The sequence below is a fragment of the Nevskia soli DSM 19509 genome, assembly GCF_000711955.1.
GTDB classification, from domain to species: Bacteria; Pseudomonadota; Gammaproteobacteria; order Nevskiales; family Nevskiaceae; genus Nevskia; species Nevskia soli.
This window is the reverse complement of sequence record NZ_JONR01000015.1, coordinates 1-57,671: the sequence shown is the minus strand read 5'-3', so window position 1 is coordinate 57,671 and position 57,671 is coordinate 1. Positions and strand designations below refer to the sequence as shown.

At 65.6% G+C, this 57,671-nt stretch carries 46 protein-coding genes and 1 tRNA gene (1 of these 47 running past the window's edge); 32 read left to right on the top strand and 15 right to left on the bottom strand.

The window, feature by feature from the left end:
* The 24 genes from BP26_RS0108985 to mug all read left to right on the top strand — a co-directional run.
* A protein-coding gene (locus BP26_RS0108985) for a TonB-dependent receptor plug domain-containing protein (RefSeq protein WP_157572434.1) crosses the window boundary here: on the top strand, window positions 1-871 show its 3' portion. 2,159 nt of this gene lie to the left of the window's left edge; only the last 871 of its 3,030 coding nucleotides appear in the window; the start codon falls outside the window, past its left edge; its stop codon occupies window positions 869-871.
* A 40-nt stretch (window positions 872-911) separates the two neighbouring features.
* The gene (locus BP26_RS0108980) at window positions 912-1,748 is read left to right on the top strand and encodes a DUF3450 domain-containing protein (RefSeq protein WP_169740669.1); all 837 of its coding nucleotides are present in this window, start codon (window positions 912-914) and stop codon (window positions 1,746-1,748) included.
* A complete protein-coding gene (locus BP26_RS0108975) occupies window positions 1,748-3,115 on the top strand; it encodes a MotA/TolQ/ExbB proton channel family protein (RefSeq protein ID WP_029920241.1) in 1,368 nt (455 codons plus the stop codon). Before BP26_RS0108980 ends, BP26_RS0108975 begins: the two co-directional genes overlap by 1 nt.
* Window positions 3,108-3,632, top strand: a complete 525-nt coding sequence (locus BP26_RS0108970; RefSeq protein WP_029920240.1) for a MotA/TolQ/ExbB proton channel family protein — start codon at window positions 3,108-3,110, stop codon at window positions 3,630-3,632. Before BP26_RS0108975 ends, BP26_RS0108970 begins: the two co-directional genes overlap by 8 nt.
* A gap of 1 nt (window position 3,633) precedes the next feature.
* On the top strand, window positions 3,634-4,047 hold the full coding sequence (locus BP26_RS0108965) for an ExbD/TolR family protein (protein WP_029920239.1): 414 nt from the start codon (window positions 3,634-3,636) through the stop codon (window positions 4,045-4,047).
* Window positions 4,048-4,071: 24 nt separating this feature from the next.
* On the top strand, window positions 4,072-4,488 hold the full coding sequence (locus tag BP26_RS0108960; protein WP_029920238.1) for an ExbD/TolR family protein: 417 nt from the start codon (window positions 4,072-4,074) through the stop codon (window positions 4,486-4,488).
* A 4-nt stretch (window positions 4,489-4,492) separates the two neighbouring features.
* The gene (locus BP26_RS0108955; RefSeq protein WP_051748705.1) at window positions 4,493-5,185 is read left to right on the top strand and encodes an energy transducer TonB; all 693 of its coding nucleotides are present in this window, start codon (window positions 4,493-4,495) and stop codon (window positions 5,183-5,185) included.
* A gap of 92 nt (window positions 5,186-5,277) precedes the next feature.
* Window positions 5,278-6,591 carry a tetratricopeptide repeat protein gene (locus BP26_RS0108950; protein ID WP_169740668.1) on the top strand — a complete coding sequence of 438 codons (1,314 nt, stop codon included), beginning with the start codon at window positions 5,278-5,280 and terminating at the stop codon, window positions 6,589-6,591.
* Window positions 6,592-6,714: 123 nt separating this feature from the next.
* A complete protein-coding gene (locus BP26_RS0108945; protein WP_029920235.1) occupies window positions 6,715-8,505 on the top strand; it encodes a hypothetical protein in 1,791 nt (596 codons plus the stop codon).
* A 53-nt stretch (window positions 8,506-8,558) separates the two neighbouring features.
* Window positions 8,559-9,710: an acetamidase/formamidase family protein gene (locus BP26_RS0108940; RefSeq protein ID WP_084182936.1), complete on the top strand. Its 1,152-nt coding sequence runs from the start codon at window positions 8,559-8,561 to the stop codon at window positions 9,708-9,710.
* Window positions 9,711-9,748: 38 nt separating this feature from the next.
* Window positions 9,749-11,287 (top strand): amidase, encoded by a 1,539-nt coding sequence (locus tag BP26_RS0108935; protein ID WP_029920233.1) that lies wholly within the window; start codon window positions 9,749-9,751, stop codon window positions 11,285-11,287.
* Window positions 11,288-11,310: 23 nt separating this feature from the next.
* On the top strand, window positions 11,311-12,861 hold the full coding sequence (locus BP26_RS0108930; protein WP_084182935.1) for an amidase: 1,551 nt from the start codon (window positions 11,311-11,313) through the stop codon (window positions 12,859-12,861).
* 25 nt (window positions 12,862-12,886) lie between these two features.
* Window positions 12,887-14,452: an amidase gene (locus tag BP26_RS0108925; protein WP_051748703.1), complete on the top strand. Its 1,566-nt coding sequence runs from the start codon at window positions 12,887-12,889 to the stop codon at window positions 14,450-14,452.
* A gap of 16 nt (window positions 14,453-14,468) precedes the next feature.
* Window positions 14,469-16,004 carry an amidase gene (locus BP26_RS0108920; RefSeq protein ID WP_029920230.1) on the top strand — a complete coding sequence of 512 codons (1,536 nt, stop codon included), beginning with the start codon at window positions 14,469-14,471 and terminating at the stop codon, window positions 16,002-16,004.
* A gap of 49 nt (window positions 16,005-16,053) precedes the next feature.
* The gene (locus tag BP26_RS0108915) at window positions 16,054-17,586 is read left to right on the top strand and encodes an Asp-tRNA(Asn)/Glu-tRNA(Gln) amidotransferase GatCAB subunit A (RefSeq protein WP_029920229.1); all 1,533 of its coding nucleotides are present in this window, start codon (window positions 16,054-16,056) and stop codon (window positions 17,584-17,586) included.
* Between the two features lie 46 nt (window positions 17,587-17,632).
* Window positions 17,633-19,618 carry an amidase gene (locus tag BP26_RS0108910; protein WP_051748701.1) on the top strand — a complete coding sequence of 662 codons (1,986 nt, stop codon included), beginning with the start codon at window positions 17,633-17,635 and terminating at the stop codon, window positions 19,616-19,618.
* Between the two features lie 100 nt (window positions 19,619-19,718).
* Window positions 19,719-21,392, top strand: coding sequence for an amidase family protein (locus tag BP26_RS0108905; RefSeq protein WP_029920227.1), 1,674 nt, complete (start codon window positions 19,719-19,721; stop codon window positions 21,390-21,392).
* A gap of 143 nt (window positions 21,393-21,535) precedes the next feature.
* On the top strand, window positions 21,536-23,593 hold the full coding sequence (locus BP26_RS0108900) for an amidase (protein ID WP_245611760.1): 2,058 nt from the start codon (window positions 21,536-21,538) through the stop codon (window positions 23,591-23,593).
* Window positions 23,594-23,631: 38 nt separating this feature from the next.
* On the top strand, window positions 23,632-24,783 hold the full coding sequence (locus BP26_RS26540; RefSeq protein ID WP_169740667.1) for a phosphatidylglycerol lysyltransferase domain-containing protein: 1,152 nt from the start codon (window positions 23,632-23,634) through the stop codon (window positions 24,781-24,783).
* Between the two features lie 607 nt (window positions 24,784-25,390).
* Window positions 25,391-26,317: a JmjC domain-containing protein gene (locus BP26_RS26535; protein WP_051748700.1), complete on the top strand. Its 927-nt coding sequence runs from the start codon at window positions 25,391-25,393 to the stop codon at window positions 26,315-26,317.
* A gap of 123 nt (window positions 26,318-26,440) precedes the next feature.
* The gene (locus BP26_RS0108885; protein WP_051748697.1) at window positions 26,441-27,670 is read left to right on the top strand and encodes an efflux RND transporter periplasmic adaptor subunit; all 1,230 of its coding nucleotides are present in this window, start codon (window positions 26,441-26,443) and stop codon (window positions 27,668-27,670) included.
* Window positions 27,671-27,998: 328 nt separating this feature from the next.
* Window positions 27,999-28,466 carry a hypothetical protein gene (locus BP26_RS0108880; RefSeq protein ID WP_157572433.1) on the top strand — a complete coding sequence of 156 codons (468 nt, stop codon included), beginning with the start codon at window positions 27,999-28,001 and terminating at the stop codon, window positions 28,464-28,466.
* Between the two features lie 222 nt (window positions 28,467-28,688).
* Window positions 28,689-30,449 (top strand): amidase, encoded by a 1,761-nt coding sequence (locus BP26_RS0108870; RefSeq protein WP_084182933.1) that lies wholly within the window; start codon window positions 28,689-28,691, stop codon window positions 30,447-30,449.
* Window positions 30,450-30,594: 145 nt separating this feature from the next.
* On the top strand, window positions 30,595-31,119 hold the full coding sequence (mug, locus tag BP26_RS0108865) for a G/U mismatch-specific DNA glycosylase (RefSeq protein WP_029920220.1): 525 nt from the start codon (window positions 30,595-30,597) through the stop codon (window positions 31,117-31,119).
* A 7-nt stretch (window positions 31,120-31,126) separates the two neighbouring features.
* Here the strand turns inward: mug and BP26_RS0108860 are convergent, their stop codons facing one another.
* Window positions 31,127-31,645, bottom strand: a complete 519-nt coding sequence (locus tag BP26_RS0108860; RefSeq protein ID WP_036516392.1) for a methylated-DNA--[protein]-cysteine S-methyltransferase — start codon at window positions 31,643-31,645, stop codon at window positions 31,127-31,129.
* A 301-nt stretch (window positions 31,646-31,946) separates the two neighbouring features.
* Here BP26_RS0108860 and BP26_RS0108855 point away from each other — a divergent pair, with 301 nt between their 5' ends.
* The 4 genes from BP26_RS0108855 (at window position 31,947) to BP26_RS0108840 (ending at window position 37,954) form a co-directional block, all read left to right on the top strand.
* Complete coding sequence (locus tag BP26_RS0108855; protein WP_211254873.1) at window positions 31,947-33,980, top strand: amidase family protein; 2,034 nt, start codon at window positions 31,947-31,949, stop codon at window positions 33,978-33,980.
* A 68-nt stretch (window positions 33,981-34,048) separates the two neighbouring features.
* Window positions 34,049-35,653 (top strand): amidase family protein, encoded by a 1,605-nt coding sequence (locus tag BP26_RS0108850; RefSeq protein WP_036516390.1) that lies wholly within the window; start codon window positions 34,049-34,051, stop codon window positions 35,651-35,653.
* 43 nt (window positions 35,654-35,696) lie between these two features.
* A complete protein-coding gene (locus BP26_RS0108845; protein ID WP_211254872.1) occupies window positions 35,697-37,301 on the top strand; it encodes an amidase family protein in 1,605 nt (534 codons plus the stop codon).
* Window positions 37,298-37,954, top strand: a complete 657-nt coding sequence (locus tag BP26_RS0108840; protein WP_029920215.1) for an amidase family protein — start codon at window positions 37,298-37,300, stop codon at window positions 37,952-37,954. Before BP26_RS0108845 ends, BP26_RS0108840 begins: the two co-directional genes overlap by 4 nt.
* A 300-nt stretch (window positions 37,955-38,254) precedes the next feature.
* Here the strand turns inward: BP26_RS0108840 and BP26_RS0108835 are convergent, their stop codons facing one another.
* From BP26_RS0108835 to BP26_RS0108815, 5 genes are read right to left on the bottom strand one after another with little or no spacing between them, the layout of a single operon-like run.
* A complete protein-coding gene (locus tag BP26_RS0108835) occupies window positions 38,255-39,748 on the bottom strand; it encodes an efflux transporter outer membrane subunit (protein WP_036516389.1) in 1,494 nt (497 codons plus the stop codon).
* Entirely contained in the window at window positions 39,745-40,863 is a 1,119-nt protein-coding gene (locus tag BP26_RS0108830) for an ABC transporter permease (protein WP_029920213.1), read from the bottom strand. The genes BP26_RS0108835 and BP26_RS0108830 overlap by 4 nt, the downstream gene beginning before the upstream one ends.
* A gap of 7 nt (window positions 40,864-40,870) precedes the next feature.
* Window positions 40,871-42,019, bottom strand: coding sequence for an ABC transporter permease (locus BP26_RS29360; protein WP_245611759.1), 1,149 nt, complete (start codon window positions 42,017-42,019; stop codon window positions 40,871-40,873).
* On the bottom strand, window positions 42,016-43,773 hold the full coding sequence (locus tag BP26_RS0108820; protein ID WP_029920211.1) for an ATP-binding cassette domain-containing protein: 1,758 nt from the start codon (window positions 43,771-43,773) through the stop codon (window positions 42,016-42,018). Before BP26_RS0108820 ends, BP26_RS29360 begins: the two co-directional genes overlap by 4 nt.
* Entirely contained in the window at window positions 43,770-44,825 is a 1,056-nt protein-coding gene (locus BP26_RS0108815) for an HlyD family secretion protein (RefSeq protein ID WP_051748735.1), read from the bottom strand. Before BP26_RS0108815 ends, BP26_RS0108820 begins: the two co-directional genes overlap by 4 nt.
* 603 nt (window positions 44,826-45,428) lie before the next feature.
* On the opposite strand from BP26_RS0108815, the gene BP26_RS27485 reads away from it, so the two are divergent.
* Entirely contained in the window at window positions 45,429-48,146 is a 2,718-nt protein-coding gene (locus BP26_RS27485; RefSeq protein ID WP_051748694.1) for an MHYT domain-containing protein, read from the top strand.
* A 44-nt stretch (window positions 48,147-48,190) separates the two neighbouring features.
* Here the strand turns inward: BP26_RS27485 and BP26_RS0108805 are convergent, their stop codons facing one another.
* Window positions 48,191-48,424, bottom strand: a complete 234-nt coding sequence (locus BP26_RS0108805) for a hypothetical protein (protein WP_029920208.1) — start codon at window positions 48,422-48,424, stop codon at window positions 48,191-48,193.
* 9 nt (window positions 48,425-48,433) lie between these two features.
* Between BP26_RS0108805 and BP26_RS28385 the strand changes: the two genes are divergently transcribed.
* A complete protein-coding gene (locus BP26_RS28385) occupies window positions 48,434-48,691 on the top strand; it encodes a hypothetical protein (protein ID WP_084182930.1) in 258 nt (85 codons plus the stop codon).
* Here the strand turns inward: BP26_RS28385 and BP26_RS0108800 are convergent.
* On the bottom strand, window positions 48,688-49,884 hold the full coding sequence (locus BP26_RS0108800) for an ATP-binding protein (RefSeq protein WP_084182929.1): 1,197 nt from the start codon (window positions 49,882-49,884) through the stop codon (window positions 48,688-48,690). The two genes, BP26_RS28385 and BP26_RS0108800, sit on opposite strands and share 4 nt — an antisense overlap.
* A 137-nt stretch (window positions 49,885-50,021) precedes the next feature.
* Here BP26_RS0108800 and BP26_RS0108795 point away from each other — a divergent pair, with 137 nt between their 5' ends.
* Window positions 50,022-50,915 (top strand): DDE-type integrase/transposase/recombinase, encoded by an 894-nt coding sequence (locus tag BP26_RS0108795; protein ID WP_029920206.1) that lies wholly within the window; start codon window positions 50,022-50,024, stop codon window positions 50,913-50,915.
* On the opposite strand, the gene BP26_RS29355 is transcribed toward BP26_RS0108795, so the two are convergent.
* The 7 genes from BP26_RS29355 to BP26_RS0108765 all read right to left on the bottom strand — a co-directional run bounded on the left by BP26_RS29355 (window position 50,912) and on the right by BP26_RS0108765 (window position 56,580).
* On the bottom strand, window positions 50,912-51,601 hold the full coding sequence (locus tag BP26_RS29355; protein ID WP_157572431.1) for a hypothetical protein: 690 nt from the start codon (window positions 51,599-51,601) through the stop codon (window positions 50,912-50,914). The two genes, BP26_RS0108795 and BP26_RS29355, sit on opposite strands and share 4 nt — an antisense overlap.
* Window positions 51,602-52,005: 404 nt before the next feature.
* Window positions 52,006-52,079, bottom strand: a tRNA-Gln gene (locus BP26_RS0108790).
* An 87-nt stretch (window positions 52,080-52,166) separates the two neighbouring features.
* The gene (rpsI, locus tag BP26_RS0108785; protein WP_029920205.1) at window positions 52,167-52,574 is read right to left on the bottom strand and encodes a 30S ribosomal protein S9; all 408 of its coding nucleotides are present in this window, start codon (window positions 52,572-52,574) and stop codon (window positions 52,167-52,169) included.
* A gap of 9 nt (window positions 52,575-52,583) precedes the next feature.
* Window positions 52,584-53,012, bottom strand: coding sequence for a 50S ribosomal protein L13 (rplM, locus tag BP26_RS0108780; protein WP_029920204.1), 429 nt, complete (start codon window positions 53,010-53,012; stop codon window positions 52,584-52,586).
* Window positions 53,013-53,224: 212 nt separating this feature from the next.
* Window positions 53,225-54,286 carry a PilT/PilU family type 4a pilus ATPase gene (locus BP26_RS0108775; protein WP_029920203.1) on the bottom strand — a complete coding sequence of 354 codons (1,062 nt, stop codon included), beginning with the start codon at window positions 54,284-54,286 and terminating at the stop codon, window positions 53,225-53,227.
* A 6-nt stretch (window positions 54,287-54,292) separates the two neighbouring features.
* Window positions 54,293-55,465: a PilT/PilU family type 4a pilus ATPase gene (locus BP26_RS0108770; RefSeq protein WP_029920202.1), complete on the bottom strand. Its 1,173-nt coding sequence runs from the start codon at window positions 55,463-55,465 to the stop codon at window positions 54,293-54,295.
* 56 nt (window positions 55,466-55,521) lie between these two features.
* The gene (locus BP26_RS0108765) at window positions 55,522-56,580 is read right to left on the bottom strand and encodes a type IV pilus twitching motility protein PilT (protein WP_029920201.1); all 1,059 of its coding nucleotides are present in this window, start codon (window positions 56,578-56,580) and stop codon (window positions 55,522-55,524) included.
* Between the two features lie 122 nt (window positions 56,581-56,702).
* Between BP26_RS0108765 and BP26_RS0108760 the strand changes: the two genes are divergently transcribed.
* Window positions 56,703-57,416, top strand: coding sequence for a YggS family pyridoxal phosphate-dependent enzyme (locus tag BP26_RS0108760; protein WP_029920200.1), 714 nt, complete (start codon window positions 56,703-56,705; stop codon window positions 57,414-57,416).
* The last annotated feature ends 255 nt before the right edge of the window (window positions 57,417-57,671 follow it).

Genomic DNA, 57,671 nt, shown 5'->3' with positions numbered 1-57,671 from the left:
GGCAATGGGCTGGAGCCACGGCACTTCCTGGAGCATCAGCCTGTCGCAGCAGCTGCCGTTCGGCCTGCGCCCCTACGCGACCCTCGCCAAGTCGGCGATCGCGCTGGAAGACTCCAACAACATCATGGCCACCAGCGTCATCACCAGCACGGCGGGCCACATCGGCGCCTCCAAGCTGCGCGAGGCCGGCATCAAGGGCAGTTGGCTCGACGGCACCCTGACCTTCACCGATTCGTACTTCATCCAGGCCCGTACGGACATTTCCGCACCGACCGACCCGACCGCCAGCGCCAACGTCTCCAGCACCAACACCAAGGGCTGGGAGAACCAGATCCACTGGCAGGTCACGCGCAAGCTCAACGTCGGCGCCTACTCGTTCTGGGAGTCCTCGCACTACATCTACAACAGCGTGTCGTCGATCACCGTCAGCGCGCGCCTGCTGGGATTCCAGGACGTGACCGACGCCAACGGCAACGTGCTCTACCCGGCGGAAGCCTTCGACTACGGCGGCAAGGCCAACATCAACATCCCGGCTCCGCTGGCCAGCCTCTACACCAAGGTGGTGGGCGTTCCGGATCACCAGTACGGCGTCAACATGAACTACATCATCGGCAGCGGCTTCAGCTTCCACGCCGATGGCCAGTACTTCCAGGCCGTCTGGGCGGACCGCATCAATACCGTGCGCCTGCCGTCGACGACCAACGTCGATGCCGGCTTCGCGTACGACAAGGCGCGTTACCACTTCTCGCTCAGCGGCTTCAACCTGCTCAACCGCCAGTACTTCCGCGCCGGCATCGGCGATACCAACGGCACGCTGGTTTCGGCCATGCCGACCCGCAACTTCGAATTCAAGGCAAAGATCGATTTCTGATCGCCCTTCCCGACTTCCCGATACGACACGGCACCGAGCCATGAAGCAAGAACCCACGAACAGACAAGCCACCATGCACGACTTCAAAAAGTCATCCCTCTGGATCATCCGCGCCGCGGTTTGCGCCATCGCGGTGCAATGCGGCTCCGCCGGTGCACAGGCACCGGCGGCAGCTCCTCCCGCCGACGCCCCCGCCAAGGTCGAGGCTACCGTCAAGGAGCAGGCCGGCACCGAACAGGCCGGCAAGGCTTCGCAGAAGCACATCGACGCGATGGACGACGAGGCCACCAGCATGGTGGCCGAGTACCGCCAGGCCCTGGCCGAAACCACCAGCCTGAAGACCTACAACGATCAGATGGCGGTGCAGGTCAAGTCGCAGAACGACGAGATGGCCGACCTGAATCGCCAACTCGGACAGGTCGACGGCACGGCCCGCGACGTGCTGCCGCTGATGGACAACATGCTGTCGACACTCGAGCAGTTCGTGCAGCTCGACACGCCCTTCCTGGCCGACGAGCGCGCCAAGCGCATCGCCACGCTGAAGGAGATGATGGGCCGCGCCGACGTCTCGCTGTCCGAGAAATTCCGCCGCATCGTCGAGGCCTACCAGATCGAAATGGAATACGGCCGCACCCTGGAATCCTACCAGGGCAAGGTCGGCGACAAGACGGTCGACTTCCTGCGCGTCGGCCGCGTCGCCCTGCAGTACCAGACGCTCGATGGCAAGGAGACCGGCTACTGGGATGCCGACTCCAAGAGCTTCAAGGGTGACAACAGCTACGGCGAAGACATCAAGGCGGCGCTCAAGGTCGCCAAGAAGCAGGCCGCACCCGATTTCCTCACCGTTCCCCTTCACGCGCCCACGGAGGCCAAGTAATGTCCCGCGCCCTCATCGCAACCGTGTTCGCCACGGCAGTCATCTCCCTCGCTTCCAGCGCCTTCGCGGCCGGCCCAGCCAGCCTCGACGACCTGCTGGAACAGACCAAGGCCGTGCACCAGCACGAAGACCAGGCCAACGCCGAGCGCGAAGCCATCTTCCAGGCCCAGCACGACAAGCAGAAGGCCCTGATGGCGGAAGCCCAGGCACAGCTGGCCGCCGAGAAGAAGCGCGGCGCCGAGATGTCCGCCGCCTTCGACGGCAACGAGAAGAAGATCGGCGAACTGCAGGGACAGCTCGAAGCGCACAGCGGCAACCTGGGCGAGCTGTTTGGCGTGGTGCGCCAGGTCTCCAACGATTTCTCCACCGTGGTGCGCACCTCGATCATCAGCGCGCAGTACCCCGACCGCGAGGACTTCGTCACCAAGCTGTCGCAGTCCAAGGAGCTGCCGTCGACGCTGGACCTCGAGCGCTTCTGGTTCGAGCTGCAGCGCGAGATGACCGAGAGCGGCAAGGTCGAGCGCTTCAAGACCAAGGTGGTCAGCCCCGGCGGCGCACCGGTCGATGCCACCGTGGTGCGCGTCGGATCGTTCAGCGCCACCACCGGCGGCAAGTACCTGGCCTACATGCCCAACGAGAAGCAGCTGTCGATCATGGCGCGCCAGCCCGGTGCGCGCTTCGAGAGCGCCGCGAAAAACCTGGAGCAGGCGCATACGGGTTACGTCAAGTCGGTGGTCGATCCGACCCGCGGCACCCTGCTGACCATCTACTCGCTGCGCCCGAACCTGCTGGAGCGCATCCAGCGCGGCCATGAAGTGGGCTACATCATTCTCACCGTCGGCATCATCGGCGCCGCCCTGGCCATCTACCAGCTGGTCTACCTGGTGCTGGTCCGCACCAAGGTGAAGAGCCAGCTGCACAACCTGGCGAGCCCCAGGACCGACAACCCGCTGGGCCGCGTGCTGGCCACCTTCCAGGGCGACGCCCGCCGCCTGGAGGAGAACGCCGAGGTGGTGGAACTGCGCATCTCCGAAGCGGTGCTGAAGGAAGCGCCGAACCTGGAGCGGTTCCAGTCCTTCCTGCGCCTGGCCATCGCCGCCGGCCCGCTGCTCGGCCTGATCGGAACGGTGGTGGGCATGATCATCACCTTCCAGAGCATCACCGAATCCGGCTCCAGCGATCCCAAGCTGATGGCGGCGGGTATCTCGCAGGCGATGATCGCCACCGTGCTGGGCCTGGGCATCGCCATCCCGCTGCTGTTCGCCAATGCCTGGCTCACCTCGATGTCCCGCTCGATCATGCAGATCATCGACGAGCAGAGCACCGGCCTGCTGGCCGGCCGCCTGGAGGGCGCGCAGCATGCATGACGCACTGCTGGCCCCACTGCTGGCGTTCCGCGACATGGTCGAGCTCGGCGGCTTCGTGGTGACCCTGATCTTCGCGGCCTGCCTGATCATGTGGTCGATCGTGATCGAGCGCTGGTGGTACTTCAGCAGCGTGTTGCCGCGGCAGGCCGAACGCCTGCTCGCGGCCTGGGAGGCCCGCACCGAGCACATGAGCTGGACCGCGCACCAGGTGCGCAAGGCGATGATCTCCCGGCTCAACGCCGGGATGTCGGCCAACCTGCCCCTGCTGCGCGTACTGGTGCCGCTGTGTCCCCTGCTGGGACTGCTCGGCACCGTGACCGGCATGCTCAACGTGTTCGACGCGATGGCGGCCCGCGGTTCGGCCGACGCCCGCTCGATGGCCAACGGCGTCTCCGAAGCGATGATCTGCACCCTCTCGGGACTGGCGGTGAGCATCACCGGCCTCTATCCCAACTTCTACTTCCGCCGCCGCGTCAGCCGTGAGACCGAGCGGCTCGCCGACAAATTCCAGTACTGACATGCGCCTGCGCACCAACCACGCAACACACCACATGGAAGAGACGACCGGCATCGACCTCGCGCCGATGCTGGACTTCGTCCTCAACCTGCTGATCTTTTTCATCATCACCGCGGTGTTCATGAAGGAGCTGGGCATCACCGTCAGCCGGCCGAACGCCTCCAAGGCGGAACAGAAGGAATCGAGCAGCATCGTCATCGCCATCTCCGGCGACGGCCAGATCATCGTCGACCACAAGATCATCGACCAGCGTTCGGTGCGCGCCAACATCGAGCGCCTGCACTCGCAGCGCCCCGACGATCCGGTGGTGGTGGCGGCCGACCAGGCGGCGCCGACCGGCATCCTGGTCGACGTCATCGACCAAGCGCGGCAGGGCGGCGTGCAGAACGTCTCCATCGCCGCTTCGAAGAGTTAACGGGTCCAACGGAAACCGCCAGCCATGCTATCCAGACGCCACGCCACGGTTGAATCGGAGGAGACCGGCATCGACCTCGCGCCGATGCTCGACTTCGTCCTCAACCTGCTCATCTTCTTCATCATCACCACCTCCTTCGTCAAGGAATCCGGCATCAACGTGACGCGCCCGCAGGCGCTCACCGCGGAACACAAGGAGTCCGGCAACATCCTCATCGCCATCCGTCCCAATGGCGAAATCTGGATGGACAAGCGCCGCGTCGACATCCGCGAAGTGCGCGGACTGATCGAAAGCCTGCACATCGAACGCCCGGACGACACCGTCGTCGTCATCGCCGACAAGGCCTCGCAGACCGGCGCCCTCACCAAGGTGATGGACGAAGTCAAGCTCGGCGGCATCGGTGAAGTTTCCATCGCAGCCGCACCGCCCGTGGGGAGTTGAGCACATGCAAGTCGCCGTCCGATCCTATGAAGAAGGCCACAGCGCCCACACAGCGGCGCTGGACCTCGGTTCCGCCCGCTTCCAGGTGCGCTGGTTCAGCGCGCTGGCGCTGTCCGCCTGTGCCTCGCTGGCCCTGTTCTGGCTGATGTACTCGGTGATCCATTACACCGGGCATGGCGTCAACAAGATCGAGAACCTGCCGACGGTCGATTTCGTGCGCCTCAAGCACGACGTCGAGCCGCCGACGGTCGAGCGGCACAAGCCCACGCCCCCGCCGCCTCCGCAACAGCCGCCGCCGCCGTCGAAGATCCAGGTCGACGTCTCCGCCAGCGCCACCGGCCCGGCGATCTCCATGCCCACCAACCTCGGCCTCAACACCGGCGTCGGCGGCCCCGCCTCCGGCCCAGGCATCGGCCAGATGGACAGCGACCTGATCCCGCTGCAGCGCATCCCGCCGGCCTTCCCGGTGGAAGCGCGCCGCGCCGGCGTCAGCGGCTGGGTCGACATCGACGTCACCGTCGCGGCGGACGGCAGTGTGCACGGTGCGCGCGTGGTCGGCGCCAAGCCCAAGGGCGTGTTCGAAGCCGCGGCCGTTACCGCCATCCAGAAATGGCGCTTCAAGCCGAAAGTCGTCGACGGCAAGGCCGTGGAGTTCCACGCCGTGCAGAAGATCGAGTTCAACCTCAACAACAGCTAATGCCCCACCACGACATGACGCCCCGCCCGACTTCCGCTCAGATCACACGCCCCGGCCTTCGCCTGGGCCGTTGGCTGGCCGCCGCCTGCGCCATGGGCGCAAGCCTGACGCCCCTGCATGCAGCACTGGCCGCGGAATGCGCGCCGGCGGCTCCCGTCGCGCCGGTCAAGGGCGCCAAGGGAGCCGGGGCCACCGCCGGCGCGGCCGCGCCGCATTCGTCGGCTCCTTCGAGCGACAACATCAGCGAGCTGACTTTCGCCGGCTTGCAGAAAGCCACCGCGCTGATGTCGCAGAAGAAGACCGACGAGGCGATCGACAAGCTGAAGGAGCTGACCACCCGCGGCACCGACTACGACAAGGCTTTCATCTACTACAACCTGGGCGCGATCTACGCCGGCAAGAACGACTACGGCAATGCCACGGAGTACTTCACCAAGTCGCTGTCCTACAACGCCCTGCCCAAGGAGACGGCCGACCAGACGCAGTACATGCTCGGCCAGATCTACATCGCCAACAACCAGTATGACCAGGGCATCGCGGCGCTGCAGACCTACTTCGCCACCACCTGCAATGTGATCACGCCGGATTCGCGCATGTTCCTGGCCAGCGCCATGGCGGAACGCAAGCGTTACCCGGAAGCGCTGGAGCAGGCCAACCTGGCGCTGGCGCAGGCCAAGGAGCCGAAGGAGTCCTGGGTCCAGTTCAAGCTCGGCATCCAGTACGAGATGAAGGACTTCCAGGCCTGCACCGACACGCTGATCCAGCTCATCGCCATGGCGCCCAACAAGCCGGACTACTGGAAGCAGCTCTCCGGCGTGCTGTTGCAGCTCAACGACGAGGGCAAGGCCACCGCGGTGCTGGCCCTGGCCGACCGGCAGGGCATGCTGGACAAGCCGGAGGACATCCAGAACCTGTACAGCACCTACATGATGCTGGGCGAGCCGCTCAAGGCGGCGCAGCTGATCGACACCTCCATCGCCAGCAACAAGATGCCGAGCAACGAGGCGACGCTGGAACTGGTCTCCAATGCCTGGATCAATGCCCGCGAAAGCGAGAAGGCCGAGGATACGCTGAAGAAGCTGGCGGCCATGTCCGACCGCGGCGAGTACTACTTCCGCCTCGGCGCCATGTACGGCGACCAGGAACGCTGGAATGATTCCAAGAGCATGCTCGAGCATGCACTGGAGAAGGGCGGCCTGAAGCGGCCCGGCGAGGCCTACTTCCGCATCGCCGTGGCGGACTACCGCTCGGAGGACCTCAAGGGCGCGATGACCATGCTGCAGAAGGCGGCGACCTACGACGAGACCAGGCAGCAGGCCAGCGAATGGATGCGTGTGCTGCAACCGCAGCAGGCGTCCGGCGCCCCGACCGCCGCAGCCCCGGCTCAGGCCAACGGCAAGAGCTGATGATCAGGGCTATGCAAGGGGCCTTTGGTAAAGCGGCCGCCGGGCCACGGCGTGCCGGCTTTACCCTCGCCGCCCGGGCGTACCCGGCAGCGGCCGGCGGCAGTTTCGGTCGCTGAACGCGCCATGGCCGAACAGGGCAACCCGGAAAGCCTCTTCGCCGCAGCGATGCAGGATGCCTTTCCCGGACCGGCCCTGGTCATGACGCCAGCCGCTGACGTGACCCGCGCCATGCGGCCGGCGCAGAACTGGATTCTCGATCCGGTGCAGGACGCGCTGTTCATCATCGCCGCGCCGCTGCTGGTGCTGGCGGTGGCGCTGCTCGGCTTCGGCATGCTGGGCGCGGAAAGCGCCGTGGCCGCAATCATCCTGGTGCACATGGTGATGACGGTGGCGCACCACCTGCCGACCTTCATCCGCATCTACGGCGACGTCGACCTGTTCCACCGCTTCAAGTGGACCTTCCTGCTCGGACCGCTGCTGCCGCTGGCCTTCTCCGCCGGGGTGCTCGGCTACATGGCGGCGAAGGATGTGCCGGTGGAGAACTTCCTCTACCTGTTCATCCTGCTGGCGCTGTGGGATCCGTACCACTTCCTGATGCAGCACTACGGCTTCATGCGCATCTACGACCGCCACAACGCAGCGCCGCGGCGCCTGGCGGCGCGCATGGACCTGCTACTCTGCGCCGCCTGGTTCATCTTCATCATGGCCTCCAGCAGCGAATGGCTGCCCGGCATCCTGGAAGACCTCTACCGCACTGTCGGCGCATCGCTGGCACTGGCGGTGCCGCCGGGCGCCATTCACGCCCTCACCATTTGCAGCGGCTTGCTGGCGGGCGCGGCAACGCTGGCCTATACCGCCTACCTGCTGTGGTGCCGCCGCCAGGGCTACTTCATCAGCGCCGCCAAGCTGGCGCTGTTCGCCATCACCTTCTGCGTGATGTACCTGAGCTATGTGCCGAACACGCTGATGCAGGGCCTGGCGCCGGGCTGGACCTTCAAGGCCGGCTTCGCCGCCATCGGCATCGTGCACATGACGCAGTACCTGGCCATCGTATGGCGCTATAACCGCAGCATCGCCGCACGTCCGGGCCGCGCACGGGCCGGCCTGTTCAAGCGGCTGCACCTGCGCGGCGGACTGCTGGCGGCGGCCGGCTACGTCGCGCTGTGCCTGGCCTACGGCGAAACGCTCACCGGCACCCACGGCGGCCGCTGGCTGATGTCGATCGTGATGGCGCTGGGCTTCACCTCGACCCTGCTGCACTACTACTTCGACGGCTTCATCTGGAAGCTGCGCCATCAGCAGAACCGCGAGAACCTGGCGCCGCCCGAGCCGTCCGGCGCGACGGCGCAGAACGCGCTGTCCTGGTGGAGCTCCGGCGGCGGCCTGGGCGCCGGCCCGGTGCTGCTGCGGCATACCCTGTATTTCGTCGCGCCGATGGCGCTGCTCACCGCCGGCGCCGTGGCGCTATGGCAGGGACCGGGCAGCAACTATGTGGGCCGCATGGCGCGTGCGCAGCAGCTCTACCAGCAGGGTCAGGAAGAGCAGGCACGCGGCGAAGCACAGCTGGCGCTGGACTCGATGGAACAGCAGCTGCCGCTGGCGCGGCGCTTCGCCGAGTTGCAGCCGAACGCCGCGCACCAGGCCGCCCTCGCCTACCTCGTCTACAACCATTCGCGCTACCACAACCTGCTGCTGCCGACGCTGGCCGGCGACCGCCTCGACCAGGAGCGTCTGGCCAGGTACCGGGCCGACCTCGGCGAGGCCATCGGCGAACTGTCCAGTGCCATCGCCCGAGGCGGCCCTCTTGCCCACCCGGGAGCCGAAAAGCTCACCGCCGAAGAGGGCCGCCGCGCGCTGGAGAAGTGGCAGGCGGAACTGACCCGGCTGCAGGGCGCGCCGACGCCGCAGAGCTGATCACGCAACCGCATCGACACAACCAGGCCATAACCAGATCAAACGGACCTTCGATGAATATCCAGAACAAGAACACGAACCAGACAGCGCGTAGTACTTTCCGCCGCATCGGCATCGGCGCGGCATTGCTCTGCCTGCTGGGCGGCCCCCTCGCCGCGCAGGCGGAGCCGCACTACGACCACTACGTCAAGCTGACGCCGGAGAACGCCGTCATCGGCAACTTCCCGGCGGACAAGGCGCCGATCCTGACCATCAAGTCGGGCGAGACGGTGAAGATCGACACCGGCGGCGGCAACCGCTGGGGCGACAAGGACCCCGACCAGTGGCTGGCGGAGGAGAAGATTCCCTACACGCTGGCCACCGCTCCGGGCCTGGCGGAAACCGCCAAGGTGCTGAAGGAGACGCCGCGCAACGGCGATATCAAGACCGGCCACATCCTGGTCGGTCCGATCAACGTCGAGGGCGCAGAGCCCGGCGACATGCTGGAAATCCGCATGCTCTCGGTGAAGCCGCGCATTCCGTATGGCGTGGTGTCGGAGCGCGGCGGCTCCGGCGGCATTCCCGACGAAGTGCCGGCACCGTTCTACAAGGTGGTGATGATCGACCAGAAGCGCCACGTCGGCGTGTTCGACAAGGGCATCGAAGTGCCGCTCGGTCCGTTCATGGGCGTGATGGGCGTGCAGCCCGACGCCTCCTTCGGCGCCAACCCGCGCAGCAGTCCGCCCGGTCCCTACGGCGGCAACCTGGACTGCAAGGAGCTGGTCACCGGCACCACGCTGTACCTGCCGGTCTTCGCTCCGGGCGCGCGCTTCTTCACCGGCGACGCGCACGGCGGCCAGGGCGACGGCGAAGTCACCGTCACCGCCATCGAGACCGCCAACACGGCGATCCTGCAATTCATCCTGCACAAGGGCGTGAAGATCGACGCGCCGCGCGCCGAGACGCCGACGCACTTCATCAACTTCGGCCTGGATCCGAACCTGGAAGAGGCGATGAAGAAGGCGATCCGCGAGAACAACACCTTCCTCGAGGAACGCATGGGCCTGGATTTCGCCCACGCCTTCGCCCTGTCCAGCATCGGCGTCGATTTCCACGTCACCCAGGTGGTCGACGGCACCAAGGGAATCCACGCCATGGTCCCGAAGAAACTGTTCAAGGACCAGACCTTCCCCTACTGGTACCACCCTACCGCTTCCGGCGGCTGAGCGCGCCACACCCCAATTTCCGAACAGGATCAAAGGCCATGACTCAACGTTCCAATACCGGCAATCCCGCGGCGATGCGCCTGACGCGCCGCCGCTTCCTCGGCACCACCGCGGTGGCCGGCACGGCGCTGGCGTTCTCCCGCTTCTCGCCCAACGCCTTCGCCGCGCTGCCGCCCGGCGACGTGCTGTCCAAGTCCGTGGTCGAAGTGGCGCAGATGATCCGCGACAGGAAGATCACCTCGGTCGAACTGGTCACCCGCTGCTACGCCCGCATCGACGAGGTCAACCCCAAGCTCAACGCCGTGGTCGCCACCTGCCGTGAGCGCGCCATGGCCGAGGCCAGGCAGGCCGATGAAGCGCTGGCCGCCGGCAAGTCGCTGGGGCCGCTGCACGGCGTGCCCTTCACCATCAAGGATTCGTTCGACACCAACGGCGTGGTCAGCACCGGCGGCACGCTCGGCCGAAAGAGCTATGTGCCGGGCAAGGACGCTACCGTGGTGGCGCGGGTGCGCGCGGCCGGCGGCATCCTGCTGGGCAAGACCAACACGCCGGAATTCACCCTTGGCGGCGGCGCGCGCGGCACCTACAACCTGGTCTACGGCCAGACCTACAACCCGTACAAGCCCAACTACAACCCGTCCGGTTCCTCCGGCGGCGCCGGCTCCATCGTCGCCGCGGCGGGCTCGTTCTTCGACATCGGCTCCGACTACGGCGGCTCGATCCGCGGCCCGGCCTACGCCAACGGCATCGCCGGCATCAAGCCGACCTACGGCCGTTCGCCGCGCACCGGCCACATCGTCGACTACGGCGGCGCCTTCGACAACTTCCAGGAGACCGGCCCGCTGGCGCGACGCGTGAGCGACCTGTACCTGATCCTGTCGATCATCGCCGGTCCCGACGGCATTGACCCGATGATGGCGCCGGTGCCGCTGGGCGATCCGGCGAAGGTCGACCTGAAGAAGCTGCGCGTCGCCTACTACACCACCAACGGCATCAAGGATCCCTCGTCCGAGATCCAATCGCTGGTGAAGAAGAGCGCCGACTACTTCTCCAGCCTGGGTTGCAAGGTCACCCAGGACCAGCCGCCTAAGATGAAGGAGCTGTCCGATATCCGCCAGAAGTACAGCAGCGCCGACGGCGGCGACCACATGCGCCGCATGCTGAAGAAGCACGGCACCACCCAGGCTTCGCCCGGCCTGCGCCTCGACGGCCACGAGCTGCCGAGCGCGGACTTCACCCGCCTGCTGGAAGAGATGGATGCGATCAAGAGCGAGCAGCTTACCTGGCTGGAGCAGTACGACCTGATCCTCTGCCCCGCCTCGGCCGAACCGGCACGTCCGGTGCCGGTGCAGTTCGTCAATCCGCCCGACGCCCCGCCTTCCGGCGGCAACTACACCAGCCAGTACAACACCACCGGCTGGCCAGCGGGCGTGGTGCGGGTCGGGACTTCCAGCGAGGACTCCGGCATGCCGCTGGGCGTGCAGGTGGTCGGCCAGCCCTGGCGCGACGACGTGGTGCTGGCCGCCATGGCCTATCTCGAGAGCAAGGGTGGCGGCTGGCAGATGCCGCCGCTCTGAAGCCGGATAAAAAAGGATAAACAATGAACAAGCTTCTACAACAACTGGCCTACGACAGCAGCCGCCGCGACTTCCTGCGCGGCCGCGCCGGGCTCAAGGCCGCGGTGGCCGCCACCGCCGCTGCCGCCGTCTCCGCGGTCCAGGCCGCCTCCAACGACAGCAGCGACGAGCTGATCTTCATGTCGGCAACCAAGCTGGCACAGCAGATCCGCGCCGGCAAGGTCTCCGCCAGCGAGGCGGTGGAAGCGTTCATCGCCCGGCAACTGGCGGTGAACGACGAGATGAACGCGGTGGTGATGAACTGTTACGCCCGCGCCCGCAAGGAAGCCAAGGCGCTGGACGAGAAGGCCGCGCGCGGCGAATGGGTCGGCCCGCTGCACGGCGTGCCGATCACCTTGAAGGATTCACTCGACACCGAGGGCGTAATCACCACCGGCGCCACCTACGGCCGGGAGCAGTACGTGCCGAAGAAGGATGCCACCGTGGTCGGGCGCGTCCGCAAGGCCGGCGCCATCCTGCTGGGCAAGACCAATACACCGGAATTCACCCTCGGCGGCCTGGCCGGCATCAACGCGGCGAGCAACCTGCTCTATGGCTCCTCGCACAATCCGTATGACCTGACGCGCAGCACCTCCGGCTCGTCCGGCGGCGCGGGCGCCATCGTCGCCGCCGGCGGCGCAGCCTTCGACATCGGCTCCGACTGGGGCGGCTCGATCCGCGGTCCGGCGCACAACAACGGCATCGCCGGCATCAAGCCGACCAGCGTGCGCGTGCCGCGTACCGGGCACATCGTCGATTACGGCGGCCTGTTCGACCTGTGGCAGCAGATCGGGCCCCTGGCCCGCCGCGTGGAAGACCTGACGCTGATCACACCGATCATCGCCGGTCCGGATTTTCACGATGCCTCCTGCGCGCCGGTGCCATGGGCGGATCCGGCCCGCGTCGATCTGAAGAAGCTGCGCGTCGGCTTCTTCCCCACCAACGGCGTCGCCGATACCGACGAGGACACCAAGAACACCATCATCCAGGCGGCGAAGTGGCTGGAAGGCGTGACCGCCAGCGTCAAGGAAGACCTGCCCAGGGAGATCCTCAGCGACCTCTATGACGCCCGCACCAAGCTGACCAGCGGCGACGGCTGGGCTTTCTACAAGCGCATGGCCGACAAGTGGGGCACCAAGAACTTCTCGCCGCAGGTGACCGAGCGGATGAAGAATATGACGCCGCTGTCCACCGCCGAACTGGTCGAGACCTGGGAAAAGGCCGACGACGCCAAGTCGCGCATGCTGCGCTGGATGTCAGCCTACGACGTGCTGCTGTGCCCGGTCGCCGGCAAGCCGGCGGAGGCGATCGACCGCCCGCCCAATGCCCCGCCGCCCTACAACGCCTGGAGCTACACCGGCGCTTTCAACAGCACCGGCTGGCCGGTCGTGGTGGTGCGCTGCGGCAGCTCGGCCGACGGCAAGCTGCCGATCGGCGTGCAGGTGGTGGCGCCGCCCTGGCGCGAAGACGTGTGCCTGGCGGTGGCCAGCTATCTGGAGAGCAAGAGCGGCGGCTGGAAGCGCCCGCCGATCTGAACGCGAACCCAACCGGGGAATTCCAATGAGCAACAAGTTGCTGCAGCAACTGGCCTACGACAGCGGCCGCCGCGATTTCCTGCGCGGCCGTTCCACCCTGAACGCCGCCGTCGCCGCGACCGCGGTCAGCGCCGTCTCCGCCATGACGGCCTCGGCCGACAGCAGCGACGAGCTGATCTTCATGTCGGCGACCAAGCTGGCGCAGCTGATCCGCGCCCGCAAGGTTTCCGCGGCCGAGGCGGTGGAAGCCTTCATCGCGCGCCAGCTCGAGGTCAACGACGAGATGCGGGCCGTGGTGATGAACTGTTATGCCCGCGCCCGCAAGGAAGCCAGGGCGCTGGACGAGAAGGCCGCGCGCGGTGAATGGGTCGGCCCGCTGCATGGCGTGCCGATCACCTTGAAGGATTCACTCGATACCGAGGGTGTGATCACCACCGGCGCCACCTACGGCCGCGAGCAGTACGTGCCGAAGAAGGATGCCACCGTGGTCGGGCGCGTCCGCAAGGCGGGCGCCGTCCTGCTGGGCAAGACCAATACGCCGGAGTTCACCCTGGGCGGTCTCAGCGGCATCAGTACGGCCAGCAACCTGCTCTACGGTTCCTCGCATAACCCTTACGACCTGACGCGCAGTACTTCGGGTTCTTCCGGCGGCGCGGGCGCCATCGTCGCCGCCGGCGGCGCGGCCTTCGACATCGGCTCGGACTGGGGCGGCTCGATCCGCGGCCCGGCGCACAACAACGGCATCGCCGGCATCAAGCCGACCAGCGTGCGCGTGCCGCGCACCGGCCACATCGTCGACTACGGCGGCATCTTCGACCTGTGGCAGCAGATCGGGCCCCTGGCCCGCCGCGTGGAAGACCTGACGCTGATCACGCCGATCATCGCCGGTCCCGATTTCCATGACGCCTCCTGCGCACCGGTGCCCTGGGCCGACCCGGCCCGGGTCGACCTGAAGAAGTTGAAGGTAGCCTTCATCACCGACAACGGCGCGGTCGGCCGCAATGCCACCGACGACGACACCAAGCAGACCGTGCGCCGCGCGGCGCAGTGGCTGCAGGAGATCGTCGCCAGCGTCAACGAGGATGCGCCGAAATCGGTGCTCGACGACCTGGCCGACGCGCGCGGCAAGTTGTCGCGCGGCGACGGCGGCGCTTTCTACCAGCGCCTCGCCGACAAATGGGGCACCAAGAACATCTCGCCGCAGCGCAAGGCCAGCATGTCCACCGCCAAGCCGCTGAGCACACCGGAACTGGTGCAGGCCTGGGAGCAGCAGGATGCCTGCAAGAGCCGCATGCTGGACTGGATGAAGGGCTACGACGTGTTCCTCTGTCCGGTCGCCAACAAGCCGGCACAGCCGATCGACCAGCCGCATACCGACGAGGCGCCGGGCGCCGGCGGCGGTTGGCCCTACACCGGGGTGTTCAACTGCACCGGTTGGCCGGTGGTGGTGGTGCGCTGCGGCAGCTCGGCCGACGGCAAGCTGCCGATCGGCGTGCAGGTGGTGGCCGCGCCCTGGCGCGAGGACATCTGCCTGGCCGTGGCCAGCTATCTGGAGAGCAAGGGCGGCGGCTGGAAGCGCCCGCCGATCTGAAGACACCCGACAGACCATGACCACCAGCAACAGCGGACACTCGGCTTCACGGCGCGATTTCCTGGTCAAGGCCGGCGCCGGCTCGGCGGCTTTGCTCGCGACGAGCGCGCTGCCGGCGCGGGCGGCGGCGCCGTCCCTGGCCGCCGGCGAGGACCCGCTGACCTTGACGGTGACGCGGATCGCACAGGCACTGCGGCAGCGGCAGATCAGTGCCGTGGAACTGGTGCAGCGCTGTTACGCACGCATCGACCTGGTCAATCCGAAGATCAATGCCGTCGTCGCCACCTGCCGCGAGCGCGCGCTGGCGGAAGCGCAGCTGGCCGACGCGGCGATCGCCGCGGGCAAGCCGCTGGGGCCGCTGCATGGTGTGCCGTTCACCATCAAGGACTCCTTCGACACCGCCGGCGTGGTCTCCACCGGCGGCACGCTCGGGCGCAAGGACTATCTGCCCGGCAAGGATGCAACGGTGGTAGCGCGGGTGCGCGCGGCCGGCGGCATCCTGCTGGGCAAGACCAATACGCCGGAATTCACCCTGGGCGGCGCGGCGCGGGAAACCTACAACCTGCTGTTCGGCCAGACCTATAACCCCTACAACACCGCCTATCTTTGCTCGGGCTCTTCCGGCGGCGCCGGTGCCATCGTCGCGGCCTATGGCGCGTTCTTCGACATCGGCTCCGACTACGGCGGCTCGATTCGCGGGCCGGCTTTCGCCAACGGCATCGCCGGCATCAAGCCGACCTACGGCCGCTCGCCGCGCACCGGCCACATCGTCGGCTATGGTGGGCCGTTCGACACGTTCCAGGAGACCGGTCCCCTCGCTCGCAGCGTCGCCGACCTGCACCTGCTGCTGTCGATCATCGGCGGCCCGGACGGTTCCGACGCGGCGATGGCGCCGGTGCCGCTGGGCGATCCGGCCAAGGTGGACCTGAAGAAGCTGCGCGTGGCCTGGTACACCGACAACGGCACGGTGCAGTCCTCGCAGGAAGTGCAGGCGCTGGTCAAGCGTTGCGTCGGCTACTTCACCGACCTCGGCTGCAAGGTCAGCGCCGACCGTCCGCCCAGGTTCAAGGAACTGGTCGACGTGCGCACCCGCTTCGGCAATGCCGACGGCGGCGACCACATGCGGCGCATGCTCAAGCAGCACGGAACCACCCAGGCCTCGCCCGGCCTCAACCTGGGCGACGGCGTCGGCGTGCCGAGCGCGGAGTTCACGCGCCTGTGCGAGGAAATGGACGCGATCAAGAGCGAACAGCTCACGTGGCTGGAACAGTACGACCTGATCCTGTGCCCGGTGACGGTGCGCGCGCCGCAGAAGGTGCCGGTGGAATTCCTGCTGCCCGCCAGCACCGGCGCCGGCTACGGCGGCATGACCAGCGAATACAACACCACCGGCTGGCCGGCCGGCGTGGTGCGCGCAGGCACCTCCGTCGACGAGCCGGGCCTGCCGCTAGGCATCCATGTGGTCGGCCAGCCCTGGCGCGACGATGTGGTGCTGGCCGCCATGGCCTACATCGAAGGCAAGACCGGCGGCTGGCGGAAACCTCCCATTTGAAACCGCCGGCATGCCGGCGGTACCGACCTCAATCCCAAACCTCCATCCCATGAAACTCACCCGACGCCAGTTCACCACCATGGTCGCCGCGGCGGCCGCCGCGCAAGCCGTCTCCAGCCTCGGCTTTGCCGGGCGCGCCGAAGCGGCGGACCCGGAAGAACTGAGCGGCTTGAGCCTCACCGAAGCCGCGGCCAAGGTGCGCTCCGGCGGCGCGACCTCGGTACAGCTGACCCAGGCCAGCCTTGAACGCATCGGCGTGCTCGGCCCCAAGCTGGACGCCTTCATCACCGTGGCGGCCCAGCAGGCGCTGGCCCAGGCGCAGCAGCTCGACGCAGAGCAGAAGGCCGGCAAACTGCGTGGGCCGCTCCACGGCGTGCCCATCGCCATCAAGGACAACATCGACACCGCCGGCATCCGCACCACCGGCGCCAGCGCGGTGTTCGAAGACCGCGTGCCGAAAGAGGATGCACCGGTGGTGGCGCGCCTCAAGGCCGCCGGCGCGGTGATCGTGGGCAAGACCAACCTGCAGGAATTCGCCATGGGCGGCGGCGAGACCTCGTTCTTCGGCCCGGCGCGCAATCCCTGGGCGCTGGACCACAACACCGGCGGCTCCTCCTCCGGCTCCGGCGCCGCCATCTCGGCGCGCCTGGCCTACGGCGCGCTGGGCACCGATACCGCCGGCTCGGTACGCATGCCGGCCTCGTACTGCGGCGTGGTGGGCCTCAAGCCGACCTACGGCCTGGTGCCGATCCGCGGCATCATCCCGCTGATCCTGTCGCTGGACCACTGCGGGCCGCTGACGCGCACGGTGGAAGACACCGCGCTGATGCTCAACGTCATGGCCGGCTACGACAAGCTGGACATCACCAGCGTCGAGCATGCGCGCGAGGATTACGTGGCGGCGCTGAAGCAGCCGCTGTCCGGCCTGCGCCTGGGCCTGCCGGCGGGATACTTCGACCATGTCGATCCCGAGGTGACCAAGGCAAGCGCCGCCGCTATCGCCGTGCTGGCCCGGCTCACCGCCAGCGTGAAGGATGTGAGCCTGCCCGGCATCACCGACATGGGCAATCTGGGCGCATTGGGCGAGGTCTACGCCTACCACGAGGAATACTTCCAGAACGCCGCCGCCAAGTACATGCTGCCGGAGCGCATGCGCCTGCAGACGCTGTTCTCCGGCAACGCCAAGGCGACCGACTACATCCGCGCCCGCTGGAAGCTGGATCTGCTGCGGCGGACCATCGACGACGCCTTCACCGACTTCGACCTGGTGGTGATGCCGACGCAGCGCATCCTGCCGCCGCTGCTCGACGACCTGATCAAGCGCGCCCACGATCCCAAGCCGATCGATCCCTCGGTCACCTCCAACTGCGCGCCGTTCGACGTCTACGGACTGCCCGCGGTATCCATCCCCTGCGGCTTCAGCAAGAGCGGCCTGCCGATCGGTCTGATGATCGCCGGCCCGCGCTTCTCCGAAGGCCGCGTGCTGGCCCTGGCCCAGGCCTATGAACAGGCCACCGACTGGCACAAGCGCGTCCCCCCGGTGAACGCCGCGACGCCGGTGCCGCCGGTGGTCAGCAGCTGAATCCGTTCCATTTCATTACCACCCCTCTTCCAACGATCAGCCTTCCATGACCTCACGCGGAATACGCGGCTGCCTCGCCGCCTTCACCTGCTCGGCGCTGCTGGCCGGAATGTCCCTCAGCGCCGCGGCCAAGGCGCCGGTGCCGAAGCACAACGACTTCCACCTGGAGGAAGCCACCATCGCCGAGGTGCAGCGCGAGATCACGGCCGGACATCTCACCACCACCCAGATCGTCAAGATGTACCTGGCCCGCATCAAGGCCTACAACGGCCAGTGCACGCGTCAGCCGCAGGGCGTCCTCGGCCCGGCTGAGACCATTCCGCACGCGGGCCAGCTCAACGCCCTGACCACGCTCAACCTGCGCCCGGCCGCGCGCCAGGCGCTGGGCTTCGATCCGCGCAAGGCGCGCAGCATGACCGATGCCGCCGACAACGACGCCGCCATCCCGGACGCACTGGAAGCCGCCGCCGCGCAGGACCGTGAATTCGCGCGCACCCATCGCCTCGCGGGGGCGCTGCACGGCGTGGTGTTCTCGATCAAGGACCAGTACGACACCTACGATATGCGCTCCACCTCCGGAGCGGATGCGCCTTACGCCAACGACCGTCCGCCGCAGGATGCAACCTTCGTCAAGCGCCTGCGCGCGGCCGGCGCCATCATCCTGGCCAAGGCCAATATGGGCGAGTACGCCAGCGGCGACCGCAGTTCCTTCGGTGGCCCGCTGTGCAATCCCTACGACACCGAGCGCAGCCCGGGCCGCTCCAGCGGCGGCTCCGGCTCTTCCGTGGCGGCCAACCTGGTGATGTGCTCCGTCGGCGAGGAATCGGGCCCGTCGGTGCGCAACCCGGCGAAGAACAACAACGTGGTGGGCCTGGCGCCGACGCAGGAACTGGTCAGCCGCGCCGGCATCATCCCCGCCTCGTTCATGAACGACCGTGTCGGACCGCTATGCCGCAACGTCGAGGACGTGGCGAAAGTGCTCGACGTCATCGCCGGCTACGACCCGGCCGACGAACTCACCGCCTTCGGCGTCGGCCGCCTGCCGGCCGGCCCCTATGCCGGCTATGCCGAGGACAACAAGCGGCTCGACGGCCTGCGCATCGGCGTGGTGCGCGAATTCATGAACAAGGAGCTGTTCACCCAGGCAGACGCCGAGAGCATCGACATCGTCGAGCGCGGCATCGAGGACCTGCGCAAGCTTGGCGCCACCATCGTCGATCCCGGCCCCGGCGGCGCGCTGTTCCAGGATTGCGTGCGCAAGTACATGCCTTCCGCCGACAGCGATCAATTGGTGAAACAGTATCCCAAGCTGTTCCCCGCCGGCGCCGACCACATCCCGCTGCTGGTGGCGATGTCCGCCAACCCGGCGCAGTTCCCCGACGGCCCGAGCATCCGCGACATCGGCCCGGACGGCAGCGTCGGCGAAGGCCGCTATACCCTGGACCTGTATCTGAAGCGCCGCGGCGACGCCAACATCAAGTCCACCGACGACCTGATCGCCAAGTCCAGCTTCTACAGCGACATCCACGAGGACTCCGGCTTCAGCGACAAGAAGAAGTCGCTGCAGAAGAAGGCCGACGACAAGACCCTGGCCCTGGCCAGCCGCCTGCAGACACGCTTCGCCCTGCAGCAGATCGGGCTGCAATGCATGGCGATGCTGAAGCTCGACGCCGTCACCTACCCCACCGGCAACATCCCCGCGCCGAAGCTGGGCGCGCCGACCGAGCCGGCGGTGAACGGCCGCTCGCCGCTGGCCTGGACCCTGCTCGGCGCCAACGGCTTCCCCGCCATCTCGGTACCGGCCGGCTTCACCACGCAGGTCTACGACCGTGTGCGCGACCCCAAGGGCGCTGACGGCAAGAACAGCAGCCATATGGTCGGGCCGATCGCGGCGAAGCTGCCGGTGAACATCGACTTCCTCGGCCGTCCGTTCTCCGAACCGGTGCTGCTGCGCATCGCCGCCGCCTATGAAGGCGCGACGCATCACCGCATGGCGCCGCCGGAATTCGGGCCGGTTCCGGGCGAACAGTGAATTTTTGTTAAGCGCGTGCACAGGTAGGGGGCACCGGAAAGCCGGCGTCTACTGGATAAGGACCGTTCAGCCGCAACGGTCCATACAGCCAGGAACCCACATGAAGAGCACGACCACGATCAGGAACGCGGAAAAGATCTTCCGTCCCTCCGCGTTTCTCCTCGCCCTCAGCCTCGCCCTGTCGCCCGCCGCGCATGCCGAGACGCTGAACATCGACACCGCCAGCATTGCCGACCTGCAGGCCGCCTACAAGACCGGCAAGGTCTCATCCGAGCAGGTGACGCAGGCCTATCTCGCGCGCGTCGCGGCCTACGACAAGCAGGGCCCGGCGATCAACGCGGTGATCACGCTCAACCCCAATGCCTTGGCGGAAGCCAAGGCATTGGATGCCGAGCGCAAGGCCGGCAAGATCCGCGGTCCGCTGCACGGCGTGCCGATCGTCCTGAAGGACAACTACAACACCCACGACATCCAGACCACCGCCGGCTCGCAGCTGCTGGCCGGCTCATTGCCGCCCAGCGACGCCTTCGTGGTGAAGAAGCTGCGCGACGCCGGCGCCATCGTGGTGGCGAAGGTCAACCTGAGCGAGTTCGCCGGCAGCGGCGGCAGCGTCAGCGGCGCCACCGATCCGGAAGTGCTCAAGGAAGGCCAGGTGCCCAACGGCTACAGCTCGATGGGCCTGCAGACGCACAATCCGCACGACCTGACGCGCGGCCCTTCCGGCTCCAGCGGCGGCACCGGCGCATCCATCGCCGCCATCTTCGCGCAGTTCGGCCTGGGCACCGACACCGGCGGCTCGGTGCGCGGCCCCTCCTCGGTCAACGGCATCGTCGGCCTCAAGCCCACCGTCGGCCTGATGAGCCGCAATGGCATCGTGCCGCTGGCGCTGAGCTTCGACACCGGCGGCCCGATGGGACGCAGCGTTGCCGACGTGGCCACCGCGCTGGGCGTGATGACCGGCGTCGACCCCGCCGATCCGGCCAGCGTCAAGAGCGCCGGCCACTTCCAGAAGGACTACACCAAGTACCTCAAGACCGGCTCGCTCAAGGGTGCGCGCATCGGCATCGCCCGCGACTTCATGGGCAAGGACGCCGGCACCGACAAGGTGGTGGAAGACGCCATCGCCACGCTGAAGAAGCTGGGCGCGGTGGTGGTCGATCCGATCAAGTACCCGGATTACATGATCCAGGCCAAGGGCGGCATCTACAACCTGCTGGTGGCTTCCGAGTTCAAGGCGCAGCTGACCCAGTACCTGCACACGCTCAAGCCCGGCTTCCCCAAGGACTTCGACGAGATCGTGGCCAAGGCCAACGATCCGGCCACCCACTACAACAGCCCGGGCAAGGCCTATGGCCTCAAGTACACCGCTTCCCTGGCGCTGGACCTGAACGATCCGCAGTACCTGGCGCTGAAGAACGAGCAGCTGGCCGCGATGCGCTCCGCCATGGCCGCGATCTTCACCAAGTACAAGCTCGATGCCGTGGTCTACCCGACCTCGCCGCGCCCGGCCACACTGATCACGCCGAAGGAAGCGCCCAAGCCCGGTGCCGGCAGCGACTCGCCGACCAACATCGCCAACGAGACCGGTTGCCCCGACCTGATCGTGCCGGCCGGCATGACGCCGGACGGACTGCCGGTGACCATCTCCTTCTTCGGCCCGCAGTGGAGCGAACCGAAGCTGCTCGGCTACGGCTATGACTTCGAGCAGGCCACCAAGGCGATCCGCATCCCGAAGACCACGCCGGCGCTGCCCAGCGACACCATCAGCTACTGAGCACGCAGCGACCACAGCAGCACAATCATTCCGGATATCGGACCGCTACTGGTCCACAGGCAAGGCGGGAGGAGGGGCATGGCCAGCATCATGCCGCTCCTCCCGCGGCACGGCTTCCGGACATAACATCAGGGGAGTTCGTCGTGCCCAACATTCCGTTCAACGGTCCGCGCAGCCTGCCAAGGTTCCGCAGCTGGATCTGCGGCTCCATGGCCGCCTTCACCCTGGTTCTGGGCTGCGGCCTCGGCGGCGGCGCTGAAGCGGCGGCCAAACCCGCCAGGTTCCACCTGGAAGAGGCCACCATCAGCCAGATCCAGTACGCCATCACCAGCAAGCAACTCACCACCGAACAACTGGTCAGGCTCTACCTGGCCCGCATCAAAGCCTACAACGGCACCTGCGTGAAGCAGCCGCAGGGCCTGCTCGGCCCCATCGAGACCATTCCCCACGCCGGGCAGCTCAACGCCCTGTCCACGCTGAACCTGCGCCCCGCGACACGCCAGGCCCTGGGCTTCGACGAGCGCAAGGCGCGCAGCATGACCGACGCCGCCGACAGCAATCCGGACATGCCCGATGCGCTGGAAACCGCGGCGCGGCAGGACCGCGAGTTCGCCCGCACCGGCAAGCTGGTCGGCCCGCTGCAGGGCGTGATCATGGCGGTGAAGGACCAGTACGACACCTTCGACCTGCGCACCACCGACGGCGCCGACGCCTTCTGGGCCAACGACCGTCCGCCGCAGGACGCCGAATTCGTACGGCGCCTGCGCGCCGCGGGCGCCATCATCCTGGCCAAGTCCAACCTCGCCGAGTACGCCTCCGGCGGCGCCCGCAGCGCCTTCGGTGGCACCTTCTGCAATCCCTACGACACCGAGCGCACGCCCAACGCGTCCAGCTCCGGCTCCGGCACTTCGGTGGCGGCCAATCTCGTCACCTGCGCCATCGCCGAGGAGACCAGCTCCTCGATCCGCGGCCCGGCCGAGGCCGACAACGAAGTCGGCATTGCGGCGACGCAAGAGCTGGTCAGCCGCCGCGGCATGATGGGCGCCGGCATCAACACCCGCGTCGGCCCGATCTGCCGCACGGTACAGGATGCCGCGCGCATCCTCGACGTCATCGCCGGCTACGATCCAAAGGACGAGTTGACCGTGTTCAGCGTCGGCCGTACGCCGGCCAAGGCCTATGCGAGCTTCGCCAACGGCGGGCGCCTGGACGGCGTGCGCATCGGCGTGCTGCGCGAATACATGAACAAGAAGCTGTTCAGCGTGGCCGACGAGCAGAGCATCGACATCGTCGACCATGCGATCGAGGATCTGCACAAGCTCGGCGCCACCATCGTCGACCCAGGTCCCGAGGGCGCGCTGTTCCAGAGCTGCGTCACGCGCTTCACGCCAGGACTGCGCAATGCCGCCCTGGCGAAACAGTTCCCCAAGCTGTTCCCGGTGGACGCGCAGGGCAAGCCGGCTACCGACCAGGTCCTGACCCTGCTCGACATGGCCTCGGATTCCTCCAAGTTCCCCGACAGCGTCACCATCCGCACCTACTTCCAGTCGCGCGCCGAGGGTGAAGGCAAGTACATGATGGACCTGTACCTGCGCCAGCGCGGCGACGCCAACATCAAGACCAACGCGGACCTGATCGCCAAGGCGAATTTCTACAACGACCCGCACTTCCCCGACCGCAAGAAGACCCGCGAGACCGCGGAGAAGTCGATGGAGCTGGATACCGCCGGGCGCATGCAGATGCGCTTCGCGGTGCAGCAGATCCTGCTGCAATGCATGCAGGAGCAGAACGTGGATGCCGTGGTCTACCCGACCAGCAACCTGCCGCCGTCCAAGCTGGGTGCGCCGGTCGAACCGCAGGTCAACGGCCGCGGCGTGGTGTGGAGCTTCCTCGGCCAGCAGGGTTTCCCGGTCATCACCGTGCCGGCCGGCTTCACCACCGAGGTCTATGATCGCGTGCGCGATCCCGGCGCGCCGCCGCCACCGCCGCCGGCGGAAGGCAGCAGCGAGTTCTACGCGGAAGGCGCGCGCGAGCCGACCCGCCTGGTCGGCCCGGTGGCGGCGAAGCTGCCGGTGGGCATCGACTTCCTCGGCCGCCCGTTCGATGAACCCAAGCTGCTGCACATCGCCGCGGCCTATGAAGCGGCGACGCGGCACCGTGTGGCACCGCCGGACTTCGGCCCGGTCGCGGGCGAGCCCTAGAACTGCATTGCAGGATTGATGGCCAGGCGGTCATGCCCGTGAGCGTGGCGGCGCGGAAAATCATTGATTCCGCGTCGCCCCGTCTCCGGGATATGCCGGAGCAGGTCCGCGACCTCATGCGGCGCTTCGCCGGCCTGGCCGCCGCCTCGATCCGGAACATCGCGCCGCACCTCCTGACCGCGGCCGCGCTGTTGAGCGGCGTCTTCCTGATTTTGTCCACGCTCGGCCGTGAGCATGGGCGGCGCCTGTCCGAAGCGAGCATCCCCCACGACGCTGCAACGCAACACCTGAACGGCTTGTGCGGCAGCGCTGCCGGCATCGGCCTGCTGATCCTGGCGCGCGGCCTCTACCTGCGACTGGATGGGGCCTGGTGGGTGGCGACGGCATTGCTGTGCGGTTCACTCGTATTGCTGGCGCAGGATCTGGCGTTCGATCCGATAGCCGTGTGCGCCGGCATTGCGGCCCTGCTGTGGGCCGTACGGCGACACTACTTCCGCCGCTCGGTGCTGCTCGGCCAGCGCGTATCGCTGGCCGGGGTGGCGGTCATCGCCGCCACGGTCGCCGGCTTCATCGCGGTCGCCCGCGGCGACATGCAGTACGCGCAGGAAGCCTGGTGGCGCTTTGCGCTGGACCACGATGCGCCGCGATTCCTGCGCGCGGCAATTCCGTTTGCCTTGCTGGCAGCCTCGATCGCGCTGTGGCGCTCGCTCAGCCCGCACCGGCCACGGCCGGTGATGCCCGATGCCGCCACCGTGCAGCGCGCGTGCAGCATCGCGGCAGGCAGCAGCGACCCGCTCGTGCGCCAGGCGGCGCTGGGCAATATGCAGCTGTTTTTCGCCGGCACGGGTGACGCCTTCATCATGTACCGGCAGTCCGGACGCTGCGTCATCGCGCTGGGCGATCCGGTCGGCAAGCAGGAACGCTTCGAGGATCTGCTATGGAGTTTCCGCGAACTGTGCGATCGCAATCTGACGCAACCCGTGTTCTACCGGATCGGCGATGCGTGGCTGCCGCTGTACCTGGACCTGGGGCTGAAGCTCGAGCGGCTCGCGCCACAACGTACCCAGGCGCGGGAGCCAGCCGGGCCCACGAACCTGCGTCAACCGCGCTTCATCGCCTTGCCCAAACGCTCCGCCCTGTCGCGTGTGCTGCCGGAAGCCGCCGATCTGTTCGACACGCACCAAGTGTGAAATTTTGTAAAGACGCGGCACGCGCCGGCCGCTGACGTAGGGGGGGCTATCCAGATCGCGTCTGTACGCATATGGCAATTACATCCGGCCACGCCCAGCCGCCCCCTGCATCGGACCGCGGCCCGGTTGTGTTTCAGCGTATCCCGGCCGCTACATGGATACGGCATCGAGCGTCACTGCGGTGGAAGCCCTTGCCACCGTACTCTCATCCGCGCCACCCTTGCGGGTCGCGGAGAGGTGTCGTGCAGTCTGAACGAACTTGTCCATTCCCCCCTGGCCTGCAGACGCACGACTCTACCTTGCTTCCACTGCACCGGTGCGGCGGAAGCAAGGGATTCTTATTCCAGCGGTCCGCTCCCACGCCGCGCCAAGGCGCACGCGGGAGCGGCCACGCCAAGTCCGGTAGCGCATTTCGCCGTGGATATGGGATGCCGCAGCTGATCGTCGGAACCGCATCGACCCAGGTGATGGGAACGAGGGTTCGGTCGGCTCTTCTCCATGGCGGAGAAGAGTCCGGCCGTCTTTTGAGGTGCCGTAAAAGCGGTGCAAGCGTATTGGATCATCCGCCCTTCCGGCACGGTCGGGAGCGGTCGCAGAGGGCGCGCCGATGATCGACTTCGGGATCCTGCCGCAGGAATTCCACGACACGCTGCTGGAGAAGAACTGTCACCTGCGCAAGCGCGCGGTGCGCGTGCCGCCGTTCGAATGGCGGGATCTCGATACGCTGCTCAACCAGGTCGAGCCGAAGGACCCGCTGTTCAAGCTGTATGCCGACGGCCCGGTTCCCCCGCTTGCCTATACCGAGGAAGTGATGGAGCTGGGCGTGCGCCGGCGCAGACTGGTGCTGGATCGCTTCAGCCGTTTCATGGCGGGCGGCGCGACCCTGGTGCTCAATCGGCTGGAAGGCTTCTCCACCGCGGCGCAGGCGCTGTGCCGGGACGTGGAGCGCTACACCGGCTTCCCGACGACGGGGAACGGCTATATCACCTTCGGCGGCAAGGGCACCTTCGGACAACACTGGGATGTGCATGACGTCTTCGCCGTCCAGCTCATCGGCCGCAAGCGCTGGCGCGTGTACGAACCCACCTTCGCCTACCCGCTGAGCACCCAGGGCAGCGACCAGGCACAGAGCCGCTGCCCACCCGCACCGGTGCTGGATTGCGTGCTGGAGCCCGGGGACCTGCTCTACATTCCGCGCGGCTGGTGGCACCAGGCCACCCCGCTGGACGAACCGAGCTTCCACCTGTCGGTGGCGACGTTCGTCCCCACCATCCTGGACTATGTGCTGTGGAGCTGCAGCCACTACCTGCCGCAGAGCGCGGAGGTGCGCCGCGGGCTGATCGGCACGGCCGATACGCTGGCGCAGATCGAGGCCGCGCTGCAGGCGGTCAAGACGGCGATCTCCAACCCGGCGCACGTCGCCGAATTCATGCACACCGTCGGCGGCGGCCACCGGGCCGCCGCCGATCCCGATACCGCCCTGTTGTCCCGGCTGGCCTCGCAGTTCCTGCCGCACGCGCCCCGATACGCCTAAGCCCCACCCGGCCGTTCCGTCCCCCATCTTCGCGCAGGTAGGGGACGGCGCGCGGCGTCCGTCTGATTTTTCAGGGACGGTTGGTTCGCACAGTCCGTGCGGCAACTTCATCAGCGAGGGCACATGGGCGTGGGTAGCGCGGATACGCAGGGTTCTCTTTCGCGTGTCGACGAGCGGGCCTGGCCGTCACGGGGAAGCGCCGCCTTCTGGCTGACTTCGATCGTGCTGGCAATCGCGGCGGTGCCCTGGATGATCCGCATGCCGGCTCAATCGTCACAAAGCGCCGGTGAACCCGGCACCGTGATCGTGGACTCGGTGGTGGCCGCGCGCGGCGATGTCGACCTGTCGATCGATGCGCCGGGCACCGTCACCCCCCTGGCCTCCGTCATGATCAAGGCCCGGGTCAATGGAGAATTGACGCAGCTTGCCGTCGAGGAAGGACAGTTGGTGCGCCAGAACGACTTTCTGGCGCAGATCGATCCGCGCCCCTATCAGGCCGCGCTGAAGCAGGCGCAGGGACGACTGGCCCGCGACCAGGCTTTGCTGGAACAGGCGCAGCTCGGATTGCCGCACCGCGCATCGCCGGCGGAACAGGACTACGACCCACAGCAGCAGAGTGTCGCGCAGCAGGCGAGGGTGCGCCAGTACCAGGGTGCCGTCGCCGCCGACCAGGCCGCTGTAGATACCGCGAAGTTCGACCTCGCCTCCAGCCGCATCACCTCGCCGCTTGCCGGACGCGTCGGACTGCGCCAGGTCGATCCCGGCAACTACGTCCAGGTCGGCGACGACAAGGGCCTGGCGACCGTGACGCAGATCGACCCGATCTCGGTGATCTTCACCGTGCCCGGGGACCAGGTGCAGGACATCGTGCGGCGCATGCGTGCCAAAGCGCCCTTGCAAGTCGTCGCCTTCGACCGCAGCGGCGCTACGCGCCTGGCCGCCGGCAGGCTGCAGACGATCGATAGCCAGGTCGATGCCGATACCGGCACGGTCAAGCTGCGCGCCCTGTTCGACAACAAGGACTTCGGGCTTTTCCCGAACCAGATGGTCAATGCCCATCTGCAAGTCGAATCCCTGCACAACGTGGTGGTGGTGCCCGCCTCCGCCGTGCGGCGCGATACGCACGGCGCCTATGTCTACCTGATCAAGGCCGGAGAAACGGTCACGCTGCAACCGGTATCGCTCGGCCCCCTGGAAGGCGACCGGCAGGCGATCAGCGCGGGAGTGGAACCCGGCGATCGGGTCATCACCAGCGGAACCTACCAGCTGCGCGAGGGCGCCAAGGTCTCGTCGGTCGAATCCGAAATGGAAGCCGACGCCGGCGACCCGCCTTCGGAAAGCAGGCATTACTAGACCAACGCGCCATCACACCGGACGCGACGCGGCATACAGGGGCTAGCCCCCGGCCGGACGGAGGTAGGGGCCTCGGCAGTTCCGGCGTCTCTTCCTGCAGAGCACCGTTATTTGATCGATGCGCGACGACGCCAGGCACAGGAGGCGCACAGCAGATGCGCCGCCCCGCAAGGAGGCGAGCCCGATGGCTTCGATTTTGACCGGCTCCCGATGACTGTCGCCCCACCCTATCGGCGACGGTCGCGGCCATTCTTCGACAGCGCAGGACGGAGGCTTCGTGACTACTTCAAAGACCAGCAGCAGACAGTTACCAGGAAATATCCGGACGATGCACAGGAACAGGATGCTGGCGCTCGCCTTCACCGGCGTGCTGGCCTGCCTGGGCGGATGCGGCAGCCAGCCCGTGCATCCGCAGGACACCGTCCTGGCCTACAACACGGCGGCGAGCTCCACCACCCGCTCGGATGGCGATATCGGCGTGTTCCTGAAAGGCGGTTCCAGTGCGCCGGGTTCCACGGCGGGCATCATGTCGGTGAAGGATCAGCAGAACTTCGGCTCGCACTATTCCGTCGAGCACATGAATGCCCGTTCGGACTATCACTCCTATCCCACCGGTTCCATCGAAGGCCTGATGTCGACCAAGGATCCGCAGCACGTGGGAATCCATGCCCTGATCAGCGCCTACAGCGAGCAGGTCGCTTCCGAATGCAGGCCCGGCTCCATCGAGGCGATCATGTCGACCAAGCTGCCGCCCAACGCCCGGCCCGAACTGCTGAACAACTCGGCCTGCCCCTGATGAACGCCGGCAGCCGATGGCTGCCGGCGCTCCTATCCGTTTCATATCCTATCAAGCAGGCGCAGCCGGTCCGCACGACCCTGCGCCTGCCTGGCGGGAGATTTCCTTCTGCTGCGAACGACCAAGAAGGTCCGACACCATGCACGCGCAAGAACTCACCGACCCCGCGCCGATCAACGGCCGCACCGGCGTGTGGAACTTCATCGGTCAGCGGAGCAAGCCGTGAACAACTTCATCAAGTCCCGCAGGCGCTTCATCGCCGGCCTCACCAGCTTCGGGCTGGGTTCCGCACTGCTGCCCGCCGCGCTCCGCGCCCAGGCACCGGTTGGGAAACAGGTCACGGCGCCGGCGTTGAAGGACGCCCTGGCGGTCGCCGGAGTGGAGATCGGCGATGCGGAGCAACAGGCCATGCTCGCCGGGGTGAACCAGAACCTGGCGCGCTACACCGCGCTGCACGGCATCGACATTCCGAACGACGTGGCGCCGCCGTTTTATTTCAGCCCCATCGTGCCGGGCATGAAGGTGAACAAGACGCGTGAAGCCATCCACTTCAGCACGCGGCCGACGCCGATGCGGCCGAAGAACCTGGAAGAGGTCGCGTTCTGGCCGCTGAGCGACCTGGCGCAACTGCTCAGGACGCGCCAGGTCAGCTCGGTCGAGCTGACCCGCATGTACCTGGCCCGGCTGCACAAGTACAACGACAAGATCAACTGCGTGGTGACCTTCCTCGACGACCTCGCCCTGAAGCAGGCGACACAGGCCGATGCCGAGATCGCCGCCGGCCACTACAAGGGCCCCATGCACGGCATGCCCTGGGGCGCCAAGGACATCATCGCGGTAAAGGGCTACAAGACCACCTGGGGCTCGGGCGCCTACAAGGACCAGTACATCGACGAGGACGCCAGCGTCGTCGTCATGCTGCGCGAAGCCGGGGCGGTGCTGCTGGCCAAGCTCAGCACCGGTGAGCTGGCCGGCGGCGATCAATGGTTCGGCGGGCGCACCAACAACCCCTGGAACCTGGACGAAGGCTCCAGCGGCTCCTCGGCCGGCCCGGCCTCCTCCACCGCCGCCGGACTGGTGCCCTTCGCCATCGGCACCGAAACCGGCGGCTCCATCCTGAGCCCGTCGGGACGCTGCGGCGCCACCGGCCTGCGCCCGACCTTCGGCCGCGTCAGCCGGCACGGCGTGATGGCGCTGGCCTGGACCCAGGACCGTCTCGGCCCGATCTGCCGCCACGTCGAGGACTGCGCCCTGGTGATGAGCGTGATCGCGCGTCCGGACGACCTGGACCTGAGCGTTTCCGAAATCCCCTTCAACTGGGACGCGCGGCGCGACTATCGCAAGCTGCGCGTCGGCTATTTCGCCGATGCCTTCGACGATGCCGACCGCAATCCGGAATGGCGGCACAACGACGCCGCCACCCTGGCGCAACTGCGCACGATGGGCGTGGAACTGATCCCGCTCAAGGTGCCGGATTTCCCCATCGACATCCTGGCCATCAGCGTCGAGGCGGCGGTCTTCTTCGACGGGCTGCTGCGCTCCGGGCGCGACGAGCTGCTCACCGCGAAGAACAAGGCGGAGCGCTTCCGCGTCTCGCGGGTGGTGCCGGCCGTGGAATACCTGCAATCGCAGCGCCTGCGCACGATGATGATGCAGAAGCTGGCGGAGGCTACCGCGGGCGTGGACGTGTACCTGGCGCCGCATACCAACGGCAACCCGCGATCCGGCGGTGCCGATGGCCCCAGCGGTCCCGCCAACACCCCGCAGCCGCCGCCGAACCGGACGCAGCAGCATTCGCAGATGGCCAACCTCGCCTGCTATCCCGGGCTGGCCCTGCCCAACGGCTTCGCCGCCAACGGCACGCCGACCAGCATCAACTTCATGGCGCGCCCCTTCGGCGAGCCCGAGTTGCTGGTCCTGGCCAAGGCCTACCAGGATGCGACAGGCTTCAACAGCAGGCAGCCGCCCTTGTTCGCGGTTTGAGCGATACGAAGCCGCCGCGGGTTCCAACAGCGCACGGCGGATCCGGTCCAGGCGTGAGAACTTCTGGACTGATCCGAATAATATGTGGATCGAGACAAGCGGTTGCTACGGGCCGCATGTCCTTCCACCATGGGCCGCGCCTGAAATGCATCCGGATCTTCCGCAACCGCTTCCCGACATCCTGGGGAAAAACCTGTCGGTGATCTTCTGCGGCATCAACCCCGGCAGCACGGCCGCGACCGCGGGTCATCACTTCGTTTCGGGGAGCAACCGCTTCTGGCGCACACTCCACCTGGCCGGCTTCACGCCGCATCGCATCCTTCCCCAGAACGATCGTGAGATCCTGGACTACGGCTGCGGACTGACAACCGTGGTCGACCGGCCGACTACCAGCGCCAGCGAGCTGGCAAGGCATGAATTCAGGGATGCCTCGGTGGCGCTGGAACGCAAGATCAGGCGGTATGCGCCGCGCCATCTCGCCTTCCTGGGCAAGATGGCCTACTCGGCGCTATCCGGCTCCCGCACCATTCCGTGGGGGCCGCAGCAGGCGACGTTCGGGGACGCGGCGGTCTGGGTGCTGCCGAACCCGAGCGGCTTGAACCGCGCCTTCACGCTGGACCAACTGGTCCTCGCCTATCGCCAGCTCCGCCTTGCGGCGGAGCCGGAGTGAGCCCGCGTCAACTGAGGTGAAACTCCGCCCGGGATTCGCGCGCGATCAGTTCGCGCTTGCGCCGCACGCCCCAGCGGTAACCGGAGATGGAACCGTCCTTCTTCACCACCCGGTGACAGGGCACGATCAGGGAGACCGGGTTTGCGCCGCAGGCGGCGCCGACATCACGGGCGCGCCCCGGCTCGCCGATTCTCGAGGCCAGTTCACCGTAGCTGACGGTCTCGCCGGGCGGGATCTGCTGGAGGGCCTGCCAGACGCGGCGTTCGAATTCCGATCCGCGCAGGTCCACCGGCATGTTCGCCTCTCGTTCCGGGTGATCGGCCAGCGCGGCAACTGCCCGCACCGTCTCCCGCAGTGCGGCGGCATCCTCGACCACATCCGCTTCCGCAAAGCGGCTCTCCAGGCCCCGGAGCAGCGCGCCGTCCTGCTTGCCGAAGCCGAGGAACACCAGGCCGCGTTCGGATGAGGCGACCAGGAAGGCGCCCAGCGAACTGTCGCCCCAGGCGTATCGAATGATCTCTTTCATGGCTTTGTCTCCGGCAGCGGTTCGCTGCATTTCAGGTTGGCGCCAGTCTAGGCACTCGAACTTTCCCTGACTTCCGGATTCTTGCGCTGCATTCGAGGCCGCCACGCGGCGGCTTGATGACCTCCAGGTGATCAGGCCCCACGCCTTTACGCCGGGTTCAGGTAGGGGGCCTTGCCGGCCAACCGTCTGTGCTAGTGGGACTATCGCGTACACAGCAGGCAAGGCGCTGGCGATCAGCAGAGCCTGCCCGTCGTCCGCGGTTGGAACAAGTACTACGACAAGTCACCGACCGGAACCAATCATGCTCAAGATGTATCGACTGTGCACGCTGCTGTGCGCCATGGCCCTCGTCATCGGCACCAGCCTTGGCACCCCGACCCAGGCCGTGGCGGCGGCGCCGAAATTCCACCTGGAAGAGGCCACCATCAGCAGCATCCAGGGCGCGATCCTGAGCAAGCAGATCACCACCGAACAACTGGTGCGCCTCTACCTGGCCCGCATCAAGGCCTACAACGGCACCTGCGTGAAGGAACCGCAGGGCATCCTCGGCCCGATCGAGACCATTCCGCACGCCGGCCAGATCAATGCCCTGTCCACGCTCAACCTGCGCCCCGCAACGCGCAAGGCCATGGGCTTCGACGACCGCAAGGCGCGCAGCATGACGGACTCCGTGGACAACGCCGCGAACATGCCGGACGCGCTGGAAGTCGCCGCCGCCCAGGACCGCGAGTTCGCCAGGACCGGCAAGCTGGTCGGCCCGCTGCAGGGTGTGGTGATGGCGATCAAGGACCAGTACGACACCTTCGACATGCGCACCACCGCCGGCGCCGATGCCTTCTACGCCAACGACCGGCCGCCGGAAGATTCGACCTTCGTCGTGCGCCTGCGCGCCGCCGGGGCGATCATCCTGGCCAAGGCCAACCTGGGCGAATACGCCTCGGCGGTGACGCGCAGTTCCTTCGGCGGCACCTTCTGCAATCCCTACGACACCGAGCGCAATCCGCGCGGCTCCAGCGCGGGCTCCGGTTCCTCGGTCGGCGCCAATCTCGTCACCTGCGCCATCGCCGAGGAATCCGGTTCCTCGGTCCGCGGCCCGGCCAGCGCCTCGAGCGCGGTGGGCATCGCCGGTACCGAGGAACTGGTCAGCCGCAAGGGCATGATCCAGATCGGCATCAACACCCGTGTCGGACCGATCTGCCGCAACGTGGAGGATGCGGCGCGAATACTGGATGTGATCGCCGGCTACGACCCGAAAGACGAGTTGACCGCGTTCGCCATCGGGCGCATGCCGAAGGAATCCTACGAAAGCTTCGCCCACGGCAAGAGCCTGGACGGCGTGCGCGTCGGCGTGGTGCGCGAGTACATGAACAAGAAGCTGTTCACCAAGCAGGACGAGCAGACCATCGACATCGTCAGCCAGGGCGTGAACGACCTGCGCAAGCTCGGCGCGACCATCGTCGATCCGGGCCCCGAGGGCGACCTGTTCACCGCCTGCATCCACAAGTACGGTCCGCAAGACAGCAACAAGGTCTTCACCAAGCGCTTCCCCGACCAGTTCCCGGTGGACAAGGACGGCAAACCGGCGTCCGACAACCTCACCCGCCTGCTCGACATGAAGTACGACCAGTCCAAGGTGCCGGACAGCTTCACCCTGCGCGACTTCGGCCAGGGCACCGACCTGGGACAGGCGCGCTACATGCTCAACATGTACCTGCGCGACCGCGGCGACGCCAACATCAAGAGCAACGCCGACCTCATCGCCAAGTCCAACTTCCACAACGACCCGCATTTCCCGGACCGCAAGAAGGGCCGGGAGAACGTGGAGAAGGCGCAGGAATTCGACATGTCGCAGCGCATGCTGACGCGCTTCGCGGTGCAGCAGGTGATCCTGCAGTGCATGGCCGAGCAGAAGCTCGACGTGCTGGTCTATCCCACCGCCAGCCTGCCGCCGACCAAGCTCGGCGCGCCGGCGGGGCCGACGGTCAACGGCCGCCGCGGCGGCGACGGCGTGTGGAGCTTCCTCGGGGCGCAGGGCTTCCCGGTCATCACGGTGCCGGCGGGCTACACCACCGAGGTGTACGACATGATCCGCGATCCGTCGGCGCCCAAGGTGGAATACCCGAAATCGGATAACGGCCCGGGCGTCGAGATCCTGGAAGGCGACGACCACATCCGCCTCACCGGCCCCATCCCGGCGCAGCTGCCGGTGGGCATGGACATCGTCGGCCGGCCCTTCGACGAACCGCTGCTGCTGAAGGTCGCCTCGGCCTATACCACGGCGACGCACCACCGCCACCCGCCGCCTGAGTTCGGGCCGATCGCGGGCGAGCCCTGAGGTACTGCGCGGAAATCTTCCAGACCTGAATGCCGGCGCTTCCGGCTCCTGAACTCATCCAAGGCCCCATGAAACCGCTCAAGCTCAAGCTGCTGCCCCTGGTCGCCTCGATCGCCCTGTGCTTCGCCGCGCCGTCGCGCGCGGCCACCTTCGACCTGGAGACCGCCGACGTGCCGGAGATCCAGGCGGCGGTCGATGCCGGCGCGCTCACCTACGAAAAGCTGGTGAAACTGTATCTCGCCCGCATCGCGGCCTACGACCACCAGGGCCCCGGACTCAACGCGGTGATCACCATCAACCCGAAGGCGATCGAGACCGCGCGGGCGCTCGACGCCGAGTTCAAAGCCAAGGGCCGCCGTTCGCCCTTGATGGGCATCCCGATCCTGGCCAAGGACAACTACGACACCGCCGACATGCCGACCAGCGGTGGTGACTTCCTGCTCGCCAACTCGGTGCCTTACGCGGATGCGCCGACCATCAAGCAACTGCGCGATGCCGGCGCGATCATCCTCGCCAAGGTGAACATGGACGAGTTCGCGCATGGCGGCGTCGGCTTCAGTTCCCGCGGCGGCCAGACGCACAATCCCCACGACCCGCGCCGCATTCCCAACGGCTCATCCGCCGGCACCGGCGCCGGCCTCGCCGCCTGGTATGCACCGCTCGGCCTGGGCTCGGACACCGGCGGATCGATCCGCGGCCCCTCCTCCGCCAACGGCATCGTCGGCATCAAGCCGACCAACGGCCTGGTCACCCGCACCGGCATCATGCCCTGTGTGTTGACCTTCGACACCGGCGGCCCGATGGCGCGCACCGTCTATGACGCCGCGCTGGAACTGGGCTTCCTCACCGGCGTCGATCCCAGGGACCCGCTGACGCGCAACAGCGCCGGCCTGTTCTACAAGGACTACACCCAGTACCTGAAGAAGGATGCGCTCAAGGGCGTGCGCCTGGGCGTGATCCGCGACTTCAAGGGCAGCGATGCGGAAGTCGACCGCGTGTTCGAAGCCAGCCTGGAGGAGCTGAAGCAGCAGGGCGCGATCCTGATCGATCCGGTCAACCTGCCCGCCGCCGCGATGCAGAGCCGCACCACGGTGATGGAGCCGATCCGCGCCGAGGTGAAGGACAACTACCGCGACTACCTCGCCACCCTGCGCCCCGGCTTTCCCAGGTCGATCGCCGAGATCGCCGACCTCGGCATCAAGCTGACCCAGCCGGGCAACGGCTTCCTGCCGCATCCGAGCGTGTTCAAGCGCTTCAAGACCCTGAGCGAGGCCACGCCGACCACTTCGCTCACCTATACCTCGGCCAAGCTGCACGGCATGGCCGCGGTGCAGGGCGCGGTGCTGGGGCTGATCGACGACAAGCAGCTCGATGCCCTGGTGTACCCGACACGCCCGACCCGTCCCGCGATGATCGACCCCAATACGCCGAACATCGTCGACCGCCCACAGGTGCCGTCGCTGAGCAGCATCGCCAACGTCACGCAGTTCCCCGACGTGATCGTCCCGGCCGGCGTCACCTCCGACCATATGCCGGTGACGATTTCCTTCTTCGGACCCGCCTACAGCGAACCCAAGCTGATCGGCTATGCCTATGCCTACGAACAGGCCACGCACCATCGCGTCTCGCCTGCCACCACGCCGGCGCTGCCGGGCGAGCGTTTCGAATACTGAGCCGCACCCGCCGGGCGGCCACCATTTACACGGAAGATCCATCATGCGCTTGCTGAACCCTCTCCTCCTGCGGCTGTTGCCGGCGCTGATGTTGGCACTGGCGGCGACGGCCGCGCCGGCACACGCCGCCTCGTTCGAACTGACCCAGGCCAGCATCCCCGAGCTGCAGAAGGCGATGGCCGACGGCAGCCTGACTTCGGAGCAGCTGGTCAAGTTGTACCTCAAGCGCATCGAGGCCTACGACAAGCAGGGGCCGAAGATCAACGCCGTCATCACCCTCAACCCGCACGCACTGGAAACCGCCCGCGCGCTCGACGCCGAGCGCAAGTCCAAGGGCGCGCGCGGGCCGCTGCACGGCATCCCGGTGATCCTCAAGGACAACTACAACACCGCCGACCTGCCGACCACGGCCGGCTCCTTCCTGCTGAAGGGCTCGATCCCGCCAAAGGATGCCTTCCTGGTGAAGAAGCTGCGCGACGCCGGCGCGGTGATCCTGGCCAAGGTCAACCTGTCGGAGTTCGCCTCCGGCGGCGCGCACAGTTCGCTCGGCGGCCAGACGTTGAACCCGCATGACCTGACGCGCACGCCATCCGGCTCCTCGGGCGGCACCGGCGCCGGCATTGCCGCGGTGTTCGCCACGCTGGGCATGGGCACCGATACCGGCGGCTCGATCCGCGGCCCGTCCACTTCCAACGGCGTGGTCGGCCTCAAACCCACCCATGGCCTGCTCAGCCGCAGCGGCATCGTGCCGCTGTCGCTCAGTTTCGATACCGGCGGCCCGCTGGCCGCGAACGTGGCCGATGTCGCCGCTGCGCTCGGGGCGATGACCGGCGTCGACCCCGAGGACGCCGCCACCCTGAAGAGCGAAGGCAAATTCCAGAAGGACTACACCAGGTACCTGAAGGCCGATGCGCTGAAAGGCGCCCGCATCGGCGTGGCGCGCGACTTCATGGGACAGGACGAGGAAGTCGACTGGATCGTCGATGCCTCGATCGCCGCGATGCGCAAGCAGGGCGCCACGGTGATCGACGTGAAGTATCCGAAGTGGCTGCTCGGCGTGAAGACCGAGTTCTACAACGTCATCCGCCGGCCGGAGTTCGTGGCGCAGATCACCGACTACCTCGGCACCCTCAAGCCCGGCTTCCCGCGCACGCACAAGGAACTGATGGAGCAGTCGCAGGCCCTCACCTCGCCGCGTGACGGCTTCATCCCCAATCCCAGCCGCTGGGCCCTGTTCAAGCAGGAGGCGGATGCCCCCGACATGAACAGCAAGCAGTATCTCGCCGTGCGCGATCACGGCCTGCCGCTGGTGCGCGAGGAGATCGAGGGCATCCTCTCCTCCAACCAGCTCGACGCCATCGTCTACCCCACCTCGCCGCGGCGTCCCGCGAAGATCGATGCCGACCCGGCACCGGGCGCGGCCGGCGGCGAATCCGCCACCAACTTCGCCAACCTCACCGGCTTCCCCGACCTGATCGTTCCCGCCGGCTTCACCACCGGCGGCCTGCCCGTGGGCATTTCCTTCTTCGGCCCCGCCTTCAGCGAGCCGAAGCTGCTGGCGCTGGGCTACTCGTTCGAACAGGCCACCAAGGCGCATCGGCTGCCGGTCAATACACCGGCGCTGGCCGGAGAGAAGATCGGGGAATGATCCCGGGTACGCAAGCCGCCGCTGCCGACCGTATCAAGCCGCACGAAAAGCTGGAGGACGTGCTGCAGGCGCGGCAGCCGCTGCTGATGACGATGATGAATTCCGAGTTCAAGGCGCAGATCGCCGACTACCTCGCCACCCTCAAGCCGGGCTTCCCGCGCACCCTGTCCGAGCTGGTGGCCAAGGCCACCGATCCCGCCACCGGCTACCGCAGCCCGGAGAAGCGCGACGGCATGCGCCAGCTCGACCAGACCGCGCTGGACGTCAACGACCCGCTGTTCCTCACCGCACGCGACAAAGGCCTGGCCCTGGTGCGCGAGAACGTGCTGGACCTGTTCAAGAAGTACCAGCTCGACGCCCTGGTCTATCCCACCTCGCCGCGCCCGGCGACACCGATCGAGCGCCCCGCACCGGGTACGCCCCCACCCACGGGCGGCTCCGCCACCGGCATTGCCAATCTCACCGGCTTTCCGGATCTGATCGTGCCCGCCGGCATGACCAGCGACGGCCTGCCCGTGACGATCTCTTTCTTCGGGCCGGCCTGGAGCGAACCGAAGCTGCTGGGCTACGGCTACGACTTCGAACAGGCGACGCACGCGCGGGTGCTGCCGAAGTACACGCCGAAGCTCTCCAGCGACGTGTTCGAGTACTGAGGAATCCGGGCCGGCATCAGCAGCTGTAGGGCGGGCAAAGGGCGCGAAGCGGCCTTTGGGACGTCCGCTCGATGCCGGGATTGGGCGTCGCGGTCCGCATTGTGCGAACCATTGCAGTGATCTCCCTGCCACCACGAGGCAACCGCAATGCTCTCGGACAGGAGGTCACAAACATACAGAAGAGCCGACGGATGCCTTGAATCGCCGGGCTCCGGAGTCCAACAGGCAAAGTGTGTGCGTGAGCAGCCCGATCAATCCAGCACGAATGGCAACAGCGGTGTTCCGTTATGCTGCGCCGCCCTACTCCAGGTCCCGTCGGGCCTCCATGTCCGTCTCTTCCCAGCCTCCCCCCAAAGCTTTGTACAACGCGACAAAGCTGGCGGCGGTAGCCGCCGCGCTGTCGGCCTGTTCCAGCTGTGCCTGCTGCTGGCTGCGCTCCGCGTCGAGCACTTCGATGAAGCCGGCAATGCCGCTTCGGTAGCGCTGCTGTGCCAGCTGAAGGGCGGTTTGCTCCTGCGATACGGCGGCGGCCAGCGCGGCCTGCCGCTCCTGTTCGGCATTGCACGCCGCGGCGGCGTTGTCCACTTCGTGCAGGGCGTCAAGCACGGCACCGGCATAGCCGACGGCGGCCTCTTGCGCGCGCAGGCCCTGCAGCCGCACTGTGGCGCGCCGCCGCCCGCCATCGAATACCGGCAACTCGAGGCTGGGGCCGAGGCTCATGAAATGGCTGGCCCAGTCGGTGAGGTCCTTGAGCCGCTCGGCCTGCAGGCCCAGTCCCAGGTGCAGGGTGAGATCGGGGAAGAAGTCCGCGGTGGCGACCCCCACCTGGGCGGTGGCGGCATGCAGCCTCGCTTCGGCGGCGCGGATATCCGGGCGGCGCCGCACCAGATCCGCAGGCAGACCCGCCGGCATCCGGGGGGGCACCGGCGGCACCGCCTGCGCGGCTTCCAGTTCCTCGCTTAGCGCACCCGGCTGCTGCGCCAGCAGCAGGCTGAGCTGGTTGACCGCCTGGGTGATTCGGCGCTGGTACAACGGCAGCTGCGCCTGGGTACCGGCCACCACCGCCGCGGCGTTGGCTACGTCCAGATCGTCGCCCACACCAGAGTTGCGCCGCTGCTGCGCCAACTCCAGGATGCCGCGCTGCGTCTGCAGGCTGTCGCGGGCGATGACCTGCTCCCGCTGCGCGCTGCGCAATTCGATGTAGGCCCGCGCCACTTCGCCGGCGAGCGACACGAAGGCGTCGTGACGTTCCTCGACGCTCGCCTGCACACCAGCATCGGCGGCCTCGACCGAGCGGCTTACGCGACCGAACAGGTCCGCTTCCCAGGCGGCGTCGAAGCCATACTGGAACTGATCGAATGGATTGGTCAGACCGGGGATGGACCCGCTGACGCCGCCGGAAGGCGAAGCGCCGGTGGACTGACCGAGACCCAGCAATGAAGTGGTCGCGGTGCGCTCGCTGATCCGCGTGCGCGCGTAGGCGCCGCTCGCGTTCAGGCTGGGCCAGGCGCCTGACGCCGCGATGTCGCGCTGCGCGCGCGCCTGCGCGATGCGCAGCGCGGCGGCGCGCAGCTCCAGGTTGGAAGCCGCCGCGCGGCTTACCAGCGAGTTCAATTGCGGGTCGTGGAACGTCTTCCACCAGGCGCCCAGGTCGGCCGGCTCGCTGGTGAGCGTGCTGCCTCGCTGCGTCCACTGTGCCGGCACCTGAGGCTGCGGCGGCCGATAGTCGGGGCCCACCGTGCAGGCGCCGACGAAGGCCAGCACCAGCAGCGGCGACAGGCGCTGCGCCCTCACGTCAGCCTCCGGCGAAAGGTCCAGGCGGCGAGCGGCAGCGTGACCAGCGCCAGCGCCGCCAGCGGCCACAGATCCGCGCCGAGCCGGCCAAAGCCCACGCCTTCCAGGTAGACGCGCTGGGCGATGTCGATGGCGTAGCGCAGCGGATTGATGCGGGTGAAGTATTGCACCGCCACGGGCATATTGGCGATGGGCGTGGTCAGGCCGGACAGCAGCATGAATGGCATCATCAGCACGAAGGTGTACAGCGTCGCCTGCTGCATGGTGGCGGCGATCGAGGACAGCAGCAGGCCGATGCCCACAGCGGCCAACAGGAACAGGAGCAGACCGGAGTAAAGCGTAAGGTAGCTCCCGGCAAAGGGGATGCGGAACCACAGCTGCGCCACCAGCAGGATGGTGGTGGCCTGGCCGGCGCCGATCAGCACCGAGGGCACCGCCATGCCGACCATGATCTCGCCGGGCCGGAACGGCGTCACCAGCAGCTGGTCGAAGGTGCCCTGCTCGCGTTCACGCGCTATCGACAGGGTGGTGAGCAGCAAGGTTTGCAGCATGGTCAACGTGCCGACCAGCGAGGGAATGAAGTTCCAGCGCGTCTCCAGGTTCGGGTTGTACCAGACGCGGTCGATAAGGCTCAACGGTGCCTGCGCAGCTCCGTGGGCGGTGCGCCAGTCGGCGTTGAAGTCCTCCACCACCGCTCCGACGTAGCCCAGCGCGGTGCCGGCGGTATTGGAGTTGCGGCCGTCAGCCACCACCTGCAGCGCGGCGCTACGGCCGGACTGGATCTCGCGCTCGAAATCGGGGCCGATCACCAGCACCAGCAAGGCGCGCCGGTCGTCGATGTATGCCTTGAGTTCGCCCTCGTCCGTCAGGTTGGCGACGCGATGGAACACGCCGGTGCCGTCAAGCCGAGCGAGGATCTCGTGCGAGGCGCCGCCGCGGTCGCGGTCGATCACGGCGTAGGGCACGTCGTTGAGGTCGTAGCTGGCGACGTAGCCGAAGATCACGCACTGGATCACCGGCGGGGCGAACAGAACGAAGCGGCCGCGCGGGTCCTTGAGCGTGGCCAATAGCTCCTTGCGGATAAGCGCCAGAATGCGGCGGAGCGATTCGAGCATGATCGCCTCAGGCCAGTTGCTTGTGCGTGACGCGCCAGCCGAGCAGCGACAGCAGCGCCGCCATGCCGGCGAGGATCGCCGCGTTGGGCAGGATCACGCTCCATACGTCACCCGCCAGGAAGATGGTCTGCAGCAGCGCGACGTAGTAGCGCGCCGGCAGCATGTAGCTGATCAACCGCACCGGGGCCGGCATGCTGCGCAGGTCGAATAGGAAGCCCGACAGCAGCATCGCCGGCATGAAGGTGACCAGCAGGGTGATCTGGCTGGCGACGAACTGGCTCTTCACCGCCGACGAGATGTACAAGCCCAAGGCCAGGGCCACCAGCAGGTACAGCATCGAGACGGCGGCCAGCACCCAGGCCGATCCGCGCAACGGCACCAGGAACACATACTTGGCCGAGACGATGCACAGTGCCAGGCCGATCAGTCCCAGCACGAAGTACGGAATGGTTTTGCCCAGCAAAATCTCGTCCACCCGCACCGGTGTGACGAACAGTGCCTCCAGTGTGCCGCGTTCCCATTCGCGCGCTATGACCAGGCTGGTGAGGAAGGCGCCGATCAGCGTCATGATCAGCACAATCAGCCCCGGGACAAGGAAGTAATGGCTATCGTTGGCTTCGTTGAACCACAGGCGGTCGACCACCACCACCGGGCCGGCTTCGGCGCTGCGGCCCTCGGCGCCACGGCGCACCGCCCACTGCGCCACCGCGCCGCGGACGTAGCCGATGATGATGCGGGCGCGATTGGCATCACCGCCGTGCACCAGGATCTGCACTTCGGCCCCGCCCTGGCCGAGGCGGCGGGCGAAGTCCTCGCGGACGCGCACCACGCCGTCCACTTCGCGCTGCAGCATCAATTCCTGCGCCTGCGCCATCGAGCGCATGATGCGCACCCGGAAGTACGGCGAAAGCTCGAATCCCGAGGCCAGCGCGGTGGCGGCCGGCGAGCGGTCCTCCAGTACCACCGCCAGCGGCGCGTGCTTGACGTCCAGCGACAGGGCGTAGCCGAACAGGACGATCAGGATCACCGGCAGCACCACACCGATGGCGATGGTGCTCGGATCGCGCACGATCTGGTGGACCTCCTTCCATACTAGCGCGCGCACGCGGCGCAGCTTGGCGGTAAACCGGAGGCTGAATGCGATCGAGCGTTTCACGCCTGCGGCCCGGCGCCGTCCCGGCCACGGGTGCGCTCGACCACGGCGATGAACGCCTCTTCCATGGTCGGCTCCCTGCCCGCCCCGATGGCATGGCCGCGCACTTCGTCCGGCGTGCCCTGTGCCAGCAGCAAGCCGGAGTCGAGGATAACGATGCGGTCGCAGTACTCGGCTTCTTCCATGAAGTGGGTGGTGACGATCACCGTCACCCCCTGTCCGGCCAGGGCGTTGATGCGCCGCCAGAAGCCGCGCCGCGCCAGCGGATCGGCGCCGCTGGTCGGCTCGTCGAGAAACAACAGTTCCGGCTCGTGCAGCAGGGCCGCCGCCATCGCCAGACGCTGCTTGTAACCGCCCGGAAGCTGGCAGCTGGGCAACCGCTCCATCGGCTGCAGTCCGAACTGCTCCATGGCCCAGGCGATGCGCTCGCGGCGCAGCGCGCCATGCAGACCGTACGCGCTGGCGAAGAACGACAGGTTTTCCCTGACCGACAGTTGCCCATACAGCGAGAACTTCTGCGCCACGTAGCCGATATGCTGCCGCCCGGCGGCGCGGGCGGAGCGCAAGTCGCTGCCCGCCACTTCGAGCGAGCCGCCGCTGGCCGGCAGCAGGCCGCACAGCATGCGGAAGGTGGTGGTCTTGCCGGCGCCGTTGGGGCCGAGCAGGCCGAATATCTCGCCACGTCGCACCTCGAAGCTGACATGATCCACCGCGGTGAAACGGCCGAAAGTGCGCACCAGGTCGCGCACCCGCACCACTGCGTCGCCTCCGTGGCGCTGCAGCGGGCGACCCAGCGAAATCGGCGCCGCGCCACCGCCGCCCGCGACCTGGCGCAGCAACGTCATGAAGCCATCCTCGAAACGCGGCGGCACAGGTATGAGGGCTGCGCCGTCCAGCGGCGATGCCGCGTCTTCGCTCGCATCGCATACGACGCGCACGCGGCTGCCCTGCGGCACGGCATCGACGATGCCCGGCCCGTCCAGCAGCTTGGCCTGAAAGTCGCGCGGGTTCTGACCGGAAGGAGGCACCGCCAGGAAGCTGCGGCCGGCGGCCCGGTCGGTGACCAGCCGCGGCGCTCCCTGCACCAGCACCCGGCCCTGGTTCAGGACGATGGCCTGATGGCAGCGCTCGGCCTCATGCAGGTAGGACGTACTCAACAGAACGGTCAGGCCCTCGCGCTCGACCAGGTGGTCGATGATCTCCCAAAGCTCGCGCCGCGACAGCGGGTCAACACCGACAGTGGGCTCATCCAGAAGCAGCAGCTGCGGCGAGCACACCAGCGTGCAGGCCAGACCTAGCTTCTGCCGCATGCCGCCCGACAGCTGCCCGGCCAGGCGCCGCGTGAACGGGCCCAAACCGGTCATCTGCATCAGCTGCGGGTAGCGCTGCGCATGCCCTTCGGCGCCGACGCCGTGCAGTTCCGCGTACAGATCGAGGTTTTCGCCTACGCTCAGGTCTTCATACAGGCCGAAACGCTGCGGCATGTAACCGACGCGATTCTGTACCTCCTGTGGCCGCGCAGCCGCGTCGATGCCCAGCACGCTCAGTTCGCCGGCATCGGCTCTAAGCAAGCCGGTCGCGAGGCGGATCAATGTGGTCTTGCCGGCGCCGTCCGGTCCGACCAGGGCGGCAAGCGAACCCGCGGCAACTTCCACCGACACGCCGTCGAGGGCCTGCACCGTCTCGCCGGTCTCGCGGCGGAAGCTCTTGTGCACGCCGCGAGCGCAAAGAGCCGGCGCGGCCGCCTGGCCGTTCATCGCACTGCGCCAGCGGCGGCAGCGGCGGCCGGCACCGGGAGCGGCAGAGTTACCGTGGCCGGAGTGCCCAACGGCAACTTGTCCAGCGGGTCCCTGACGAAAACGCGCACTTCGTAGACCAGGCTGGTGCGCAACTCCTCAGTCTGCACCGATTTTGGCGTGAACTCAGAAACCGGCGAGACGAAGCCGACCCAGCCAACGAAGCTCTGGCCGGGGAAGGCGTCGACGTTTACCGATGCCGGCATGCCCATGCGCACCTTGCCGAGTTCAGCCTCATCGACGTAGGCACGCACCCACTTGGGATCGGTGACGGTAAGGGCGAACGCCGCATGCTGCGGGCTGGCCATTTCGCCGGCTTCGAGGAGGCGCGAGCGCACCACGCCGTCCACCGGGGCTACCAGATTGGCGTCGGCCAGCTGCTGGCGCAGCAACTCCAGCCGCGCCTCGTCGGCACCCAATTCTGCCTCAGCCTGGGCGATGTCCTCTTGCCGCGGGCCGATCACTTGCAGCTTGAGGGCATTCTGGTTTATCGCCAGACGGGCCTGGGCCGCCTCCAGCGCCGTCTTGGCGTTGTCCAAATCCTGTCGGCTTATACCGCGGCCGGCGGAAGTGTCGCTGAGATTCTGCAGGCGCAGATACTGTTGCTGCGCGTTGCCGGCATCCGCGTGCGCCAGCACTACGTTGGCGCGCGCTTGCGCGATTTCCTCCGGCCGGCTGCCATTGTGCAGACGCTGCACTGCAGCGCGTTGCGCCGCCAGCTGCGCCTCGGCCTGCGATAGTTGTGGCCGCAAGCGGCTGGTATCCAGCCGCGCCAGTATCTGCCCGCGCGTCACCCGGGTACCTTCCTCGACCAGCACCTCGGCGACACGCTCGCTGTTGTTGAAGGGGAGCTCGACTTGGCGCAGGTCGACATTGCCGTGCAGGGTCAGTTCTGCGCCGGAAGGCTCACGGCGTGCAGCCCACCAGGAGCCATATGCGGCGACCAATGCAACCGCGGCGAACAGCCCCACGGCCCACAGGCGCCTCCCTGTCCGCCAGCGCGGCTGCGACATTTCGCTTGGAGATTCGGAACCGGTTTGGGAGCCCATCAGATCCACTGCGGACACTGCGGCAAAGGTGTTGCGATGATGCCAGTGCTGGTCCGGCAGACGATTGATCTGGGTCAATCCGGCAGGGAAGCTCTTACACGGCCGGGGTAGCCGCTGCTTTTCGCTCTGTTCGGCACGACCCGCGAGCCGCAAGGTGTCGTAGGTTATGGCCCCCGGACTACCGCCTCCTCGCGTCAGCTTTCCAGAGGGGCGCCCGAGTGGCAGGTATCGGGATAGTGGGTCGTGTCGCGTTCGTTGAAGTTAGTCGGCCGCAACGCCACGCTGGTCCAGAATGACGTCGGGACCGTGCGTCCGCCAGCATCCTGGCTTCCCGCATCCTGCGTCAGCGCATGCCTCCACAGCGGCACCGCATTGGCGACAACGACAAATGAGATTCCGGCCCGCTGAACAGGGTTTCTGAGCTGAAAAGTGGGGTTGTGGCGAGCGACGCCGGCGGGAGACTCCCTGCTCTTCCCCTACCGGAGGCCCGACCATGAAATCCGGAGCCGCATATCTGATTGTAGACTGCACGGTGTAGTATCCCCACACGTTTCCGGAGACGCCGCCATGCCCAAAAACTATGATGTCTGGCTGGTGGCCTTGTCTTACATCGTTGCGGTCATTGCGTCTTACGTCGCTCTGGACCTTGCTTCACGGGTATCGGCCTCGCGAGGACGTCCGGCCGCCAAGTACTGGCTCGCCGGGGGCGCCGTATCGATGGGCGCCGGCATATGGGCCATGCACTTCATCGGCATGCTTGCATTCAGCCTGCCGATCGGAGTTTCCTACGCGGTTGGTGTCACCCTGCTATCGCTGGCCATCGCTGTTGGCGCTTCGGCGTTCGCGTTATACACCATCAGCCGTGCGCAGCTGAGCTGGCGCCGGCTCGGCCTTGCCGCCATCCTGATGGGTGCCGGCATCGCGGCCATGCACTACGTCGGCATGGCCGCGATGCAGGTCCGGCCGGGGCCGTCCTACGATCCACTGCTGTTTGCCGCCTCTCTGGTGGTAGCAATCGGCGCTTCACTGGCCGCATTGTGGATCTGCTTCCAGCTGCGCGGCGAAACGATGCTGACCGCATTCTGGCGGCGCGGCGGCGCAGCGCTGATCATGGGCGCCGCGATCGTCGGCATGCACTTCACTGGCATGGCGGCTGCGAATTTCGCACCCAACACGATCTGCTACGGCAATCCACAGGCCCTGCACAGCAACTGGCTTGCGGGACTGATCGGCCTGGTGACCTTCCTGTTCCTGGTGACGACGCTGGTTATCTCGATCTTCGACGCGCGGCTGGCCGAGCGCACGGCCCGGCTGGCAGCGCAGGCCGATCGCATCAAAAGCGAATTTCTCGCCAACATGAGCCACGAGATCCGCACCCCGATGAATGCCGTCATTGGCATGACCAGCCTGCTGCTCGACACCAATCTCGACGACCGTCAGCGGGATTTCGTCGAGACCATTCGCAACAGTGGCGATCACCTGCTGACACTGATCAACGACATTCTGGACTACTCCAAGATCGAGAGCAGCAAACTCGAACTTGAGCACCAGCCATTGAATCTGCGTGACTGCATCGAGGAAGCCCTGGACCTGATCGCGCACAAGGCCGGAGAGAAAGGTATCGATCTGGCTTATTCGCTCGACGACGGCGTTCCGCAGGCTATCGTTGGTGATGTTGTACGGCTGCGCCAGGTGCTGCTGAACCTGGTCAGCAACGCGATCAAGTTCACCGCCCAGGGTGAAGTCGTACTCACGGTCGGCGCACGTCCGCTCGACATTGGCCGCATGGAACTGCATTTCGCTGTGCGTGATACCGGCATCGGCATTCCCGCCGCTGGCATTGACCGTCTGTTCCAGGCATTCAGCCAGGTCGACGCCTCCACCACCCGCCTCTACGGCGGCACCGGCCTCGGGCTTGCGATCTCTCAGAGATTGGTGCAATTGATGGGTGGCCGCATTGAAGTGCGTAGCGAAGTTGGAAAAGGATCGGTGTTCGAATTCCGCATCGCTGTCGAACCAGCCACACTTCCGCCGCGTTCGCGCATCACGCATGCACCGGGCCTGCTGCGGGGCAAATGTATCTTTGTCGTGGACGACAATGCGACCAATCGCAGAATCATGGACGGTTATGCGCGATCCTGGGGCATGGAGGTGACGCTCGCCGACAGTCCCGGAGATGCACTCTCACGATTTCGCGAAAGCGGCCCTTATGCGCTCGCAGTTCTCGACTACCAAATGCCAGGAATGAATGGCGTTCATCTGGCACGAGAACTGAGTAAACTCAGCAACGGATCGTTGCCGATCATCATCCTGAGTTCGGTCCCGGACGCAAAGAAGGAGGCCGAGCGCGAGGGCATCAAGATTGCCGGTTATCTGATGAAGCCGATCAAGCCATCGGCCTTATACAATGCAATCGTCGACCTCTTTTCTGACTCGCGCATACATATAGCGCCGCGCCCCGCCGCGAATTTCGATCCTGACATGGGCCGCAAGCATCCCCTTCGCATCCTGGTGGCCGAGGACAATCCTACAAACCAGAAGGTCGCCAGAGCGATCATGGAGCGACTCGGCTATAGCCCGGATTTTGTCGGCGATGGACTCGAGGCTGTCGCAGCGGTCGAGCGCCAGCTTTACGACGTTGTGCTGATGGACGTGCAGATGCCGGATATGGATGGTCTGGAGGCGACGCGCGTGATCAAGTCGCGGATTCCCCCGGAGCGCCGGCCGCGCATCGTCGCGCTAACCGCGAATGCCAGCGAGGAAGACCGGCAGACCTGCTTGGCGGCGGGCGTAGACGACTACCTGAGCAAGCCTGTAACAGCCGAAAAGCTGATGGACGCGCTCCTCCGCTGCGTGCCATTTGGCAACCTGAGTTCGCCGGACGCAAATGCGGAAGTCCCGACTAAAACGCAGGAAACCGCAGCGCCCGTTGAGTTCGATCAGCGCGTGATCGACAATCTCGAGGCGGGCATGACTACCGCTGACATGGTCGAAATCATTGGCTCGGTCATCGACGACGCGCCGCGCGTGCTACACAAGCTGCGCGAGGCCGTGGACGGTGGCAATGCCAAGTCGATGGGCATCTATGCGCATAGCATCAAGTCGACCGCTACGCTGGTGGGCGCCCGTGATCTCGCCGATCTGTGCCAAATCCTCGAAAACCTGGGGCAGGCATTGTCGGTTGAGGGAGGTGCGGAGAAGGTTGCCGTTATCGAGCAGCGTTATACCAAACTGACCGAGGAACTGCGGGTGCTACGCTCGCGCTATACCTCAGCGGCAGGATGAAGCAGGTGTTTCCTGTAGGCCGGCCGACGATCCTCCCGTAGTAGCTACGCAAACTCCTTCGGTGCCTCCAAATCAGTGAGGGTGCAGGCCGCATTTTTCTCCAGCTCGTCGCGATCGCGCTCGGAGTCCTTTTTGCCCGATCCCGGCCAAGTAGCGTTGAAGCGCTCCCGCAGGGTCATGGCCCGGCCTGCAGCCAGCACCTCGGAGGCTACTTCCCATTCGGGTAGTGGGTCAGTTTGAATTTCAAACCCATAGCTTGAGACGGCAAGCCGTGCCATCCTATATCCATGGCCGAAAAACGTCTCAAGCGTCCGCGTGATCCTATCTCCCTAGCCAAACTGATTGGGGATATTGCGACCGGACAGGTTAAGGACGGCGCTGAAGATGGCAAGGACCCTAGCGCCATAGCCAAAGGGCGCGCCGGTGGTCTTTTAGGGGGCAAGAAGCGGGCAGAGACGCTACCCTCTAAGCGCCGGATTGAAATTGCAAAGAAGGCGGCGACTGCCAGATGGGCAAAAAAGTCCGCCGCCAAAGAACCAAGCTAGTTCTTATGCCTTCCGATCATTAAAACAAGCGGTTCAAGCAGCGGATCGCAAAAATGGTACAGATACCGTTTAGGCTTGCCGGTCTGAATTAGCACAGGCCCGCGATCTTCCGTGCAAAACGCATTCAGATGCCGGGCAAAACTTTCAATGCCCATTTCCTTTTCCATAATTTCGGAATATTTCACGCTTACATCAGAAGCCGAAAATTGGCCTAAGCGGTTCTTTTTAGCGAGCGCGCAAGCAAGCAAAACTTGACGGTAGCGATTATCTGGTTTTGTGCTTTGAATCGCTTTTTGATAGTCACGCTGCGTTGATTCATCAGCATGCTCCACTGCTTCTTGAACTGCATTGGTAAAGTGGTCGAAGGTTATATGTTGAGTGCGCGCCCGCAAAGCTACGCGCGTAGCTTCCAGACCGAGCAAGTGCATATAACCGGGCAGGCCATGTGAAAAAGTCACCATCTGCTCAAGCGCGTTGCCATCGATAGTCATATGCAACTGGGCTACGCTGCCTTGAACGATCTGCCTTAGTTCGGCAGGAGACATGCGCTGCATTCGTATTTGTTGGCAGCATCTTTTTATTGAAGGGTGGCTGCCGAATAAAGTCTCAATCGAGCTGCCCACACCAACTACAACAACCGTGACGCCTATTGGATGATCCGACAGGTATTTAATTGTGTCGGCTATGAGGGCTTTTGTTTGTTCGTCACGGATCTGATCAAACTCATCTATGACGATTAACAGTCGTGTGTTTTCAGCAAGGGATTGCGCAACTTTGTAAACAGTGAACGGCTGCGGGCGTTCCCGCAAAATATCGACCACATCTTTGCCGTCGTATTTGTAGTCGAAAAAGATATTGCCCCAAATTGATACGAAATCATCCGTACGCCCACACTGATACGGAAGTACCTTGATAAAAGTGCTAGAGCCGATCACCTTTTGGTCGATGATTCTTGCCAAAGAAGTTTTGCCCACACCACGCTCACCGAAAACTATGGCATGAGCGCCGGCCCGATAGATCACGTCGAGCAAGTCGCGTATCTGATTGATGCGCCCAGAAAACAATTTGTCCTCATCGATGGGCCTAGCAGGACGAAATATCTCCTGAGCCACAGCGTCTAAAAGACGCCAATCATCGTCAGACTGAGGCTTGAAATCAGCGGGTAGCAAAGAACGTAAAAGGTCGTTTGCCATACCTTGATAATCCCCGGTTGGATGTTCTAATTATGAGGTAAACCAGGGATACTTGTATATAATTTCATATTGACCATTATGCTTGACGTGAGTATTTTACTCAAGCATAATGATCATGTTGAATTTTTGGGGCGGCCATGAACAAGCTCAGCACCAAAGAACGTGCGCAGATCATCGGCATGATGGTTGAGGGCATGAGCATTCGCTCCATCAGCCGCATGACCGGCGCTAGCAAGAACACCATCGTTAAGCTGCTAGTTGAGGCTGGCGATGCCTTTTCGGACTATCAGAACCGTACGCTCCGCAGCCTTCCCTGCAAACGCATCCAGTGCGATGAAATTTGGGCGTTCGTCTACGCCAAGGACAAGAACGCCCCGGCCGAAATGAAAGAGCTTGGCGAAGCTGGCGACGTGTGGACGTGGACCGCGATTGATGCTGATACCAAGCTCATGGTGTCGTGGATGGTCGGGGACCGCTCAAAGGACACTGCGCGCGTGTTTATGAGGGACGTTTGCGAGCGCCTGTCCAACCGGGTCCAGTTGACCACGGACGGCTATAAGGCTTATCTGCGGGCCGTAGATGATGCGTTCTTCGGGGATATCGACTATGCGATGCTCCAAAAGATTTACGGCTCATCCTTCAACGCCAAAGACCCCTCGCGGCGCTACAGTCCCGGCGAATGCACGGGGACTATCAAAGGAACCGTCAGCGGATGCCCGGACGAGGCGCACATCAGCACCAGCTACGTGGAGCGGGCCAACCTCGGCATGCGGATGGGGATGCGCCGGTTTACCCGACTAACCAATGCGTTCAGCAAGAAAGTCGAGAACCACGCGGCCGCTATCTCGATCTACTTCATGCACTACAACTTCGGGCGCATCCGCCAGACCTTGCGCGTCACCCCGGCGATGGAAGCGGGAATTGCCAAGTCGCCTATGAGTTTTGAAGATATGGTGGGGATCATCGACGCAGCCAAACCGGCTCCGACAAAGCGCGGTCCATACAAAAAGAAGGTTGGGGCTGTGGCTTAGGTGCTGCGCTTTCTGTTTGATGTCTTTTTCAAGAAAGAAACCAATTCTGCCCGCTGTTTTCTATAAGAAACGATCACATCTTCTCTATCTACTGAGCTAGGTCGATGCGGGGGCCTATGCGGTAACATCTCCTCTACGATTGCACATAGGCCATCCGCCACAAATGGCGGATCATTACTGTCTCGTAAATTACCGATAATTTTTTCTATTGTTACCTGAATATCGGCAATTTGATTGATCGAACTCCTTAAAGGAACGTCGCCCAATTCGCTGCGAATCTGCCCCAGCTTATCTACAGCACCCTTGAGTGATCCAACAACTCCGGTCCTGGCTTCGGCTCTTACGGTGTTGTCGTGTCTGCTTCTGCTTAAAAACAAACTTTCAGAAACCACGCATTCGGCCAATCGCTTTGTATCTTGCGCAAGAAAATTCACACCGTCTCGAAAACTTCCATACTGACCAATAGCAATATATAAAGCACCGGCAATTGTGGCATATACCTTTAAAGAGCCCTCTTTGAACTCAACATCGGTGGCAACCTGCTCGTAAAGAAAAAATTGTCCTCTTGACGATATGAATGCCTCAAGGTGCCTCTTTAGCTGAATCGCTTGATCGTCATCCAAGCGGACCGGGTCAATATGAATGTAGGCTTGGCATAGAATATTGCGGTCGATGTAATCGGCCATATGATGCCCCGTAATTCCGGCGCGCTGGCGGCTGTGATTCTCCCTACTGGGCAGTCTAACAGGCATGGCGACATACTTTTTCAAACTGACCCACTACCTCCCATTCGAGCAGGCCGCGCTTGAATGCCGAATGACCTCCGTGCGCACATCTACTCTACCGCGTCGGCTTCGGTTGAGCGAACACCTGAGCGTGTATAGCCAGACATTCGCACAAGAGCTCCCGGAATTGAATGCCCCAGGGTGCGGGCCGGGAGGGGGTTGGCCCACGATAGTCGCGACTGATTGCTTGCAGCAGGGCTTGAACCACGACGATTTTTCCACACTGGATTGTGCCGCCAGTGTGGAAAAAATCAGCGGGAATAAAAAAAAAGGACTTACCCTTGCGGATAAGTCCTTGTTTTTATTGGCTGGGAGACTAGGACTCGAACCTAGATAAACAGAGTCAGAATCTGTTGTCCTACCATTAGACGATCTCCCAGTAGAGACCGTGCGACTTGAGACCTGCGGTACTTCGGTGAAGTTCGGACCGCGCCCGCCGTGAAGCGGGCGCGACCGGGAAAACTTCTTAACGCTTCGAGTACTGCGGAGCGCGGCGGGCCTTGTGCAGACCGACCTTCTTACGCTCGACCTCACGGGCGTCGCGGGTGACGAGACCGGCGGCGCGCAGTTGCGGACGCAGGGCTTCGTCGTACTTCAGCAGGGCGCGGGTGATGCCGTGGCGGATGGCGCCGGCCTGACCGTTCGGACCGCCGCCGGAGACGGTGATCTTGATGTCGAAGCGCTCCAGCGAGTCGGCGATTTCCAGCGGCTGGCGGACCAGCATGCGGGAGGTCTCGCGACCGAAGTAGGCTTCAACGGTCTTGCCGTTGATGCTGATGGCGCCCTTGCCGGGGCGAATGAAGACGCGGGCAGCGGCGGTCTTGCGGCGGCCGGTGCCGTATTGCTGGTTAGCGGGTTGCTTGAGCGTAGCCATGTTCGAACCTTAGAGAGAGATGGTCTTGGGCTGCTGCGCTTCATGCGGATGTTCCGCACCGGCGTAGACCTTGAGCTTGCGGTACTGCGCATAGCCCAGCGGACCCTTGGGCAGCATGCCCTTCACAGCTTTCTCGATGACGCGCTCGGGATGTTCCGTCTGCATCTTGCCCAGGGTGGTGGACTTGAGGCCGCCCGGGTGACCGGTATGGCGCCAGTACACCTTGCCCTCGAGCTTGTTGCCGGTGGTGCGAACCTTGGCGGCATTGATGACGATGACGTAGTCACCGGCATCGGCGTGCGGGGTGAATTCGGGTTTGTGCTTGCCGCGCAGGCGACGGGCGACTTCGGTGGCGAGACGGCCGAGCACTTTGCCCTCGGCATCCAGCACCACCCAATCGCGCTTGGCGGTTTCGTTGGTGGCAAAAAAGGTCTTCATTATCTACTCGTAGGCCCTGACATCGACTTCGCGGGCTGGTTATTGTTCGGTCCTGGGCTTGCGGCCGTCGGACTTCGGGAAAAAGAGGGCGGATTTTAAGGAGTTTGGGCTGCCGATGCAAGGCGAGCGCTGGGGCTGTCCGCAGCCGGGACGGCACCGGCGCGGTGGAGCGGACGCAGCGGCGCCTGTTCCGGCCCCTGGGAGCCCTGCCCTCAGACGCCGAAATTGATCTTCGCTTCCAGGTTGGTGCGCGAATCGGCGTTTGTAAGCGCTTCTTCCATATCGATTTTCCCCTGCTTGTAGAGCGACAGCAGGGACTGGTCGAAGGTCTGCATGCCCTTGTCGGAGGACTGGTCCATGGCGTGGCGGATCTCGTCGATGCGCCGGCTCAGGATCAGATCCTGCATGAAGGGGGTATTGACCATGACTTCCACCGCGGCGATCCGGCGCCCGTCCTTGCCGCGTACCAGGCGCTGGGAAATGATGGCGCGCAGGGTCAGGGACAGGTCCAGGTAGAGCTGGTCGCGCAGGGTGTCCGGGTACAGGTTCACGATGCGCTGCAGGGCCTGGTAGGCGTTGTTGGCGTGCAGGGTGGAGATGGCCAGGTGGCCGGTGTTGGCGAGCTGGATCACGGCGTCCATGGTGTCGCGCTTGCGCACCTCGCCCACCTGGATCACGTCCGGCGCCTCGCGCAGGGAGGAGACCAGGGCGCGGTCGTAGCTCTCGGTGTCCACGCCCACTTCGCGCTGGTTGATGATGGAGCGCTTGTTGGGGTGGACGAACTCGATCGGATCCTCGATGGTGAGGATGTGGCCGGCCGCGTTCTCGTTGCGGTGGCCGATCATCGCCGCCAGGGTGGTGGTCTTGCCGGAGCCGGTGGCGCCCACCATCAGGATCATGCCGCGCCTGAGCATGACCAGGTCCTTCAGCGTCGCCGGCATGCCCAGGTCTTCGAGCTTGGGGATGTCCGAGCGCACCAGGCGCAGGCACATGGCCACGGTATTGCGCTGGTGGAAGACGTTGACGCGGAAGCGGCCGAGGCCGCCGGCCTGGGTGGCCAGGTCGATTTCCAGGTGCCTGGTCAGGTACTCCTGCTGCTCGGGAGTGAGGATGCTGTAGGCCAGCTCCTTGATGAATTCGCTGGTGAGCACGCTCTTGCCCACCGCCATCATCTCGCCCTCGATGCGCAGCATCGCCGGGGAGTTGCTGGTGAAGTAAAGGTCCGAGGCGTTCTTTTCGACCGCCAGCTTGAGGTACGGCAGGATCTTTAACATGGCGGTTTAACGGCGGACGAACGCCGTGCTTTCCTTTTCTTCGGGCTTCATCTGCATCTTCTTCACCAGCTCGTCGTCGTGCAGGTTCTGCGCGGCGCGGCGGGATTCCAGCTTGATGCGCAGGCGCAGCTCGTTCTGCGAATCGGCGTTGCGGATCGCCTCCTCGTAGCCGATGACGCCCTTCTCGAACAGCTCGAACAGGAACTGGTCGAAGGTGAACATGCCCTGCTCGTTGGAGCGGCCCATCACTTCCTTGATGCCGGCCACTTCGCCCTTGAAGATCAGGTCGGAGATCAGCGGCGAGTTGATCATGATCTCCATCGCCGCAGCGCGGCCGCCGTTCTCGCGGCGCACCAGGCGCTGCGAGATGATGGCGCGCAGGTTCAGCGACAGGTCCATCAGCACCTGCTCGCGCTTCTCGTCGGGGAAGAAGTTGATGATGCGGTCCAGCGCCTGGTTGGCGCTGTTGGCGTGCAGGGTGGACAGCACCAGGTGGCCGGTTTCGGAGAACTGCACCGCGTATTCCATGGTTTCACGGGTACGGATTTCGCCGATCTGGATCACGTCCGGCGCCTGGCGCAGGGTGTTCTTCAGGGCGTTTTCCCAGGACAGGGTGTCGGCCCCGACTTCGCGCTGCGTCACCAGGCAGCCCAGGTGCGGGTGCACGTATTCGACCGGGTCCTCGATGGTGATGATATGGCCGCGCGAGTTGGCGTTGCGGTAGCCCAGCATGGCCGCCAGCGAGGTGCTCTTGCCCGAACCGGTGGCGCCGACCAGCAGCACCAGGCCGCGCTTGGACATGACGATCTGCTTGAGCTGCTCCGGCAGCTGCAACTGCTCGAAGGTGGGGATTTCGGTGGTGATGGTACGGAGCACCGCGCCCACCTGCGCCATCTGCACGAACACGCTGACGCGGAAGCGGCCGATGCCCGGCGGGGCGATGGCGAAGTTGCACTCGTTGGTGGCCTCGAACTCCTTGATCTGGCGGTCGCTCATCAGCGCGCGCACCAGCAGGGCCGAGTTCTCGCCGGTGAGCGGCTTGTCCATCACCGGCGTCACCTGCCCATCCAGCTTCATCGCCGGCGGAAAGCCCGCAGTGATGAACAGATCCGATCCGCCTTTCTGCTTCATCACCGTCAGCAGCTGCTGGATCAGCTTTATAGCCTGGTCGCGTTCCATGCCCCACTCCCCACTACTTGTACTTGTTGGTGCCTATACCCGCCGGGCGCAACGGCTCAGCCGGCGCTTGAAGCGTAGGCGGCGAAGTCGTTCTTGTTCTCGGCCTTGCCGCGCGCCTCGTTCACATCCACCAGGCCGCGCTTGACCAGGTCCTTGAGGCACTGGTCGAGGGTCTGCATGCCGTCCTTGGCACTGGTCTGGATGGTCGAGTACATCTGCGCAATCTTGTTTTCCTTGATCAGGGCGCGCACCGCCGGGGTGCCGATGAGGATTTCGTGGGCGGCGATACGGCCGCCGCCGCGGCGCTTCATCAGGGTCTGGGCGATGACCGCGCGCAGGCCGGTGGAGAGCATGGCGCGCACCATGTCCTTTTCCGCCGCCGGGAATACGTCGACCACGCGGTCGATGGTCTTGGAAGCCGAGGTGGTATGCAGGGTGCCGAACACCAGATGCCCGGTCTCCGCGGCGGTCAGCGCCAGGCGGATGGTTTCCAGATCGCGCATTTCGCCGACCAGGATGGTGTCCGGGTCCTCGCGCAAGGCCGAGCGCAGGGCCTCGGAGAAGCCAAGAGTGTCGCGGTGCACCTCGCGCTGGTTGATCAGGCACTTCTTGGAGGTGTGCACGAACTCGATCGGATCCTCGATGGTGAGGATATGGCCAAAGTCGTTTTCGTTGATGTAGTTGATGATCGCCGCCAGGGTGGTGGACTTGCCCGAGCCGGTGGGGCCGGTGACCAGCACCAGGCCGCGCGGGGTTTCGGCGATGTCCTTGAAGATCGAAGGGGCCTTCAGGTCTTCCAGCGACAGCACCTTGCTCGGAATGGTGCGGAACACGCCGCCGGAGCCGCGGGCGTGGGTGAAGGCATTGACGCGGAAGCGCGCCAGGCCCGGGATTTCGAACGAGAAGTCGGTCTCGAAGAACTCGTCGTAGGCCTTGCGCTGCCGGTCGTTCATGATGTCGTAGATCATGTCGTGCACCTGCTTGTGCTCCAGTGGCGGCAGGTTGATGCGCTTGAGGTCGCCGTCGACACGGATCATCGGCTCCACCCCGGCCGACAGGTGCAAATCGGACGCGCCCTGTTTCACGCTGAATGTCAGCAGTTGTGCAATATCCACGACGCCAGAACTCCCGGTTTGGGCCGTTGGGACAGGCCCGTAGAATTGATGCAATATCCCCTATGCAGTGAACTTATCGGCAAACCCGCCGGACGGCAAGCGTTCGTCCATAAACTAAGCAAATGAACGAGATAGCCGACAATCTGCGGACGGTACTTCAGCGCATGCAAAGTGCCTGCGCGCGCGCCGGCCGCGCGCCCGACGCGGTCGGCCTGATTGCCGTCTCCAAGACCTTTCCGGCCGGGGCCATCGCCGCCGCTGCTGCGGCGGGCCAGCGGCGCTTCGGCGAAAATTACCTGCAGGAGGCCCTGGGCAAGGTGGAAGCCCTGGCCGGAGCCGGGCTGGAATGGCATTTCATCGGCCCGATCCAGAGCAACAAGACCCGCGAGATCGCCGCCCACTTCGCCTGGGTGCACGGGGTGGAGCGGCTGCGCATCATCGAGCGCCTGTCGGCGCAGCGGCCGCAGGGCTTGCCGGCGCTGAACGTGTGCGTGCAGGTGAACATCTCGGGCGAGGCCAGCAAGTCCGGCTGCTCCGTCGCGCAGGCGCCGGAACTTTGCGCCGCCATCGCCGCCCTGCCCCGCCTGCGCCTGCGCGGCCTGATGGCCATTCCGCAGGCTGTGGCGGATGCGGACGACACCCGGCTCGCTTTCCGCCGGCTGCGCACCCTGTTCGAGCGCATCCGGGCTGACGGCGCCGTCAACCTGGCGGACTTCGATACCCTTTCGATGGGAATGTCGGGCGACTTCGAGATCGCCATCGAGGAGGGCGCCACCCTGGTGCGGGTGGGTAGCGCCATTTTCGGGAGGCGGGAGGCGGCAGGCGAGAAGCGCTAAGAGCCTGTAACAGAATGAATCGCACCTGCGTTGCAGTCCAAAATCGCGTCAGGCAAGGCGGAGGCCCCAGCCATGGTGATTCCATGGCTGGGGCTGACAACGCAGTCTGGCGCGATTTTGGGCGCAACCCTCCGGGACGGGGCCATTTTTGCGCAGTGCTGCGCCGGCCAGAGCGCACCATGGAATCACCATGCCGCACTCTGTCCGACTTGCACTGCGCAAAAATGACCGCCGTCGCAGGCGCGATTCATTCTG

Coding starts and splice junctions, on each gene's coding strand:
- BP26_RS0108980 (WP_169740669.1), top strand. CDS start 912: ATGAAGCAAGAACCCACGAACAGACAAGCCACCATGCACGACTTCAAA.
- BP26_RS0108975 (WP_029920241.1), top strand. CDS start 1,748: ATGTCCCGCGCCCTCATCGCAACCGTGTTCGCCACGGCAGTCATCTCC.
- BP26_RS0108970 (WP_029920240.1), top strand. CDS start 3,108: ATGCATGACGCACTGCTGGCCCCACTGCTGGCGTTCCGCGACATGGTC.
- BP26_RS0108965 (WP_029920239.1), top strand. CDS start 3,634: ATGCGCCTGCGCACCAACCACGCAACACACCACATGGAAGAGACGACC.
- BP26_RS0108960 (WP_029920238.1), top strand. CDS start 4,072: ATGCTATCCAGACGCCACGCCACGGTTGAATCGGAGGAGACCGGCATC.
- BP26_RS0108955 (WP_051748705.1), top strand. CDS start 4,493: ATGCAAGTCGCCGTCCGATCCTATGAAGAAGGCCACAGCGCCCACACA.
- BP26_RS0108950 (WP_169740668.1), top strand. CDS start 5,278: ATGGGCGCAAGCCTGACGCCCCTGCATGCAGCACTGGCCGCGGAATGC.
- BP26_RS0108945 (WP_029920235.1), top strand. CDS start 6,715: ATGGCCGAACAGGGCAACCCGGAAAGCCTCTTCGCCGCAGCGATGCAG.
- BP26_RS0108940 (WP_084182936.1), top strand. CDS start 8,559: ATGAATATCCAGAACAAGAACACGAACCAGACAGCGCGTAGTACTTTC.
- BP26_RS0108935 (WP_029920233.1), top strand. CDS start 9,749: ATGACTCAACGTTCCAATACCGGCAATCCCGCGGCGATGCGCCTGACG.
- BP26_RS0108930 (WP_084182935.1), top strand. CDS start 11,311: ATGAACAAGCTTCTACAACAACTGGCCTACGACAGCAGCCGCCGCGAC.
- BP26_RS0108925 (WP_051748703.1), top strand. CDS start 12,887: ATGAGCAACAAGTTGCTGCAGCAACTGGCCTACGACAGCGGCCGCCGC.
- BP26_RS0108920 (WP_029920230.1), top strand. CDS start 14,469: ATGACCACCAGCAACAGCGGACACTCGGCTTCACGGCGCGATTTCCTG.
- BP26_RS0108915 (WP_029920229.1), top strand. CDS start 16,054: ATGAAACTCACCCGACGCCAGTTCACCACCATGGTCGCCGCGGCGGCC.
- BP26_RS0108910 (WP_051748701.1), top strand. CDS start 17,633: ATGACCTCACGCGGAATACGCGGCTGCCTCGCCGCCTTCACCTGCTCG.
- BP26_RS0108905 (WP_029920227.1), top strand. CDS start 19,719: ATGAAGAGCACGACCACGATCAGGAACGCGGAAAAGATCTTCCGTCCC.
- BP26_RS26535 (WP_051748700.1), top strand. CDS start 25,391: ATGATCGACTTCGGGATCCTGCCGCAGGAATTCCACGACACGCTGCTG.
- BP26_RS0108885 (WP_051748697.1), top strand. CDS start 26,441: ATGGGCGTGGGTAGCGCGGATACGCAGGGTTCTCTTTCGCGTGTCGAC.
- BP26_RS0108880 (WP_157572433.1), top strand. CDS start 27,999: ATGCACAGGAACAGGATGCTGGCGCTCGCCTTCACCGGCGTGCTGGCC.
- mug (WP_029920220.1), top strand. CDS start 30,595: ATGCATCCGGATCTTCCGCAACCGCTTCCCGACATCCTGGGGAAAAAC.
- BP26_RS0108860 (WP_036516392.1), bottom strand. CDS start 31,645: ATGAAAGAGATCATTCGATACGCCTGGGGCGACAGTTCGCTGGGCGCC.
- BP26_RS0108855 (WP_211254873.1), top strand. CDS start 31,947: ATGCTCAAGATGTATCGACTGTGCACGCTGCTGTGCGCCATGGCCCTC.
- BP26_RS0108850 (WP_036516390.1), top strand. CDS start 34,049: ATGAAACCGCTCAAGCTCAAGCTGCTGCCCCTGGTCGCCTCGATCGCC.
- BP26_RS0108845 (WP_211254872.1), top strand. CDS start 35,697: ATGCGCTTGCTGAACCCTCTCCTCCTGCGGCTGTTGCCGGCGCTGATG.
- BP26_RS0108840 (WP_029920215.1), top strand. CDS start 37,298: ATGATCCCGGGTACGCAAGCCGCCGCTGCCGACCGTATCAAGCCGCAC.
- BP26_RS0108830 (WP_029920213.1), bottom strand. CDS start 40,863: ATGCTCGAATCGCTCCGCCGCATTCTGGCGCTTATCCGCAAGGAGCTA.
- BP26_RS0108820 (WP_029920211.1), bottom strand. CDS start 43,773: ATGAACGGCCAGGCGGCCGCGCCGGCTCTTTGCGCTCGCGGCGTGCAC.
- BP26_RS0108815 (WP_051748735.1), bottom strand. CDS start 44,825: ATGTCGCAGCCGCGCTGGCGGACAGGGAGGCGCCTGTGGGCCGTGGGG.
- BP26_RS27485 (WP_051748694.1), top strand. CDS start 45,429: ATGCCCAAAAACTATGATGTCTGGCTGGTGGCCTTGTCTTACATCGTT.
- BP26_RS0108805 (WP_029920208.1), bottom strand. CDS start 48,424: ATGGCACGGCTTGCCGTCTCAAGCTATGGGTTTGAAATTCAAACTGAC.
- BP26_RS28385 (WP_084182930.1), top strand. CDS start 48,434: ATGGCCGAAAAACGTCTCAAGCGTCCGCGTGATCCTATCTCCCTAGCC.
- BP26_RS0108800 (WP_084182929.1), bottom strand. CDS start 49,884: ATGGCAAACGACCTTTTACGTTCTTTGCTACCCGCTGATTTCAAGCCT.
- BP26_RS0108795 (WP_029920206.1), top strand. CDS start 50,022: ATGAACAAGCTCAGCACCAAAGAACGTGCGCAGATCATCGGCATGATG.
- BP26_RS29355 (WP_157572431.1), bottom strand. CDS start 51,601: ATGGCCGATTACATCGACCGCAATATTCTATGCCAAGCCTACATTCAT.
- rpsI (WP_029920205.1), bottom strand. CDS start 52,574: ATGGCTACGCTCAAGCAACCCGCTAACCAGCAATACGGCACCGGCCGC.
- rplM (WP_029920204.1), bottom strand. CDS start 53,012: ATGAAGACCTTTTTTGCCACCAACGAAACCGCCAAGCGCGATTGGGTG.
- BP26_RS0108775 (WP_029920203.1), bottom strand. CDS start 54,286: ATGTTAAAGATCCTGCCGTACCTCAAGCTGGCGGTCGAAAAGAACGCC.
- BP26_RS0108770 (WP_029920202.1), bottom strand. CDS start 55,465: ATGGAACGCGACCAGGCTATAAAGCTGATCCAGCAGCTGCTGACGGTG.
- BP26_RS0108760 (WP_029920200.1), top strand. CDS start 56,703: ATGAACGAGATAGCCGACAATCTGCGGACGGTACTTCAGCGCATGCAA.